52 protein-coding genes and 1 tRNA gene (2 of these 53 cut by a window edge) are annotated in these 56,763 nt (G+C 72.9%); 33 read left to right on the forward strand and 20 right to left on the reverse strand.

Annotated features, from left to right (window positions below; all coding sequences use genetic code 11):
* From AB0C17_RS17640 to AB0C17_RS17650, 3 genes are all read left to right on the forward strand, one after another.
* Positions 1–672, forward strand: partial view of an acyl-CoA dehydrogenase family protein gene (locus AB0C17_RS17640; RefSeq protein ID WP_357385522.1) — the 3' portion only. The gene continues 495 nt to the left of window position 1, outside the view; 672 of the gene's 1,167 nt are visible here — the last part of the coding sequence; its start codon lies beyond the left edge, outside the window; its stop codon occupies positions 670–672.
* Positions 673–768: 96 nt separating this feature from the next.
* Entirely contained in the window at positions 769–1,818 is a 1,050-nt protein-coding gene (locus AB0C17_RS17645) for a type III polyketide synthase (RefSeq protein ID WP_357385524.1), read from the forward strand.
* 39 nt (positions 1,819–1,857) lie between these two features.
* On the forward strand, positions 1,858–2,445 hold the full coding sequence (locus AB0C17_RS17650; protein ID WP_357479377.1) for a hypothetical protein: 588 nt from the start codon (positions 1,858–1,860) through the stop codon (positions 2,443–2,445).
* A 19-nt stretch (positions 2,446–2,464) separates the two neighbouring features.
* On the opposite strand, the gene AB0C17_RS17655 is transcribed toward AB0C17_RS17650, so the two are convergent.
* Complete coding sequence (locus AB0C17_RS17655) at positions 2,465–3,160, reverse strand: hypothetical protein (protein WP_357385528.1); 696 nt, start codon at positions 3,158–3,160, stop codon at positions 2,465–2,467.
* 327 nt (positions 3,161–3,487) lie between these two features.
* Here AB0C17_RS17655 and AB0C17_RS17660 point away from each other — a divergent pair, with 327 nt between their 5' ends.
* The 3 genes from AB0C17_RS17660 to ispF all read left to right on the forward strand — a co-directional run bounded on the left by AB0C17_RS17660 (position 3,488) and on the right by ispF (position 5,874).
* The gene (locus tag AB0C17_RS17660; protein ID WP_013288937.1) at positions 3,488–3,973 is read left to right on the forward strand and encodes a CarD family transcriptional regulator; all 486 of its coding nucleotides are present in this window, start codon (positions 3,488–3,490) and stop codon (positions 3,971–3,973) included.
* A 53-nt stretch (positions 3,974–4,026) separates the two neighbouring features.
* Positions 4,027–4,722: a 2-C-methyl-D-erythritol 4-phosphate cytidylyltransferase gene (ispD, locus tag AB0C17_RS17665; RefSeq protein ID WP_357385530.1), complete on the forward strand. Its 696-nt coding sequence runs from the start codon at positions 4,027–4,029 to the stop codon at positions 4,720–4,722.
* Between the two features lie 669 nt (positions 4,723–5,391).
* The gene (ispF, locus tag AB0C17_RS17670) at positions 5,392–5,874 is read left to right on the forward strand and encodes a 2-C-methyl-D-erythritol 2,4-cyclodiphosphate synthase (RefSeq protein WP_357468882.1); all 483 of its coding nucleotides are present in this window, start codon (positions 5,392–5,394) and stop codon (positions 5,872–5,874) included.
* Between the two features lie 37 nt (positions 5,875–5,911).
* Here the strand turns inward: ispF and AB0C17_RS17675 are convergent, their stop codons facing one another.
* Positions 5,912–6,442, reverse strand: coding sequence for a hypothetical protein (locus AB0C17_RS17675; protein WP_357385534.1), 531 nt, complete (start codon positions 6,440–6,442; stop codon positions 5,912–5,914).
* 174 nt (positions 6,443–6,616) lie between these two features.
* Here AB0C17_RS17675 and AB0C17_RS17680 point away from each other — a divergent pair, with 174 nt between their 5' ends.
* Genes AB0C17_RS17680 through AB0C17_RS17690 form a run of 3 tightly spaced genes read left to right on the forward strand, consistent with a single transcriptional unit; the run spans position 6,617 to position 10,164 of the window.
* Positions 6,617–7,969, forward strand: a complete 1,353-nt coding sequence (locus tag AB0C17_RS17680) for a BTAD domain-containing putative transcriptional regulator (RefSeq protein WP_357385536.1) — start codon at positions 6,617–6,619, stop codon at positions 7,967–7,969.
* Between the two features lie 50 nt (positions 7,970–8,019).
* Positions 8,020–9,078, forward strand: coding sequence for a tetratricopeptide repeat protein (locus tag AB0C17_RS17685; protein WP_357385538.1), 1,059 nt, complete (start codon positions 8,020–8,022; stop codon positions 9,076–9,078).
* Between the two features lie 45 nt (positions 9,079–9,123).
* Positions 9,124–10,164 (forward strand): NAD(P)-dependent alcohol dehydrogenase, encoded by a 1,041-nt coding sequence (locus tag AB0C17_RS17690; RefSeq protein ID WP_357385540.1) that lies wholly within the window; start codon positions 9,124–9,126, stop codon positions 10,162–10,164.
* 55 nt (positions 10,165–10,219) lie between these two features.
* Here AB0C17_RS17690 and AB0C17_RS17695 read toward each other — a convergent pair whose 3' ends face one another.
* Complete coding sequence (locus AB0C17_RS17695; RefSeq protein WP_357385542.1) at positions 10,220–11,416, reverse strand: homogentisate 1,2-dioxygenase domain-containing protein; 1,197 nt, start codon at positions 11,414–11,416, stop codon at positions 10,220–10,222.
* Positions 11,417–11,510: 94 nt separating this feature from the next.
* Here AB0C17_RS17695 and AB0C17_RS17700 point away from each other — a divergent pair, with 94 nt between their 5' ends.
* From AB0C17_RS17700 to AB0C17_RS17720, 5 genes are all read left to right on the forward strand, one after another.
* Positions 11,511–12,377 carry a hypothetical protein gene (locus tag AB0C17_RS17700; RefSeq protein WP_357385544.1) on the forward strand — a complete coding sequence of 289 codons (867 nt, stop codon included), beginning with the start codon at positions 11,511–11,513 and terminating at the stop codon, positions 12,375–12,377.
* Between the two features lie 176 nt (positions 12,378–12,553).
* Entirely contained in the window at positions 12,554–13,753 is a 1,200-nt protein-coding gene (fahA, locus tag AB0C17_RS17705; protein WP_357385596.1) for a fumarylacetoacetase, read from the forward strand.
* 171 nt (positions 13,754–13,924) lie between these two features.
* Complete coding sequence (locus AB0C17_RS17710) at positions 13,925–14,134, forward strand: DUF397 domain-containing protein (protein ID WP_104114857.1); 210 nt, start codon at positions 13,925–13,927, stop codon at positions 14,132–14,134.
* 112 nt (positions 14,135–14,246) lie between these two features.
* On the forward strand, positions 14,247–14,729 hold the full coding sequence (locus AB0C17_RS17715; protein WP_357385547.1) for an SRPBCC family protein: 483 nt from the start codon (positions 14,247–14,249) through the stop codon (positions 14,727–14,729).
* A gap of 67 nt (positions 14,730–14,796) precedes the next feature.
* Positions 14,797–16,050: a PQQ-binding-like beta-propeller repeat protein gene (locus AB0C17_RS17720; protein WP_357479380.1), complete on the forward strand. Its 1,254-nt coding sequence runs from the start codon at positions 14,797–14,799 to the stop codon at positions 16,048–16,050.
* A 124-nt stretch (positions 16,051–16,174) separates the two neighbouring features.
* On the opposite strand, the gene hisC is transcribed toward AB0C17_RS17720, so the two are convergent.
* Genes hisC through hppD form a run of 4 tightly spaced genes read right to left on the reverse strand, consistent with a single transcriptional unit; the run spans position 16,175 to position 20,246 of the window.
* Complete coding sequence (gene hisC / locus AB0C17_RS17725; RefSeq protein ID WP_357385551.1) at positions 16,175–17,278, reverse strand: histidinol-phosphate transaminase; 1,104 nt, start codon at positions 17,276–17,278, stop codon at positions 16,175–16,177.
* On the reverse strand, positions 17,275–18,285 hold the full coding sequence (locus AB0C17_RS17730) for an RDD family protein (protein ID WP_357385553.1): 1,011 nt from the start codon (positions 18,283–18,285) through the stop codon (positions 17,275–17,277). Before AB0C17_RS17730 ends, hisC begins: the two co-directional genes overlap by 4 nt.
* A 55-nt stretch (positions 18,286–18,340) precedes the next feature.
* Entirely contained in the window at positions 18,341–19,030 is a 690-nt protein-coding gene (locus AB0C17_RS17735; RefSeq protein ID WP_357385555.1) for an RDD family protein, read from the reverse strand.
* A gap of 10 nt (positions 19,031–19,040) precedes the next feature.
* Complete coding sequence (gene hppD / locus AB0C17_RS17740) at positions 19,041–20,246, reverse strand: 4-hydroxyphenylpyruvate dioxygenase (RefSeq protein WP_357385557.1); 1,206 nt, start codon at positions 20,244–20,246, stop codon at positions 19,041–19,043.
* A gap of 140 nt (positions 20,247–20,386) precedes the next feature.
* Between hppD and AB0C17_RS17745 the strand changes: the two genes are divergently transcribed.
* From AB0C17_RS17745 to AB0C17_RS17770, 6 genes are all read left to right on the forward strand, one after another.
* Positions 20,387–20,875, forward strand: a complete 489-nt coding sequence (locus AB0C17_RS17745) for an Lrp/AsnC family transcriptional regulator (RefSeq protein ID WP_357385558.1) — start codon at positions 20,387–20,389, stop codon at positions 20,873–20,875.
* 120 nt (positions 20,876–20,995) lie between these two features.
* Positions 20,996–22,432: a PQQ-binding-like beta-propeller repeat protein gene (locus tag AB0C17_RS17750; protein WP_357385560.1), complete on the forward strand. Its 1,437-nt coding sequence runs from the start codon at positions 20,996–20,998 to the stop codon at positions 22,430–22,432.
* A gap of 76 nt (positions 22,433–22,508) precedes the next feature.
* Positions 22,509–24,176 (forward strand): fumarate hydratase, encoded by a 1,668-nt coding sequence (locus AB0C17_RS17755; protein WP_357479384.1) that lies wholly within the window; start codon positions 22,509–22,511, stop codon positions 24,174–24,176.
* 258 nt (positions 24,177–24,434) lie between these two features.
* Positions 24,435–27,404: a BTAD domain-containing putative transcriptional regulator gene (locus AB0C17_RS17760; RefSeq protein ID WP_357479387.1), complete on the forward strand. Its 2,970-nt coding sequence runs from the start codon at positions 24,435–24,437 to the stop codon at positions 27,402–27,404.
* 44 nt (positions 27,405–27,448) lie between these two features.
* Positions 27,449–28,858, forward strand: a complete 1,410-nt coding sequence (locus AB0C17_RS17765) for a class II fumarate hydratase (RefSeq protein WP_357479389.1) — start codon at positions 27,449–27,451, stop codon at positions 28,856–28,858.
* 54 nt (positions 28,859–28,912) lie between these two features.
* A complete protein-coding gene (locus AB0C17_RS17770; protein WP_357385568.1) occupies positions 28,913–29,512 on the forward strand; it encodes a GNAT family N-acetyltransferase in 600 nt (199 codons plus the stop codon).
* Here the strand turns inward: AB0C17_RS17770 and AB0C17_RS17775 are convergent.
* Positions 29,476–30,024: a CGNR zinc finger domain-containing protein gene (locus tag AB0C17_RS17775; protein ID WP_357479391.1), complete on the reverse strand. Its 549-nt coding sequence runs from the start codon at positions 30,022–30,024 to the stop codon at positions 29,476–29,478. The two genes, AB0C17_RS17770 and AB0C17_RS17775, sit on opposite strands and share 37 nt — an antisense overlap.
* A gap of 72 nt (positions 30,025–30,096) precedes the next feature.
* On the opposite strand from AB0C17_RS17775, the gene AB0C17_RS17780 reads away from it, so the two are divergent.
* From AB0C17_RS17780 to AB0C17_RS17790, 3 genes are all read left to right on the forward strand, one after another.
* The gene (locus AB0C17_RS17780; RefSeq protein WP_357479394.1) at positions 30,097–31,062 is read left to right on the forward strand and encodes a DMT family transporter; all 966 of its coding nucleotides are present in this window, start codon (positions 30,097–30,099) and stop codon (positions 31,060–31,062) included.
* Positions 31,059–31,757 carry an HAD family hydrolase gene (locus tag AB0C17_RS17785; RefSeq protein ID WP_357385574.1) on the forward strand — a complete coding sequence of 233 codons (699 nt, stop codon included), beginning with the start codon at positions 31,059–31,061 and terminating at the stop codon, positions 31,755–31,757. Before AB0C17_RS17780 ends, AB0C17_RS17785 begins: the two co-directional genes overlap by 4 nt.
* Before the next feature lie 88 nt (positions 31,758–31,845).
* Positions 31,846–33,534 carry a S8 family serine peptidase gene (locus AB0C17_RS17790; RefSeq protein WP_357385576.1) on the forward strand — a complete coding sequence of 563 codons (1,689 nt, stop codon included), beginning with the start codon at positions 31,846–31,848 and terminating at the stop codon, positions 33,532–33,534.
* 83 nt (positions 33,535–33,617) lie between these two features.
* Here AB0C17_RS17790 and AB0C17_RS17795 read toward each other — a convergent pair whose 3' ends face one another.
* Positions 33,618–34,631 carry a hypothetical protein gene (locus tag AB0C17_RS17795; RefSeq protein WP_357479397.1) on the reverse strand — a complete coding sequence of 338 codons (1,014 nt, stop codon included), beginning with the start codon at positions 34,629–34,631 and terminating at the stop codon, positions 33,618–33,620.
* A 107-nt stretch (positions 34,632–34,738) separates the two neighbouring features.
* Positions 34,739–35,386 (reverse strand): helix-turn-helix domain-containing protein, encoded by a 648-nt coding sequence (locus AB0C17_RS17800; RefSeq protein WP_047891141.1) that lies wholly within the window; start codon positions 35,384–35,386, stop codon positions 34,739–34,741.
* 63 nt (positions 35,387–35,449) lie between these two features.
* Here AB0C17_RS17800 and cysS point away from each other — a divergent pair, with 63 nt between their 5' ends.
* Positions 35,450–36,865, forward strand: a complete 1,416-nt coding sequence (gene cysS / locus AB0C17_RS17805) for a cysteine--tRNA ligase (protein WP_357479401.1) — start codon at positions 35,450–35,452, stop codon at positions 36,863–36,865.
* Positions 36,865–37,980 (forward strand): 23S rRNA (guanosine(2251)-2'-O)-methyltransferase RlmB, encoded by a 1,116-nt coding sequence (gene rlmB / locus AB0C17_RS17810; RefSeq protein ID WP_357389931.1) that lies wholly within the window; start codon positions 36,865–36,867, stop codon positions 37,978–37,980. Before cysS ends, rlmB begins: the two co-directional genes overlap by 1 nt.
* Before the next feature lie 57 nt (positions 37,981–38,037).
* On the opposite strand, the gene ugpC is transcribed toward rlmB, so the two are convergent.
* Complete coding sequence (ugpC, locus tag AB0C17_RS17815) at positions 38,038–39,129, reverse strand: sn-glycerol-3-phosphate ABC transporter ATP-binding protein UgpC (protein ID WP_357389929.1); 1,092 nt, start codon at positions 39,127–39,129, stop codon at positions 38,038–38,040.
* Positions 39,130–39,493: 364 nt separating this feature from the next.
* Here ugpC and AB0C17_RS17820 point away from each other — a divergent pair.
* A tRNA-Thr gene (locus AB0C17_RS17820) sits at positions 39,494–39,570 on the forward strand.
* 120 nt (positions 39,571–39,690) lie between these two features.
* On the opposite strand, the gene AB0C17_RS17825 is transcribed toward AB0C17_RS17820, so the two are convergent.
* Positions 39,691–40,743: an aldo/keto reductase gene (locus tag AB0C17_RS17825; protein ID WP_357479404.1), complete on the reverse strand. Its 1,053-nt coding sequence runs from the start codon at positions 40,741–40,743 to the stop codon at positions 39,691–39,693.
* 140 nt (positions 40,744–40,883) lie between these two features.
* On the opposite strand from AB0C17_RS17825, the gene AB0C17_RS17830 reads away from it, so the two are divergent.
* Together AB0C17_RS17830 and AB0C17_RS17835 are read left to right on the forward strand one after the other, a co-directional pair.
* Positions 40,884–41,438, forward strand: coding sequence for a TetR/AcrR family transcriptional regulator (locus tag AB0C17_RS17830; RefSeq protein ID WP_357389925.1), 555 nt, complete (start codon positions 40,884–40,886; stop codon positions 41,436–41,438).
* A gap of 145 nt (positions 41,439–41,583) precedes the next feature.
* On the forward strand, positions 41,584–42,195 hold the full coding sequence (locus tag AB0C17_RS17835; protein ID WP_357479407.1) for a histidine phosphatase family protein: 612 nt from the start codon (positions 41,584–41,586) through the stop codon (positions 42,193–42,195).
* Positions 42,196–42,202: 7 nt separating this feature from the next.
* On the opposite strand, the gene AB0C17_RS17840 is transcribed toward AB0C17_RS17835, so the two are convergent.
* Positions 42,203–42,859: a type 1 glutamine amidotransferase domain-containing protein gene (locus AB0C17_RS17840; protein WP_357389921.1), complete on the reverse strand. Its 657-nt coding sequence runs from the start codon at positions 42,857–42,859 to the stop codon at positions 42,203–42,205.
* A gap of 80 nt (positions 42,860–42,939) precedes the next feature.
* A complete protein-coding gene (locus AB0C17_RS17845; protein ID WP_357479409.1) occupies positions 42,940–43,308 on the reverse strand; it encodes a hypothetical protein in 369 nt (122 codons plus the stop codon).
* A gap of 255 nt (positions 43,309–43,563) precedes the next feature.
* Here AB0C17_RS17845 and AB0C17_RS17850 point away from each other — a divergent pair, with 255 nt between their 5' ends.
* Both AB0C17_RS17850 and AB0C17_RS17855 read left to right on the forward strand, forming a co-directional pair.
* Positions 43,564–45,960 (forward strand): M4 family metallopeptidase, encoded by a 2,397-nt coding sequence (locus AB0C17_RS17850; RefSeq protein ID WP_357389917.1) that lies wholly within the window; start codon positions 43,564–43,566, stop codon positions 45,958–45,960.
* 75 nt (positions 45,961–46,035) lie between these two features.
* Positions 46,036–46,803, forward strand: a complete 768-nt coding sequence (locus AB0C17_RS17855; RefSeq protein ID WP_357479412.1) for an enoyl-CoA hydratase/isomerase family protein — start codon at positions 46,036–46,038, stop codon at positions 46,801–46,803.
* 87 nt (positions 46,804–46,890) lie between these two features.
* Here AB0C17_RS17855 and AB0C17_RS17860 read toward each other — a convergent pair whose 3' ends face one another.
* From AB0C17_RS17860 to AB0C17_RS17875, 4 genes are all read right to left on the reverse strand, one after another.
* Complete coding sequence (locus tag AB0C17_RS17860) at positions 46,891–47,331, reverse strand: HNH endonuclease (protein WP_357389913.1); 441 nt, start codon at positions 47,329–47,331, stop codon at positions 46,891–46,893.
* A gap of 216 nt (positions 47,332–47,547) precedes the next feature.
* Positions 47,548–48,684 (reverse strand): hypothetical protein, encoded by a 1,137-nt coding sequence (locus tag AB0C17_RS17865; RefSeq protein WP_357479416.1) that lies wholly within the window; start codon positions 48,682–48,684, stop codon positions 47,548–47,550.
* A gap of 54 nt (positions 48,685–48,738) precedes the next feature.
* The gene (locus AB0C17_RS17870; protein WP_357479419.1) at positions 48,739–50,283 is read right to left on the reverse strand and encodes an FAD-dependent oxidoreductase; all 1,545 of its coding nucleotides are present in this window, start codon (positions 50,281–50,283) and stop codon (positions 48,739–48,741) included.
* 197 nt (positions 50,284–50,480) lie between these two features.
* Complete coding sequence (locus AB0C17_RS17875; protein WP_357479422.1) at positions 50,481–50,960, reverse strand: MSMEG_6728 family protein; 480 nt, start codon at positions 50,958–50,960, stop codon at positions 50,481–50,483.
* Positions 50,961–51,101: 141 nt separating this feature from the next.
* Between AB0C17_RS17875 and AB0C17_RS17880 the strand changes: the two genes are divergently transcribed.
* The gene (locus tag AB0C17_RS17880; protein ID WP_357479474.1) at positions 51,102–52,832 is read left to right on the forward strand and encodes an NAD-binding protein; all 1,731 of its coding nucleotides are present in this window, start codon (positions 51,102–51,104) and stop codon (positions 52,830–52,832) included.
* A gap of 9 nt (positions 52,833–52,841) precedes the next feature.
* Here AB0C17_RS17880 and AB0C17_RS17885 read toward each other — a convergent pair whose 3' ends face one another.
* The gene (locus AB0C17_RS17885) at positions 52,842–54,077 is read right to left on the reverse strand and encodes an APC family permease (RefSeq protein ID WP_357479425.1); all 1,236 of its coding nucleotides are present in this window, start codon (positions 54,075–54,077) and stop codon (positions 52,842–52,844) included.
* 300 nt (positions 54,078–54,377) lie between these two features.
* On the opposite strand from AB0C17_RS17885, the gene AB0C17_RS17890 reads away from it, so the two are divergent.
* Complete coding sequence (locus tag AB0C17_RS17890; protein WP_357479428.1) at positions 54,378–55,523, forward strand: hypothetical protein; 1,146 nt, start codon at positions 54,378–54,380, stop codon at positions 55,521–55,523.
* A 16-nt stretch (positions 55,524–55,539) separates the two neighbouring features.
* Here AB0C17_RS17890 and AB0C17_RS17895 read toward each other — a convergent pair whose 3' ends face one another.
* Positions 55,540–56,334 (reverse strand): phosphatase PAP2 family protein, encoded by a 795-nt coding sequence (locus AB0C17_RS17895; protein ID WP_357479431.1) that lies wholly within the window; start codon positions 56,332–56,334, stop codon positions 55,540–55,542.
* 111 nt (positions 56,335–56,445) lie between these two features.
* On the opposite strand from AB0C17_RS17895, the gene AB0C17_RS17900 reads away from it, so the two are divergent.
* Positions 56,446–56,763, forward strand: the 5' end (the start) of a protein-coding gene (locus AB0C17_RS17900) for a DUF4032 domain-containing protein (RefSeq protein ID WP_357479434.1). 891 nt of this gene lie beyond the right edge of the window; the window shows 318 of its 1,209 coding nt (coding positions 1–318); the start codon lies at positions 56,446–56,448; the stop codon falls past the right edge of the window.

Raw genomic sequence — 56,763 nt, forward strand, 5'->3', positions numbered from 1 at the left:
GACGGCTACCTGGTGGCCGCCCGCAGCGCCGCCGACCAGTCGGTGGTGTCGCAGTTCCTGGTCCCGGCCGGGGACGGGATCACCGTCGAGCCCACCTGGGACTCGCTCGGCATGCGGGCCACCTCCTCGCACGACGTGCACCTGGACGTGACGGTCCCGGCCGACCGGCTGCTCGGCGGCGTCGAAGGGCTGGCCCTGGTCGTCGCCCAGCTCATGCCGCACTGGCTGGTGGCGAGCTACGCGGCGGTCTACGTCGGCGTGGCCCGGGCCGCCGTCGACGCCGCGGCCGAGCACCTCAACGCGCGCAACCTGGCCGGCCTGCCCGCCGTGCGGGCCCGTCTGGGCCGGGCCGACGCGGCCACCGCCGCCGCCGAACTGGTGGTCGCCGAGGCGGCCCGGCGGGTCGACGAGGCGCCCGGCGACGCCGAGACGAACCGCTGGGTGTGGCGGGCCAAGCTGCTCGCCGGCACCACCGCGGCCGACGTCGCGGCCTCCATGCTGGAGGCGGCGGGCACCTCGGCGACGCGGCGTGGGCATCCGCTGGAGCGGCTCTACCGGGACGCCCGCTGCGGTTCGCTGCATCCGGCCACGTCCGACGTGTGCGCCGACTGGCTCGGCATCGCCGCGCTGGGCGGCGACCCGGACCGCGACAGCACGCTCCCTCGTTGGTGAGCGCGAGGAGTGAGCCGGTTTTGCGAGCCCCGCAGTCGCTGACGAAAAGCGGCACGGTGACCAGAGTCGGTGCGAGTGAAGGGCGAGGGTGGGGACGTGGGCATACCGGTGATCGCGGGTCTGGGTACGGCACAACCGCCGGCGGCGGCGCAGGACGAGCTGTGGACGGGCTTCTTCGCGGGGCACTTCCAGGGGAGCACCCGGGCACTGGCCGAGCGGATCTTCGCGAACTCCGGCGTGACCCGGCGGCAGGCGGCGGTCAACCCGCTGCTGGAGGACGTCTCGGAGTGGCCGACCGAGCGCCGGATGCGCCGCTACCAGGTGGAGGCGCTACCGCTGGGCAAGGAGGCGGTCGGCCGGGCGCTCACCGCCGCCGGCCTGGACGCCGCCGACATCGGGCTGTTCATCGTCTGCTCCTGCACCGGGTACGCCACCCCGGGGCTGGACATCCTGCTCGCCCGGGACCTCGGCATGTCTCCCGCCACCCAGCGCATGTTCGTCGGGCACATGGGCTGCTACGCGGCCCTGCCCGGGCTGGGCGCGGCGAGCGACTTCGTCACCGCCCGGGGGCGGCCGGCGCTGCTGCTCTGCGCGGAGCTGACCAGCCTGCACATCCAGCCGCCGGGCGCCCGGGTGGACACCCAGCAGATCGTCTCCCACGCGCTGTTCTCGGACGCCGCGGTCGCCGCCGTGGTCGTCCCGGGCGGCCGGGGGTACGCGCTGCGCGAGGTCACCTCGGTCACCGACACCTCCACTGCCGACCACATGACCTGGGACGTCACCGACACCGGCTTCCGGATGGGGCTGTCGCCGAAGGTGCCGCAGGTCCTCTCCCGGCATGTCCGGACGCTGATCGACGACCTGCTGGCGCGGCACGGGTGCGAACGTTCCGACGTGGACGGCTGGGCGGTGCACCCGGGCGGTCCGCGGATCCTCAACGTGGTGGAGCGTGAGCTGGCTCTGCCGCCGGACGGGCTCGACGCGTCCCGGGGCACGCTCGCCGAACACGGCAACTGCTCGTCCCCGACGGTGCTGCTGATCCTGGACCGGCTGTGGCGCGCGGAGCCGTCCCCGCGCTGGGTGGTGATGCTCGCGTTCGGGCCGGGCCTGACGCTCTACGCGGTGTTGCTGGAACGGGTGGGCTGACGGCTCGCCCCGCCCGGGCCGCGCCGATACGCTGCCGTCATGGCCTCCGACGAGCGGGACGGGCGGGTACCGCTGGCCGTGCTGACCGCCCTGGCGTTGGCCGCCGGCGCGGCCTGGTGGCGGGCGGCGGCACCGGAGCCCGGTCCGGCCACCGCGGCACCGGCCGCGAGTGCCGAGGCGTTCTTCCGCACTGTGATGGTCGACCCGCCGACCGGCGTCGTCTGGCCGTCCCGCCCGGGAAGCGATCTGCCGCCGGGGGTGCGCCGTGGGGCGGTCACCGAGCCGGAGCGGTCGGTGGTGATGCGGGTGGAGGCGGACGGCACCGCGCGTGTTCTCAGGATGTCGCACGTGGTGTGGCGGGAGACGTCAAGCCTGACGCCGGACGGCCCACCCGTCGTACGGCAGGTGAACCCCTCGCGCGGCGACGACTACCGGCTGACTGTGAGCTGCTCGGGGGACGGTGTGGTCGCCGTCCGGCTCTCCGGCGCCGGGGACGGTGAGTCGCGGCGGGTGCTCCGGTGCGGCGGGCGGCTGGAGCTGCCCGTGCTGGGCGCACCGGTGCTGGTGCGGTTCAGCGGTGTACGCGGCCGGGCCGAACTGGACGCCCGGCTCGAAGCGCTCTACTGAGCGCGGTCGGGCCGGTGGCTCAGCCGCCCAGCCGGGCGAGGTCGGCGCCGTAGGCCGACAACGGGCCCAGCTCCGGCACCACCCGCACCAGCGTGCCCTGCCGGTCCACGAGCAGCGCGGCGGCGGTGCCGGGGTGGGGCGACAGGTGCAGGTAGGAGCGCAGGCCGCCGGCCGGGTCGCCGAGCGGGCGTACCCCCGGGACGCTCGCGGGCCCGGCACTGCGGCCCTCGGTCACGGTGACCACGGTGACGCCGGGCGGGGCGGCGCGTGCCGCGGTGCCGACCTGCTCGGCGCAGGCGCAGGCGTCGACCAGGATGATCACGGCGGGCAGCAGGCTACGCAGCGGCACCGGCGTGTCGTCCGCGCCGACCAGGTCCAGTGCGGGCAGCGGGCCGACCGGCTGCGGCGCGGCGGTGGAGCGCGGGAGCACCGTCGGCGCACCGGACCGGGTGCCGGTACGCGGCCATGTGACGGCGGCCAGCCCGGCGAGCGTGACGAGCACCGACACGAGCAGGATCAGCACCGGCAGCCCGAGCCGGGCCGGAGTCGTACGCCGGCCGGAGCCCCGCCGCGCGCGGCGCAGCTCCCGGCGGACCTGCCGGGCCTCGTCGGCGAGCGCCGAGGCGTCGTCCGGGACGACCACCCGTCCCCACTCCGGGGGCAGGCCGGGGAGCCCGTCCGACGACCCCTGGCCGTCAGCGTCAGGCACGCCCATCGGACCCCCAGGAACGTCTCGGTGAGCGGACGTCACGTCCCTCACCAGCGTCCCGCAACGGCCGCCGTAACGCCACACCTGGGCGCGGATGGAGTTGCGGAGCTACCATGGAAGGAGCGCATAGCCCTAGATCCGGACGCTCCCGTCACCCTTACCGGGTTGTCACGTGTTCCTCACGGAGCGTGTCGAAAGCATCGGTTTGACCGCCTGTCAAGCTGAAGAAATACCTCTCACAGGGCCCCTGAGCTGCGCCAACGATCAGGACAGCGGTGAGACATCGGTGCCTGAGCGTGTTACCCTAGACACAGCGAAAGGGGTTTCGAACCTATGGTTTTCAGTGTCGGCGAGACCGTTGTTTACCCCCACCACGGGGCCGCACTCATCGAGGCAATCGAGACTCGGGTCATCAAGGGCGAGCCCAGGGAATACCTCGTCCTGAGGGTCGCGCAGGGTGACCTGACGGTCCGGGTGCCCGCCGAGAACGCCGAGATCGTGGGTGTGCGCGAAGTGGTTGGCGAAGAGGGCCTGGGCAAGGTCTTCGACGTGCTCCGTGCACCGCACACCGAGGAGCCGACCAACTGGTCGCGGCGTTACAAGGCGAATCTGGAGAAGCTGGCCTCCGGTAACCCGCTGAAGGTGGCCGAGGTCGTCCGCGACCTGTGGCGCCGGGAGCGGGAGCGGGGCCTGTCGGCGGGCGAGAAGCGGATGCTCGCCAAGGCTCGTGACATCCTCGTCGGCGAGGTCGCGCTGGCGGAGAAGAGCACCAAGGACGAGGCCGAGACGCTGCTCGACAAGGTGCTGACCGAGGCCTGATCCACGCCTCTGCCTCTACCCACCCCGCAGCGAACGAATCCGAGGACCGCGACGTGACCGCGCAGCTCAATCCGCGCGGTGACGTCGCGGTCCTCGTTCCTGCGGCAGGTGCCGGCGTACGCCTCGGACCCGGCGCCCCCAAGGCACTCCGGTTGCTCGCCGGTGAGCCGCTACTGGTGCACGCGGTCCGCCGGATCGCCGCCGCGCCCTCGGTGCACACGATCGTGGTGGCCGCACCGGCGACCGAGGTCGAGGCGGTACGCGCGATGCTCGACCCCGTGGCCCCGGTGACAGTCGTACCCGGTGGCGCCGAACGCCAGGCGTCGGTGGCGGCGGCCCTCGCAGCAGTTCCCGCCGGCCCGGACATCGTCCTGGTGCACGACGCGGCCCGCGCGCTCACCCCGCCCCACCTGGTCGAGTCGGTGGCCGCGGCGGTCCGCGACGGGCACGACGCGGTGATCCCGGTGCTTGCGGTGGTCGACACGATCAAGGAGGTCGACGCGGCCGAGCGGGTGCTCGGCACTGTCGACAGGTCAGCGCTGCGGGCGGTGCAGACGCCGCAGGGCTTCCGTCGGTCGGTGCTGATCGCGGCCCACAGTTCGGCTGGTGACGCGCTCACCGACGACGCCGGGCTGGTCGAGAAGCAGGGGGGCGCGGTGACCTGCGTACCCGGCTCCGAGCTGGCCCTGAAGATCACTCGCCCGTTCGACCTGGCCCTGGCCGAACACCTGCTTGCCACCGGCGCCTGACCGCCTCACAGGTCGGCGGTGGATCGAGCCCGGCGGAGGCGGTCTCGGACGACATACCGCTGGCCTTGCGTGAAAGCGCTACCTCTGCCTCGGCCGTGGTGCGGGATCGGCGTCGGTAGCGTCAGATGGCCCGCCGACCCCGGCGCCGTGAGTCCGAACACCTGATAACGCCCCTCGGTCCACCCGTGCTTCCGGCTGACCTCGATGATGTCGGCGAGGAGTGCGTCGCGTGGTTCACCCGCCGCTCGGAGCCGGTTCACCTCACCGACCGTCCAATCGACGTTGTCGAGCCGGAAGAGGATCTTGGGCACCTCTGGAAGGCGCGTTGCGGGTAACGACCTCGACGTAGTGGAACGCCTCGAACGACGCGCCTGTGAGGGCGACGCTCCACTCGTACAACTCGCAGGCTTTGCTTTCGTCGCCACCGGCGGCAGCCAGATAGGGGTGGAACCTGCCGGGCGAGATCCAGTGGTGCACCGTGCGAGCATGGGGGTGATGCGTCACGGAACGGATGCAAAGCGTGACGATCGCGAGGGATCGCCCGCCGCGCCGACGGCAACGAAAGAGCCCCAGGCGCTTGCACGAGGCAGAGGCGACACTGGGGCGTACAACAACCAAAGCTAACCACAGCCCAGGCCGCCGTCAAGGCGCGACGCGTACCCTCTGGTCATGATCGTTCCTCGGGTGGCCGTCGGCACCGACGTGCACGCGTTCGCTGCCGGACGACCCTGCTGGGTCGCCGGCCTGCACTGGCCCGACCAGGACGGCCTGGCCGGCCACTCCGACGCCGACGTGGCGGCACACGCCGCCTGCAACGCCCTGCTCTCCGCCGCCGGCCTCGGCGACCTGGGCGCGAACTTCGGGGTGGACCAGCCGGAGTGGGCGGGCGCGTCGGGGGTGGCGCTGCTGACCGAGAGCGCTCGCCGGGTACGGGCGGCGGGCTTCCACATCGGCAACGTGTCGGTGCAGGTGGTGGGCAACCGCCCCAAGATCGGGCCGCGCCGGGAGGAGGCGCAGCGGGTGCTCTCCGAGGCGGTCGGCGCCCCGGTGACCGTCTCCGCCGCCACCACCGACGGGCTGGGCTTCACCGGGCGCGGGGAGGGGCTGGCCGGAATCGCTGTGGCCCTGGTCTACGAGGCGCCGGCCGACTGACGCGGTGACCGGGGACGCCGGTCACCGCGTCACCCGATCAGTCGACGTCGGTGCAGACGTTGTGGGTCGTGCCGTGGAGCATCGTGATCGTCTTGTCGTAGGTGGGGGAGAACTCCACCCGGAACTGGCCGTCGACGATCCACAGCCCCTTCGGCAGCGTGCCGGCGTTCTCCCGGAAGCCGAGCAGCACCGGCCCGGTCACGTACCAGGTCATCGAGCCGTCGGTGCGGTAGACGACGAGGGCGGTGCCGCTCGCGTCCGCCGTCGAGGTGGCGCCGGTCTCCAGGTTCGTCACCCGGTTGATCAGAGCGCCGGTGAACAACTCCCGCTTCGGGGCGCCGTCCGGGTAGGTCTCGATCGTCAGCTTCCGCACCTCGTCCACGATCGGCTCGACCCGTACGGCGAACTCGCACCGCGCGCCGGCGGGCATCTCGAACGGCGCCTGGGGTGCCGGCTCCCAGGCACCCGGGGCGGGATGCCGCTCCGGCGCGGCGGATGCCGACCCTGGTAGGGCCGCGACCACCGCCACCACGACGCTCGCCACCGCGATACTCATCCTGAACCGCATGTTCCACTCCATCCCTCGCTGGTCCGGGCGGCGAGCATCGCCGTGCCCGCTCACCACCGGCTCACCGTGTCGAGCGGCAGGCGTCGCGCGGGCGGACCCGGTCGGCCGGGTCCCTCACCACGCGATCACCGTCGGGCGACAACCCCCGGCCGGTACCGGGTCGTCCTGTTCGGTATGGAGTTCCGCCTGCTCGGGCCGTTCGAGGCCCGCCACGACGGCCGGCCGGTCGACGTCGGCAGCCGGCGCCAGGAGCGTTGCCTGCTCGGGGTGCTGCTGCTCGACGTGGGCCGGGTGGTGCCGACCGATCGCCTCATCGACCTGCTCTGGAACGGCCGGCCGCCGGCCACGGCCCGGAGTGCGGTGCAGACGTACATCGGGCGGCTGCGGGGCTCGCTCAACCCGTACGGGGTTCTGATCAGCACCCGGGGTGAGGGCTACGCGGTGGAGGAGGACGGGCACCGGGTCGACGTCGACGAGTTCGCCGACCTGGTCCGGGCGGCCGGGCGGACCGCCGATCCCGCCGGGCGGGTGCGGTCGCTCGACCGGGCGCTCGCCCTCTGGCGCGGGCCGTTGCTCGCCGACGCGGCGGACGACGAGTTGCGGGACCGGCTGCACGGCACGGTCGAGGAACTTCGCCTTGTCGCCGTGGAACTGCGGGCCGAGGCGCAGCTCGCGCTGGGCCGGCACACGCGCGCGATAGCCGACCTGATGCCGCTGGCCGCCCAGCACCCGACGCGGGAACACCTCGTGGCGGTCCTGATGACCGCCCTGTACCGGGGCGACCGGCGGGCCGACGCGTTGCGCCTCTACCGCGCCACCCGGGACCTGCTCGCGGCCGACTTCGGCGTCGAGCCGGGGCCCCGCCTCCGGGAGGTGCAGCGCCGGGTGCTCGCGGGCGACGACCGGCTGGACCGGACCACCCGGCCGATGCACGAGATCCGGGTCGGCGACGAGAGCCTGCCGTGGAGCGTGGGCGGCCACCCGGCCCTGGACTTCTGCAACACCCTCGCCGGGTGGGGGCACGAGCCGCCGCTGCCCGGCGCCGAGTGGCTGCGCGGCTACCGCACCCTCGCCGTCTGGGCCGGTCACGTCGGGCTGGTGGACGAGGTCTCGACGAACCGCCTGCTGCACCTCGCGCGCCGCGACCCGGCAGCGGCGGAGGCGGTGCTCGACGAGGCCCGTACGCTCCGCGCCGCGCTCTACGCCAGCCTGGTCGACCCGGACGACGGCCCTGCCTTCGAGAACGTCGCGCGGGCCGCCGAGGCCGCCGCCCGTACGCTCGTCTTCCGGCGCGAGGCAGACGGACGCGGCAGGTGGTGGCCCGACCTGGCGGCCGGGCTCCGGCTGCCGGTGCACGCCGCCGCGTTCAGCGGCGCGCAGCTGCTCGCCGATCCGGCCCGGTTCACGGTGCGGGTCTGCCCGGACCGGCGGTGCGGATGGCTGTTCCTGGACGAGAGCGGGCTGCGCCGGTGGTGCAGCCTGGGCACGTGCGGCGGCCGGGCGGGCGCGTCCTGCCGGAGTGCCTGACGCCGGGCACCCTCGGCGCGCGGTGGGTCGGGGCGGATACGCTCGCCGGGATGCCGAGTGACGCCGCCCCCGACCAGTCCGCCGCCGACGGTTACCTGCAACGCGCCCACCTGCTCGCCGAGCTGGGGCGCTACGACGAGGGGATCGGCGAGCTGACCGCGCTGCTCGCGGCCGAGCCCGGGCACCTGCCCGCGCTGACCATGCTGACCCGGATGCACCTGGCCGCAGGCCGGCCGGCCGAGGCGCTCGCCGCCGTCGAGACGCTCGTGCCCGCCGTCGAGACGCCCACCGTGGACGGCACCGCTGAGACACCCGGCACGTCGCCCGCCGCCCCGCCCGAGGCGGTCGTGCCGGCGCTCGTGGCGCGCGGGTTCGCGCTGCTCGACCTGGAACGCTGGAAGCCCGCCGCGGCCACCGCCGACGAGATCCTGGCGCGTGCGCCGGGCGACGCGTACGCGCAGCGCAGTGCCGCCGCCCTCCTCTCCGCGTCGCGCAACGGGCAGGCGGCGCTGGACGCGGCCTGGCGCGGGGTGGAGCTGGCCCAGGACGAGCCGGAGGCACACCTGGTGCTGGGCCTGGTCGCGGTGCGGCTGCAACTGTTCGACCTGGCCGAGCGGGCCTACCGGGAGGCGCTGCGGCTGGACCCGGAGCTGGGCGAGGCGGGGCAGGATGTGGGCGTGGCCCGGCTGGAACGACGCCGCTACGCCGAGACGCTGGAGCACCTGACCGCGCTGGCCGACCTGCCGGTGGCCCGGCCCGACCCGGCCCGGACGGTGGACGCCGGCATCCGGCGCCTCATGCTGTCGGTGGCCGGATTGTCCCTGGTCGCGAGCGTGCTGGTCGCCGCCCTGGCCCCGGCCTCGCCGGGCGCGTCCCGGCTGCTCGCGGTGCTGTCGGTGGCCGGGGTGGCGGTGCTGCTGCGGCGCCCGGCCACCTGGCAGCCCGGCCTGCGGGAGGCGATGTCGCGCGGCCTGGCCGTGCCGGTCTACGCGGCCGCCGCCGCGGTGCTGCTGCTGCTCGTGTACGCGCTGGTCGGCGGCCCGTGGCCGCTCGCCGGGGCGATCACCGCGTCGGTGGTGGCCGGACTCACCGCGTTCACTCGCCGGTGAGAGGGTAGGAGCACCGGAAACACCGGCTGAAGGAAGCGGGAACCAGTGCTCACCGTCAACGCCTACGCGGCGACGTCCGCGACCGAACCGCTCGCCCCGACCACCATCGAGCGGCGCGATCTCGGACCGGACGACGTCCTCATCGACATCAAGTTCTCCGGCATCTGCCACTCCGACATCCACACCGCGCGCAGCGAGTGGGGGCCGACCCGCTACCCGATCGTGGTGGGTCACGAGATCGCGGGCGTGGTGCGGGAGGTCGGTTCCGCTGTCACGAAGTTCGCCGTCGGCGACCGGGTGGGCGTCGGCTGCCTCGTCGACTCCTGCCGGGAGTGCGACAACTGCCGCAAGGGCCTGGAGCAGTACTGTCTGAAGGGCAGCACCGGCACGTACGGCGGGGTGGGCCGGGACGGCAAGCCGACCCAGGGCGGCTACTCGCAGGCCATCGTGGTCACCGAGGACTTCGTGCTGCGCATCCCGGACGGCATCGAGCTGGACGCCGCCGCGCCGCTGCTCTGCGCCGGCATCACCACGTACTCGCCGTTGCGGCACTGGAACGCCGGGCCGGGTCGCCGGGTGGCGGTGATCGGCTTGGGCGGCCTCGGCCACATGGCGGTGAAGCTGGCGCACGCCATGGGCGCCGAGGTGACTGTGCTGTCGCAGTCGCTGAAGAAGCAGGAGGACGGGCTGCGGCTCGGCGCCGACCACTACTACGCCACGGCGGACGAGGACACGTTCACCGAGCTGGCAGGCTCGTTCGACCTGATCATCAACACGGTGAGCGCGACCCTCGACATGGACGCGTACCTGCGGCTGCTGGCTGTGGACGGGACGCTGGTCAACGTGGGCGCGCCCGAGGATCCGCTGTCGGTGCACGCGTTCTCGCTGATCCCGGCCCGCCGGTCGTTCGCCGGATCGAACATCGGCGGCATCGCGGAGACCCAGGAGATGCTCGACTTCTGCGCCGAGCACGGGCTGGGCGCCGAGATCGAGGTCATCCCGGCGGAGAAGATCAACGAGGCGTACGAGCGGGTGCTCGCCTCCGACGTGCGCTACCGCTTCGTCATCGACGCGTCCACGTTCTGACGACCGCGTGCGAAGGGGCCGCGTCCGTGCCGGGCGCGGCCCCTTCTCGCGTACGTCAGGACTTGCGCGCCCAGGTCCAGGCGTAGCCGTCGTCCTCGCAGTCGGCGGCCGCGTCGCAGAGGTCCAGCGGCCGGAACGTGTCCACCATGACGGCCAGCTCGTCGAAGAACTCCGCCCCGATCGACCGCTCGGCCGCGCCCGGCTGGGGGCCGTGGGTGAAGCCGGACGGGTGCAGCGAGATCGAGCCCTGCTCGATGCCGGAGCCGCGCCGGGCCTCGTAGTTGCCGCCGGTGTAGAACAGCATCTCGTCGGAGTCGACGTTGTGGTGGTTGTACGGCACCGGGATGGCGGCCGGGTGGTAGTCCACCTTGCGCGGCACGAACGAGCAGATCACGAAGTTCGGGCCCTGGAACGTCTGGTGGACCGGCGGCGGCTGGTGGATCCGCCCGGTGATCGGCTCGAAGTCGTGGATGGAGAACGCCCACGGGTACATGTGCCCGTCCCAGCCGACCACGTCGAACGGGTGGTTCGCATAGACATGACGCGTCCAGGCTGTGCCGCTGCCACCCGGTCCTGCGGCCCGAGACCGGTGCTTGACCAGCACCTCCACCTCCTCGCCGTCGACGAGCAGCGGGGTGTCCGGTCCTCGGACGTCGCGCTCGCAGTAGGGCGCGTGCTCCAGGAATTGCCCGCGTACGGAGAGGTAGCGCTTGGGCGGCCCGATGTGGCCGGCGGCCTCGACGGCGAGCAGCCGGGTCGGCTCGTCGCCGGTGGGCACCAGGCGGTGGATGGTCGAGGTGGGGATGACGACGTAGTCACCGGCGACCGCGTCCAGCACGCCGAACGGCGACTCGACCCGCATCGACCCGGCCTCCAGGTAGAGGCAGTGGTCGCCGGTGGCGTCGCGGAACAGCGGCGACGGGCGGTCGGCGAGCACGTACGCGATGCGTACGTCGTCGTTGGCGAGCAGGTACTGCCGGCCGAGCACCGGGTCCGCGCCGGTGCCGTCGAGCTTGTGTGTGCGCAGGTGGCGCGGCTTGAGCGGCAGGTTCGGCACGCGGGTGACTGTGGGCGGGGCGTACTCCTCGGCGGCGAGGATCGCGGTCGGGGCGTGCCGGTGGTAGAGCAGCGACGAGTCGGAGGAGAAGCCCTCCTGGCCGACCAGTTCCTCCGCGTAGAGCGTGCCGTCGGGCTGGCGGAACTGGGTGTGGCGCTTGCGCGGCACGTCGCCGACGCTGCGGTAGTACGGCATTTCGCCTCCCGATATGTCCCGTTCTCCGGCCGGTGGCGTCCGATAATCGGACGCTGTTGTCCGTTCCTCGTAGCGTCCCGTACATTCTTGTCTCGTGTCAACGCAGGTGCCCCGCCTCCTCTCCGGTCTGGTGGACGACGCCGCGGTCTTCCCGCCCGGCAACGCCCCGCTGCCCGACGCGGTGACCGCGCACCGCACCCACCGCACCGCCTGGTACGCGGACATGGTCGGTCCGCTGCTGCTGCCCGCCTCGGAGATCCAGCGCGGGTCGCTGCGCGGCCTGGTGGACCCCGCCGAGGGGCTGGTGATCGGGCTGGTCGGCGACACCGGCCTGGACCAGCTCCCGCAGGCGCTGGACGCGCTCGCGCCCGACGGGGTGGCCGCCCGGCAGATCGAGGCGCCGGTGGCCAAGCGCGGCGAGGACCCGCAACCGGGGTTGTCCGCGCTGATGACGCTCGCCGGCCGGCTCGACACCACCGCCGTGTACGCGGAGATCCCGCTCACCTTCGGGCTGATGGGCGCGCTCGACACGCTCGCCGAGGCGCGTGCCGGTGGGCTGCCGGTGGCCGCCAAGTTCCGCACCGGCGGGCTCGCCGCCGAGCTGTTCCCGACCCCGGTCGAGCTGGCCGCGGTGATCTGCGCCTGCCGGGACCGGAAGCTGCCGTTCAAGCTCACCGCCGGGCTGCACCACGCGATCCGGCACCGCGACCCGGAGACCGGCTTCAACCACCACGGTTTCGTGAACGTGCTGGGCGCGACGCTCGCCGCCGTCGGTGGCGCCGAGGTGGACGCCGTGGCCGAGCTGCTCGCCGCCACCGACCCGGTACGCGTGGTCGAGCCGGCCCGGGCGCACCGCGACGCCGAGCGCCCGCTCTGGGTCGGGTACGGCTCGTGCAGCATCTCCGACCCACTTACCGATCTGATCCGGCTGGGGCTGGTGAACGGAGGCTTTGAGGCATGAGCGAACGCACCGAGCGGAGCGAGGGCCGTGATGGCATGCCCGGCAAGCACGGCATGAGCGAACGCACCGAGCGGAGCGAGGGCCGTGAGGGCATGCCCGGCAAGCACGGCATGAGCGAACGCACCGAGCGGAGCGAGGGCCGTGAGGGCATGCCCGGCAAGCACGGCAAGCACGGCATGAGCTGGGTTCCGGGTGTGGCGGGGTCGCCGTACGGGGTGACGAACCTGCCGTACGGCGTGTTCCGGCACGGCGAGGGCGAGCCGCGCGTCGGCGTCCGCATCGGTGACTTCGCGCTGGACCTGGCCGGCGCGGAGGCCGCCGGTCTGGTGCTGGCCGGCGGCGCGCTGGGCCGGCCGACGCTCAACGCCTTCATGGCGCTCGGCCGCCCGCAGTGGACGGCGGTCCGGCAGCGGGTCGTCGAGCTGCTCACCGAGCCGGAGCGCCGGGCGGCCGTCGAGCCGTTGCTGGTGCCGCTGCGTGAGGTCGAGATGGCGCTGCCGTTCGAGGTGGCCGACTACGTCGACTTCTACTCCTCCGAGCACCACGCCTCGAACGTCGGGCAGATCTTCCGGCCCGGCCAGCCGCCGCTGCTGCCGAACTGGAAGCACGTGCCGATCGGCTACCACGGCCGGGCGGGCACGGTGGTGGTCTCCGGCACGCCGGTGATCCGCCCGACCGGGCAGCGGGCCAGCGCGCAGGGCCCGACCACCGGTGCCTCGGTCCGGCTGGACATCGAGGCCGAGGTGGGCTTCGTGGTGGGCGTGCCGAGCCGCCTCGGCGAGCGGGTGCCGGTGGCCGACTTCGACGACCACGTCTTCGGCGTGGTGCTCGTCAACGACTGGTCGGCCCGGGACATCCAGGCGTGGGAGTACCAGCCGCTCGGGCCGTTCCTCGGCAAGTCGTTCGCCACCTCCGTCTCGGCCTGGGTGACGCCGCTGGAGGCGCTGGCCGACGCGTTCGTGCCCGCGCCCGACCAGGACCCGCCGGTGCAGGACTACCTGCGCGACACCCCGCGCCTCGGGCTGGACCTGACGCTGTCGGTGCAGTGGAACGGCGAGCGGGTAGCCGAGCCGCCGTTCGCCGGCATGTACTGGACCCCGGCGCAGCAGCTCGCGCACCTCACCGTCAACGGCGCGTCGCTGCGTACCGGCGACCTCTACGCCTCCGGCACCGTCTCCGGCCCGGAGCGCGGTCAGGTCGGGTCGTTCCTGGAGCTGACCTGGGGCGGGTCCGAGCCGGTCAAGTTCGCCGACGGCAGCGAGCGGACGTTCCTGGAGGACGGCGACACGGTGACGATCACCGCCACCGCGCCCGGCCCGGACGGCACCACAGTCGCGTTGGGCGAGGTCACCGGGACGATCCTCCCGGCCCGCTGACATCCGGCCTGCCACGGCCCCGGTCGCACCAGATGTGCGACCGGGGCCGTTTCCTTCGCCGTTGATCGGTCCGGATCACGTACGCCCGGCCGGTGGCTCCCGGTCGAGCCGGGAGCCGCCCGCGGTGCCGGGCCGGGGCGTACCCGGGAAGCCGAACAGGAAGGACCGAGCATGACCGAGTTGACCGGTGCCGTCTGGCGCACCAGCAGCCGCTCGAACGATCAGGGCCTCTGCGTCGAGGTGGCGACGAACGTGGTCGCCGCGCACGGCGTGGTGGGCGTACGCGACTCGAAGGACCCGGACGGCCCGGCGCTGGCGGTGAGCCCACCGGGCTGGGCCGCGTTCGTCACCGCGCTGCGGGGCGGCTCGTTGCGCGGCTGACCGTCCGTGCCACACCCCGGTGCCCCGGATCGGGGCACCGGCGGTGGAAATGTCACAGCGAGGCTCCCCGTTTCCCGTCACGCCCCGTACCGTGTACGACACGGGAGGTGCCATGTCGACGGTGACGGTATCCGCATTCATCGAAGCGCAGCACGCCGACCTGTGGCGGCTGCTCACCGACCTCCCGGCCCGTGCCGACTGGCTCTCGGCGGTGGACGCGGTCGAGGTCCTCGGCGCCGGCGGGTTCGGACCGGGCACTGTGTGGCGGGAGACCCGCGTCCGGCCGGACGGCGGCACCGAGCCGGAGGAGTTCGAGGTGATCGAGTCGGTCGCCCCGAGCCGTCTGGTGCTCGGCTCGCGCGGTGCCGGCGCCGACTACCGGATCACCTGGACGCTGCGCACCGTCGAGCGGCGGCGGCGCGGCTGCACCGAGGTCACCGTCGAGCAGGAGGCGGTGCCGACCCGGGCGTACGGGCGGGTGCTGGCCCTGATCCTCGGCGGCCTGGCCGCCCGCGCGGTCGAGGGCGCGCTCCGGCGTGACCTGGCCGACCTGGCGCTCGCGGCCGGTTCCGCCCGATCCACCGAGGCCGCCTGAGCCGACCCGGCCGCTCCCCGTACCCGGCCCGCACGCGGCCGGTAGGGTGCCGGGGCGGAGGTGACGGATGGCGAAGGCCGCTAAGCGGCGGGCCGTGGTGGCGCTGGTGGCGGTGCTCGCCGTCGCGGCGTCGGTCGCCGTGGTCGTCCGGGTGCTGGCACCCGCCGAGGTCGACACGCCGGCCCGCAAGCCCTACCCGGAGGCGCCCGCGCCGACCGCCGGGGTCCTCGCCCGGCTGCCGGTGGCGCCGCTGGTCGTGGACGGCCGCCTCCGCGTCTACGCGGGCACCCGTCAGGTGTACGCGGACCAGTCGGTCACCGGACGGCACCGGGTCACCCCGTTCTGGTCCTTCCGCCGCTGGCCGGCGAAGCTGGCCGGAGTGCTCGCCGAGCAGACCACGGTCGTCAGTCGCTGGTCCGACGGGAGGCTGGTGGCGCTGGACGCGCGTACCGGCCGGGTGGCCTGGCGGGCCGACGGCCCGCGGCCGGGGTCGGTGCCGGAGCCGCGACGCACCTTCGCCGCCACGGTCTGGGATCCGGCGGGTCTGCACGTGGCGCGCACCGCGGACGGGCGGACCGTGCTGGTGGCGGCCGGCCCGGGCGGGGTCGGCGGGTACGACCTGGCCGACGGCCGCCGGCTCTGGCACGTCGACGTGGGCCGGGGCTGCCGGTCCGACGTGGGTACGACAGCGAGCGGTGAGCTGGTCGGCGTGGACCGTTGCGACGGCCCGGCCGCCGTCGAGTTGCGGGACGCGGCGACCGGTGTGGTGCGGACCCGCTGGCGTCCGCCGGAAGCGCCGGAACAACTCGCCGTGACGCCGGTGGGCTGCCGCGACGGGCACTCGGGTTGTCGCGGGTTGCGTACCGCCGGGCCGGACGGCGCGGGCAGCCGGGGCTGGCTGGTCACCGACCCGGGCGAACCGGCCGCCGCGCCCGGCCTGGACCACCCGGACACGGTGCTGGACGGCGAGCGGGCGGTGGACACGGCCGGCGGCGTGGTGGTCGGGCGTTCGGCGCGTACCGGCGAGGAGCTGTGGCGCCGGGCGGACATCCATCCGGCCCGGGTGCTCGCGACCGAGCCGGGACGGGTGCACCTGCTGACCGACCGGCGGGAACTGGTCACCGTCGACCCGCTCACCGGCACGACCCGGTCGAGCTTCGTGCTGGACCTGGGACGGGACGGGATCGGCTGGCGGCCGGGGCGGGCGTACGCGGTGGACGGCTACGTCGCGGTGGAGCGGCTGCGGGAGAGCGCCACCGCGGAGGACGACGACCAGGGGTACTTCCTGATGGCCGAGCCGGTGCTGTTCGCGGTGACCTGACGCGGCGAGTCGAGCGTTACAAAACGGACAAAAGCCCCTAGGGTTCTCTTGTCTGATCGGTCTTCGGACGAAGACGCCCGGGCCGGTCCGTAGGGGGTTGACGGACCGGCCCGGGCGCGCCCGGTCAGGCCAGCGCGGCCTCGGCGGCGGCCAGGAACGCGTCGTTCTCGGCCGGGGTGCCGATGGTGACCCGTACGCCGTCACCGGGGAACGGGCGGACGATCACGCCGCGCGCCTCGCACGCCCGGCCGAACTCCACCGCCCGCTCGCCCAGCGGCAGCCAGACGAAGTTGGCCTGGCTGTCCGGCACGTCCGGCACGAACTTGCGCAGCGCCTCGGTGACCCGGTCCCGCTCGGCCACGACCAGCGCGCAGCGCCGTTCCACCTCGTCGGCCTGTGCGAGCGCGGCGAGCGCGCCGGCCTGGGCGGCCATGCTGGTGGAGAACGGGGTGACCACCTTGCGCACGGCGGCGGCCACCTCGGGCGCCGCGACCAGCCAGCCGATCCGCAGGCCGGCCAGGCCCCACGCCTTGGACAGCGTGCGCAGCACCGCCACGTTCGGCCGGTCCAGGTAGGTCAGGCCGTCCGGCACCTCCGGGTCGGTGACGAACTCCCGGTACGCCTCGTCGATCACCACGAGCACGTCGTCCGGCACCGCGTCGAGGAAGCGGTCCAGCTCGGCGCGGCGCACCGCCGTACCGGTGGGGTTGTTCGGGTTGCAGACCAGCACCATCCGGGTCCGGTCGGTCACCGCCGCCGCCATCGCGGCCAGGTCGTGCCCGTGGCCGGCGTCGTTCGGCACCCGCACGCTTGTCGCGCCGCTGGTCGCCGCGATGATCGGGTACGCCTCGAAGGAGCGCCACGAGTAGAGCAGCTCGTCACCGGGCAGGCAGGTGGCGCGCACCAGGTGCTCGGCCAGCGCCACCGAACCGCAGCCGGTGGCGATCCGGTCCGCGTCCACGCCGTACCGCTCGGCGAGCGCCTGGCGCAGCGCCACCACGCCCATGTCCGGGTAGCGGTGCGAACCGGCCACCGCCTCGGCCACCGCCTCCACCACGCCCGGAAGCGGGCCGTACGGCACCTCGTTGCTGGCCAGCTTGATCGCCTCGGCCAGGCCCAGCTCGCGGGCCAGGTCGGCCGGGCTGCGGCCGGGCACGTAGTTGGGCAGCGCGTCCAGGTCGGCGCGGGTCAGCCGCAGCGCGGGCTGCTGGCGTCCGGTGTCGGTCATGGGGTGTCTCCCGGGGTGTCGGCGCTCTCGGGCGGGGTGGTACGGGGGTCACGCTTGCGGGGGAGCTGGACCACCACCGTCTGCGCCCGCTTGTCGTGCAGGGCCTGGCGCAGCGGATGGTCGAACAGTGGCGAGATCGCGTCGATGAGCTGGAGCAGCAGGCCCAGCCCGCAGCAGTACCAGAGCAGCGTCGGCAGGCCGAGCGTGCTCCAGCGCCGGGTGGCCCGGCCGAAGCCGAGCGGCTGGTCCGCCTCGACCGGCAGCGCGCGAATGCCCATCAGCCGCTTGCCGAAGGTCTGACCGCGCGCCGCCATCGACGGCACCTCGTACGCGTACCAGAGCGCGGTGGCGATCACCAGGATGGCGATCTGGAGACCGCCGGCCTGGTCGTCGATCTGGGGCAGCCCGTCGGTGGACGTGTCGCCGTTCAGCGCCCGGCGCACCGACTCGCGCAGGTACGGGGAGACGGCCTCGATGTAGCGCCAGACGAACCAGCCGTTCACCACGGCGTTGAGCAGGAACACGATGCCCAGGTCGATCAGGCGCGCGACCAGCCGGGCGCCGTAGGAGGCGAGCGGCAGCCCGTGCGGGCGCGGGATCGGCTGCGCGCCGGGCCAGTGCGGGTACGGCCAGCCCGGCGGCGGCCCCTGCGTGCCCGGTCCGGCCTGTCCCGGCTGCCCGGGCTGGCCCGGCCACGGGTTCACCTGGCCGGGCTGGCCCGGCTGACCCGGCCAGGGACCGGCCTGACCCGGCTGGCCGGGCCACGGGCTCGGTCCGCCCGGCGTGCCGGACGTCGGGGTCGCCTCGGGCCGGTCGCCGGGCCCGGAGGCCGGGCGCTCGGCGGCGGGCGTCGCGGCGGCCGGCGCGGGCTCGGGTTCCGCGGGCGGCGGACCCTCGGGCGGGGTGACGTCGACCGGAATCGGCGCGCCGATCCAGCCCTCGCCGTCCCACCACCTGCGGGTCTCCGTGTCGGCGGGGTCGACGTACCAGCCAGGTTCCAAACTCACGATGCCGTCCTTGTTCGCGACTGCGGGGCTCGCAGACCCGGCTCACTCCTCGCGCTCACTGGCCAACCTTAACGACGACCGTTCCGGCAAACTTGTCGTGTAGGCACTGCTGCCAGGGCTTGTCCCAGAGTTGCCACAAACCGTCGAGGTAGCTGAGGAACGGCACGAACATCCCACCGGCGAACTCGACGAGCCAGCGCTTGCCGAGCATGCCCCGGGTCAGTGGGGCGTCCGGCTGCATCGGCACGATCCGCAGCTTCATCACCTTCTTGCCGAGCGTCTGCCCGGTCCGGCGGGCGTACTCGACGTGGTAGACCCAGTAGAAGGCGAGCATCAGAAGCAGGATTCCGAACTCGGCGGCGAGCAGCGGCAGCAACACGTCCGTCCAGATGTCGGCCGGGTCCGGGCCGTTCGGGCCGGCCTGCTCGATCTGGTCGACCATCCAGAAGATGAGCAGGAGGAAGACCGGCATGAACAACACCAGCGTCACCGCCATGGCGACGGCGACGTCGATCAGGTAGGCCAGCAGCCGGTCGCCGAAGCCCGCCAGCGGCTGCCCGTTCGGCGCCACCGGAGGCGGGGCGGGCGCCGGGGCGTACCCGGGGGGCGGGTAGCCGGGCGGGCCGGCGTACCCCGGAGGAACGTGTTGTGCGGGCACCGCCGGTCCGCCGGGCGGCGCGAAGCCGCCGCCCGCGAATGGATGTCCGGCGGGCGGCGGCGTCGGGTTCGGAGGAGGCTGGGTCACGCGGACAGTGTTACAGGTTCCCGCGCTTCTCCTGCTCGCGCTCGATGGCCTCGAACAGGGCCTTGAAGTTGCCCTTGCCGAAACCGAGCGAGCCGTGCCGCTCGATCAGCTCGAAGAAGACGGTGGGGCGGTCCTGCACCGGCTTGGTGAAGATCTGGAGCAGGTAGCCGTCCTCGTCCCGGTCGACCAGGATCTTGCGGGACTGCAGCTCCTCGATCGGCACCCGGACGTTGCCGATACGGGCGCGCAGCTCCGGGTCCTCGTAGTACGAATCCGGCGTGTCCAGGAACTCGACACCCGCCGCGCGCATGGCGTCCACGCTGGCCAGGATGTCGTTGGTGGCCACCGCGATGTGCTGGGCGCCGGGGCCCTGGTAGAACTCCAGGTACTCGTCGATCTGCGACTTCTTGCGGGCCACGGCCGGCTCGTTGAGCGGGAACTTCACCTTGCGGGTGCCGTTGGCGACCACCTTGCTCATCAGCGCCGAGTAGTCGGTGGCGATGTCGTCGCCGATGAACTCCGCCATGTTCGAGAAGCCCATGACGCGCTTGTAGAACTCGACCCACTCGTCCATCCGGCCCAGCTCCACGTTGCCGACCACGTGGTCGACCGCCTGGAAGAACCGCTTCGGCTGGAGCCCGGCGTCGATCATCGGCTGCCGGTCCACGATCGGGCCGCGAGCGACGAAGCCGGGCAGGAACGGGCCGGTGTAGCGGGACCTGTCGACCAGGCTGTGCCGGGTGTCGCCGTACGCGGCGATGGAGGCCATCCGCACGGTGCCGTGCTCGTCGCTGACGTCGTGCGGCTCGACCACGCCGGTCGCGCCCTGCGCCAACGCGTGCGCGTACGCGGCGTCCACGTCCGGCACCTCCAGCGCGATGTCGCAGACGCCGTCGCTGTGCTTCGCCACGTGGTCGGCGCCGTCGGCGTCCGGGCGTACCGCGCCGGTCAGCACGAAGCGGGCCGAACCGCTGGTCAGCACGTACTGCGCGTGGTCCCGGTAGCCCTGCTCCGGACCCCGGTACGCGACGCAGGTCATGCCGAACGCGGTGGAGTAGTAGTGCGCCGCCTGCTTGGCGTTGCCCACCAGGAAGTGGACGTGGTCCATGCCCTTGACCGGGAACGGGTCGCGGGTGATGTCGTGGTCGACCGCGCCGACGAGAGCGTCGACGTCGACCTCCTCGGTCGACTGGGGTCGGTCGATCGCCTGGGTCATGGTGGCCTCCCTCGCGTACCGGCCGGCCTCGGGGGCCGCCGTGGATGTGCTCTTCCGGCGAGGATCTACGGGTCACGGTGAGTTGGGCAACAGTTAGCATTATTCCTGGTCAGGTTGTGCATTCGGTACCGTCGGACACCATGAACACTGGTCAGGATGTACAGCTCGACGACCTGGACGCGCGCTTGATCGAACTGCTGGCGGAGGAGCCGCGGATCGGTGTGCTGGAGTGCTCCCGCCGACTCGGCGTGGCCCGGGGCACGGTCCAGGCCCGGCTCGACAAGCTCGTCGGCCGGGGCGTGGTGACCGGGTTCGGGCCGGACATCACGCCCGCCGCCATCGGCTTCGGGGTGACCAGCTTCGTCACCCTGGAGATCAGCCAGCGACACGGCCACGACCAGGTCACCGCGCACCTGGCCGCCATCCCCGAGGTGCTGGAGGCGCACACCATCACCGGCTCCAGCGACATGCTCTGCCGGATCGTCGCCCGGTCGAACGCCGACCTCCAGCGGGTCATCGACCAGATCGTCGCCTCGGAGGGCATCCGGCGCGCGTCCACGATCATCGCGCTGGCCGAGCAGATCCCGTACCGCACGTTGCCGCTCGTCCGCTCCGCCGCCCGCGGGTAAGGAAGGGCCCCCTGTTAACGCATTCGGAGGTGGAAGGGCCCCCTATTAACACCTCACCCACCCAAGAAGCGCCGCGACACGCGCCGCACGCGGCCCGGGGGACAGGTGATCGTCGCTACCGTGTGCGGTGTGAAGGGCCTAGGCGTACGCGGCTGGTTGCTGCTCGGGCTCGTCACCGTGGTCGTCCTCGCCGCGACAGGCGTCTGGAACCCCTTCCCGGCACTGTGGGACTGGGTCGACCGCAGCAAGCCGATCTCCGAGCCGGATGTGGCCTGGCAGCAACGCGTCGGCGGCACGCCGCGCAGCGTCACCATCGCCGGCGACACCGTGATCGTGGAGCAGCGCACCCGCATCGAGGCGCGCAACCTCGCCGACGGCAGCCGGCTGTGGGAACGCAAGGCCGACTGGTCGGCGGTCGCGGGCGGCGACCGGGACCCGGTCGTCGCCGTGGGCCGGCTGCTCGACAAGGGGTACGAGGTGCTCGACCCGGTCAGCGGCGTGACCCGCCGCCGCGACGACCGCGCGATCGCCGTCTGGACGTACCGGAACCTGCTGCTGGACGCGTACTGCGTGCAGCCCACCGACTGCACGCTGCGTGCCTGGGAGCCGCGTGGCACCGTCCCGTTGTGGAGCGCGTTCCTGCCCGGCGTGCACAGCGGCGTGCTCGCCGACAACCCGGAACTGCTCGGTACCCGGCGACTGGGCGCCAACCGGATCGACGGCGGGGTGGCCGGGCCGGAGTCCGTCCCACCGCTGCTCGGCTTCCCGGTCGACGGGCGGGTGCACGTGGTGGACACCGCCACCGGCCGGGTGTTGCAGAACGTCCAGCCCGGCCGGGAGGAGCGGCTCGCCGTGGTCGGCGGCCGGCTGCTCCGGATCGCCGCCACCTCCCGGGACGGGGGTTGCTACTACGCGGTCACCGCTGTGGACCCGGCCAACGGTCAGCAGGTGTGGCGGCGTACCGGGCTCAACCTGCGCACCGCCGACTACGCCGGCTGCGTGCAGCGGGAGGATCCGCAGGGCGGGCGCAACGTACTCATCGGGGTGGCCCCGGACGGGCGCGAGGCGGTGCTCGACGGGTACGACGGACGCCTGCTCCAGGTCGGCGCGGACGGCGAGAAGCTGCTCGCCGTGGACGACCGCTACGCCGTGGTGCGCAGCGCCGACAAGGGCTCGCTGCTGGGCCGGGAGCTGTCCGCCGACCGGACCCGCTGGACCCGGCCGGCAGGCGGCAAGAGCGGCGCGGCACTCACCCCGTACGCGGCGGTGATCACCGAGGAGAAGCCGTCCCGGCTGATCGCTGTCGAGCCGCGCGGGGGCCGGGTGCTGGTCGAGCTGCGCACGTCGGCGAACGCGCTGGCGGTCGGCCCGAACGGCATGATCATCGGCGAGGGACGGGAGATCGGGTACGTTCGCTGGGGCGCCGGTACGGCAGCGGTGCCGGGACCGGAGCAGGACGGCGCACCGGTCGCGCCGGACCCGGACGGCAGCTGGCGCCCGCCGACCGGCCAGGGCAGTTGCGGGCCGAAACGGGAACTCTGCGCCGACGGCGGGTGACTGCCTGTGAGAGCGTCGTCCCACCACCCACCTGCGGGTGCCACCGATCGACGCCTCTGCCCTAGGCTTTTCGGTCATGAGCAGTGCCGCCGCATTCTCGTACGCACCCCTGCTGCCGACCGGCCCCGACGAGACCGAATACCGCCTGGTCACCGACGAGGGCGTGGACGTCGTCAACGGCCCGGGAGGCCGCCGGTTCCTGACCGTGGATCCGGGCGCGCTGACCGCGCTCACGGCGGAGGCGATGCACGACATCGCCCACTTCCTGCGCCCGGCGCACCTGGCCCAGCTCCGGTCGATCATCGACGATCCGGCGGCCTCGCCGAACGACCGCTTCGTCGCGCTCGACCTGCTGCGCAACGCGAACATCGCGGCCGGTGGCGTGCTGCCGATGTGCCAGGACACCGGCACCGCGATCGTGATGGGCAAGCGCGGCCGGCACGTGCTCACCGACGGCACCGACGCGGAGGCGATCTCGCGCGGCGTCTACCAGGCGTACACCCGGCTCAACCTGCGTTACTCGCAGCTCGCCCCGCTGACCATGTGGGACGAGCGGAACACCGGCAGCAACCTGCCCGCCCAGGTCGAGCTGTACGCCGAGGACCCGGACGGCCACCCCGACGCGTACAAGTTCCTGTTCATGGCCAAGGGCGGCGGCTCGGCCAACAAGTCCTACCTCTACCAGGAGACCAAGGCGCTGCTGAACCCGACGCGGATGATGCAGTTCCTGGAGGAGAAGCTGCGGCTCATCGGCACCGCCGCCTGCCCGCCCTACCACCTGGCCATCGTCATCGGCGGCACCTCCGCCGAGTACGCGCTGAAGACCGCGAAGTACGCCTCCGCGAAATACCTGGACGCGCTGCCCACTCAGGGCTCGATGAGCGCGCACGGCTTCCGTGACCTGGAGCTGGAGGCCGAGGTGCTGGAGCTGACCCGCAACTTCGGCATCGGCGCGCAGTTCGGCGGGCGCTACTTCTGCCACGACGTACGGGTGGTGCGGCTGCCCCGGCACGGCGCCTCCTGCCCGGTCGCGATCGCGGTGTCCTGCTCGGCCGACCGGCAGGCGGTGGCGAAGATCACCCCGTCGGGCGTCTGGCTGGAGCGGCTGGAGACCGACCCGGCGCGCTACCTGCCCGACGTGACCGACGAGACGCTGGAGACCGAGGAGGTCGTCCGCGTCGACCTGAACCGGCCGATGGACGAGATCCGGGCCGAGCTGTCGAAGTACCCGGTGAAGACCCGGCTGTCCCTGACCGGCCCGCTCGTCGTGGCCCGGGACATCGCGCACGCGAAGATCGCCGAGCGGCTGGACGCGGGCGAGCCGATGCCGCAATACCTGCGTGACCACGCGGTCTACTACGCCGGCCCGGCGAAGACCCCCGAGGGCTACGCCTCCGGCTCGTTCGGTCCCACCACCGCGGGCCGGATGGACGCGTACGTGGAGAAGTTCCAGGCGGCCGGCGGCTCGATGGTGATGCTCGCGAAGGGCAACCGGTCCGCCCAGGTCACCCGCTCCTGCCAGTCTCACGGTGGCTTCTACCTCGGCTCGATCGGTGGCCCGGCCGCCCGCCTGGCGCAGGACTGCATCAAGCACGTCGAGGTGCTGGAGTACGCCGAGCTGGGCATGGAGGCGGTCTGGAAGATCGAGGTGGAGGACTTCCCCGCCTTCATCGTCGTCGACGACAAGGGCAACGACTTCTTCGCCGAGGTGACCAAGCCGGTGCTCACCGTCGGGCGGCGCTGAGTTCAGACGTGCGCGAGGGGCGCCCGGGACGACCCGGGCGCCCCTCGGCGTGTTTGTCGCGCATCGACATCGGTGCGCCTGCCCGGCCGTGTGGCCGGACAGGCGCACCGCCCCCGTCGGATGCCGTAACCGACAACCCGCGGAAAGTCTGGGCCAGGCCGCTGCCGAACCGCTATCGAATCGCTATCGCCTCCTGGAAGCACCTGGTGATCGTCGGGCTACTCTGCTGAATGTTGCTCATGACAGGCGGGAGCGCGGATGCGGTTCGGGATCCTGGGGCCCCTGCGGGTCGGTGGCGGTGAAGCCACGGTCACCGCGGGACGGGATCGGACCGTGCTCGCCGTGTTGTTGCTCTGTCCCGGACGGGTGGTGCCGGTAGACGATCTGGTCGACGCCGTCTGGGAGGAGCGCCCACCAGCCACCGCGCGTACCCAGCTCCAGAGCTGCGTGTCGCGCCTGCGGCAGCGGTTCGCGCGGCTCGGACTGCCGGCCGGGACCATCGTCACCGACCCGGCCGGCTACACCATCCGCGTCGAGGCGGGCGACCTCGACGCCGAGGTGTTCGCGAGCAGTGTGGAGACAGGCCGCCGGAACGCCGCCGCCGGCCGGCTGACCGAGGCACGTCAGCACTACCGCGCCGCTCTGGCGCTGTGGCGTGGCCCGGCGCTGGCCGGCATCACCGCCCGCAACGTGCGGCAACGGGCCCGGGCGCTGGACGAGCAGCGGCTCGCCGTGCTGGAGGACTGCGTCGACATCGAGCTGCGGCTGCGCATGGCGGCCGACCTGATCGACGAGCTGACCGAGGCGGTCGAGCGCAACCCGCTGCGGGAACGACTGCGCGGGCAGTCGATGCTGGCCCTCTCGGCGGTCGGTCGCCACGCGGACGCGCTCGCCGTCTACCGGGAGGGGCGGCGGATCTACGCCGAGGAGCTGGGCATCGAACCCGGCGCGGCGTTGCAGGAGCTGCACCAGCGGATCCTCGCCGGCGACCTGGCGTTGAGCGGTTCGGAGACCCGGGCGACCGCACCGGTACGCGCGCTGCCGCGCGCGATCAGCGACTTCACCGGGCGGCAGCAGACGGTGGCCCGGCTGGTGCGGGAGATCGAGGAGGGCAGCCGGGTCCAGCTCGTCGACGGCATGGCGGGTAGCGGCAAGAGCGCGCTCGCCGTGCAGGTGGCGACCGCTGTCGCCGGCCGGTTCCCCGACGCGCAGCTCTTCGTCGACCTGTACGGGCACAGCGAACGCAGCCCGCTGAGCACCGCCTCGGCGGCGGCCGCCCTGCTCCGGCAGCTCGGCGTGCCGGCCGAGCGGGTGCCGGCCGAGCTGGCGGACCGGCTGGCGATGTGGCGGTCGGAGCTGGCCGGCCGGCGGGCCGTGGTGGTGCTCGACAACGCCGCCGGCGCGGACCAGGTGGCGCCGTTGCTGCCGAACGGCCCGGACTGCCTCGTGCTGATCACCAGCAGACGTCGCCTGGTCGGCCTGGACTCGGGCCGCCCGTCCTCTCTTCCGGTGCTCGACGCTGACGAGGCGGTCGAGCTGCTGGCCCGGGTGGCCGGCGCGGAGCGGGTGGCCGCCGAGCCCGAGGCGGCGGCGGAGGTGGCCCGCCGCTGCGGGCACCTTCCGCTGGCCCTGCGGCTGGCCGGGGCCCGGCTCGCGCACCGGCCGCGCTGGCGGGTGGCGGACCTGGCGCAGCGGCTGGCCGGCGCGTCCGAGCCGCTGGCCGAGCTGGTGGTCGGGGAGCGCTCGGTGGCCCGCGCCTTCGCGCTGTCGTACGAGCAGGTGTCACCGGGCGCGCAACGGGTCTTCCGGCTGCTCGGGCTGCACCCGGGCGTCACCGCCGACAACCGGGTGGCGGCGGTGCTGGCGGAGCTGTCGGTGCCGGAGGCCCAGGATGCCCTCGACGAACTCGTCGACGCGCACCTCGTCGACGAGGCGGAGCCGGGCCGCTACCGGCTGCACGATCTGATCCGGGAGTACGCGCGCATGCTCGTCGCGCAACGCGAGACCGTTGAGGAGCGAAGTGCGGCGACGGTACGGCTCGTCGACTTTCACCTGCACGTCGCCGCGGCGTTGGGGAAGCCGATCGATTCGGTCGGACGCCCGTCGCTGCCCGAGCCGGTTCGATCCGACCTGGTGGCCGGCACCGTCGCCCTCGGCCGCCCGTGGCTGGAGGAGAATCGGCCGGCGTTGACGGCCCTGGTCCGGTTGGCCGAACAGGAGGGTTTCCTGCAGCAGAGCTGGCAGCTCGCCCGGGTGGGCTGGCCGATAAATTTCTACGGCGGCCACCTCGACGATCTGGTGGAGACGCACCAGATCGGTCTGCGTGCCGCGGAGCGCCTGGGCGACGACGAAGCAGTGGCCACGATGCTCAACTATCTGGCTTCGGCGGACTACCGCCGGGCGAGGTTCGCAGAGGCCATCCGGCGGATGGAGGCGGCGGTCGGCATCTACCGGCGGCTCGGCCGCCGGGACGACCTGGTCAAGGCGCTCGGTAACCTCGGCACGGCGTACGGGGTCGACGGACAGCCCCAGCGGGCCATCAAGGTGTTCGAGTCGCTGCTGGTGCCCGCTCGCCGGATGCCGGACCCGACCTCGTTCTTGAGCTGGTTGAACAACCTGGCGTTCACGCTTATCGAGATCGGCCGCTACGACGAGGCGGTGCGGATGTGCCGCGATCAGATGGCCGTGGCCCGGCAGGCCGGCGATCTGCGGCAGGTAGGTAACGCCATCGGCCACCTCGGGATGGCGCGGCACCGAAGGGGCGAGCGCGGCCCCGCGCTTCGGCTCCTGTGTGCCGGCGTAAGGCTCAAGCGCCAGGTGGGCAACCGCTACGGCGAGGGTGAGCTGCTCAACGAGCTGGGCACGATGGAGCGCGAGGAGGGCCGGCCGGAACTGGCCGCCGAGCTGCACTGGGAAGCGCTCGTGGCCATGACCGACGCCGGGGATCTGGTCGGGCAGTGTGCCACCAGGAACCTGCTGGCCCGGGCGATCCTCGATCAGGGCGACGTCGCCAGCGCGCTGGACCTGCACCGACGGGTGCTCTCCGACGCCGCTCGGCTCGGCGCACGCTACGAGCAGGCTCGTGCGCTCGACGGCATGGCCCGCTGCCTGAGGTACACCGACGCCGAGCGGGCTCGCCGTTACGCAGGGCGGGCGCTGGCACTGTTCCGTCGGGTCGAGTCGCCGGACCAGCGGGAGACGGAGAGGCTGCTGGCCGAGCTGGGCTGAGGGGCGCGCCACTTTCCCTGCACACCGCCTGGCGGCGCGGCAGGATGGTATGCGTGACGACTCCTGAGGCGACCGGCTACCGGATCGAACGCGACTCGATGGGCGAGGTGGAGGTGCCCGCCGACGCGCTGTGGCGGGCGCAGACCCAGCGCGCGGTGCAGAACTTCCCGATCTCCGGGCGCGGGCTGGAGCCGGCCCAGATCAAGGCACTGGCCCAGATCAAGGGCGCGGCAGCCCTGGTCAACGGTGAGCTGGGCGTGATCGACGCGGACGTGGCGCAGGCGATCGCCACCGCCGCCGCGCACGTGGCCGAGGGCGGCTACGACGACCAGTTCCCGGTGGACGTCTTCCAGACCGGGTCCGGCACCTCGTCCAACATGAACACGAACGAGGTGATCGCCACGCTGGCGAGCCGCGAGCTGGGCCGGGACGTGCACCCGAACGACCACGTCAACGCGTCGCAGTCCAGCAACGACGTGTTCCCCACCTCGATCCACCTGGCCGCCACCCAGTTCGTGGTGGAGGATCTGATCCCCTCGCTGAAGCAGCTCGCGGACGCGCTGGAGGAGAAGGCGGCCGAGTTCGAGACGGTGGTCAAGGCCGGGCGTACCCACCTGATGGACGCCACGCCGGTCACGCTCGGGCAGGAGTTCGGCGGTTACGCCGCGCAGGTGCGTTACGGCGTGGAGCGGCTGGAGTCGGCGCTGCCCCGGCTGGCCGAGCTGCCGCTGGGCGGCACCGCCGTCGGCACCGGCATCAACACGCCGCTGGGCTTCGCCGACCGGGTGATCGGCAAGCTGCGGGAGTCGACAGGGCTGCCGCTGACCGAGGCGCGCAACCACTTCGAGGCGCAGGGCGCCCGGGACGCGCTGGTGGAGACGTCCGGCCAGCTCCGTACCATCGCGGTCGGCCTCTACAAGATCGCCAACGACGTGCGCTGGATGGGCTCCGGCCCGCGTGCCGGGCTGCGCGAGCTGCGCATCCCGGACCTCCAGCCGGGATCGTCGATCATGCCGGGCAAGGTGAACCCGGTGGTCGCCGAGGCGATGCGGCAGGTCTGCGCCCAGGTGGTCGGCAACGACGCGGCGGTGGCGTTCGCCGGGTCGCAGGGCGACTTCGAGCTGAACGTGATGCTCCCGGTGATGGGCCGCAACCTGCTGGAGTCGATCAAGCTGATCGCCGCGTCCAGCCGGCTGTTCGCCGAGCGGCTGGTGGCCGGCCTGGTCGCGGACGCCGAGGTCTGCCTGGCGTACGCGGAGGGCTCGCCGTCGATCGTCACCCCGCTCAACCGCCATCTCGGCTACGACGAGGCCGCCTCGATCGCCAAGGAGGCGCTGGCCAAGCAGGTGTCCATCCGCGAGGTGGTGATCTCCCGGGGGCACGTCGACTCGGGCACGCTCACCGAGACCCAGTTGGACGAGGCACTGGACCTGCTGCGGATGACCCACCCCTGAGCCGGTGCCGGTAATTGCCTCGACCGGCCACAGTGAGCGCGGCATGATCCGACCGTGCGTGACGACGGCGACGTGTTGCTGGAGACCGCGCGGCTGACGCTGCGCCGGTTCACGATGGACGACGTGGACCGGCTGGTGGCGCTGGACGCCGACCCGGAGGTCATGCGCTTCCTGACCGGTGGCGCGCCGACGCCGGCCGGGACGTTCCGGGACGAGGTGCTGCCCCGGGTGCTCGCCGGGTACGACCGGCATCCCGGGCTCGGCCGCTGGGCGGCGCTGGACCGGTTCAGCGGCGAGTTCCTCGGCTGGTTCGCGCTCGACCCGTCCGAGGACGGCACCGAGGCGGAGCTGGGCTACCGGCTGCGCCGCGCGGCGTGGGGACACGGGCTTGCGACCGAGGGCGCACGGGCGCTGGTGCGGCACGCGTTCGACACGGTGGGCGTCCGCCGGGTGTGGGCCGAGACGATGACGATCAACGACCGCTCCCGCGCGGTGATGGCCCGCGCCGGGCTGCGCTACGTCCGCACCTTCCACCTGACCTTCGACGACCCGATTCCGGGTACGGAGCACGGCGAGGTGGAGTACGAGCTGCGCCGCGACGACTGGCCCGCGACGCGTCAGGAGTGGGACGCGGCGGCCTTGCGGGCCCGGTAGGCGCTGACCGCGGCCCGGTTGCCGCAGCCGGCGTCGCAGAACCGGCGGGACCGGTTCCGGGACAGGTCGACGAGCACGTTGTCACAGTCGGGGTGGTCGCAGTGCCGCAGCCGGCTCAGTTCGCCCGCCCGGACCAGGTCGGCCATCGCCATCGCGGCCTCGACCGCCATCCGGGTCGCCAGCGGCGCGTCCCGTGGCACCGCGTGCAGGTGGTACGGCTCGTCGTCGTGCCGGACGAGTTGCGGCAGCGCCTGCGACTCGCGCAGCAGTCCGTTGACGATCGCCACCACCTCGTCGGTGTCGGCGTACCAGATGCGGCGCAGCGGGGGCCGCAGCGCGCGGACCTGGCGCAGTTCGGCGTCGGTGTGCTCGTGCCGGCCGCTCCACCCGTGGGTGGTGAAGAAGGCGTCCAGGGCGGCCACGTCGGGCAGCCCTTCCCGGTCGCCGTCGGCGGTGTTCACCAGTGCCGCGGCGCTGACCAGCGCACATTCGGTGTCATGAGCGAAAAGCAACTTGACTCCTGTCGGAGGCTACGCCTAGCGTCATCAGCATAACCTCCATTCACTCATGACCAGGAGTTGCCGATGCGTGAACGGTCCAGCGTCGGGCTCGGCCTGGCACTGCTCTCCGCGATCACGTTCGCCACGTCGGGCACTTTCGCCCGCCCACTGATCACCGGGGGGTGGTCGGCGGTAGCTGTGGTGATCGCCCGGGTCGGCATCGCCGCGCTGGTGCTCGCCGTCCCCGCCGTGCTGGCGCTGCGCGGCAGGTGGGCGGTGCTGCGCCGCAACGCGTTCAGCGTGGTGCTGTTCGGGTTGCTCGGCGTGGCCACGGCGCAGGCGTGCTTCTTCAACGCGGTCCGCTACCTTCCGGTCGGTGTGGCGCTCCTGCTGGAATACCTCGGCATCGTGCTCGTGGTCGGATGGATGTGGCTGGCCCACGGGCAGCGACCCCGGCTGCTGACAGTGGCCGGCTCCGTCACCGCCCTGTGTGGACTGGTCCTCGTCCTCGACCTCACCGGTGCCGGGCGACTCGACCCGGTGGGCGTGCTCTGGGGGCTCGGTGCGGGCGTCGGGCTGGCCGGATACTTCGTCATCGCCGGCCGGACCGACGCGCGTCTGCCCTCGGTGGTGATGGCCAGCGGTGGCATGGCGGTCGGCGCGCTGGCGTTGCTCCTGCTCGGCGGCATCGGCGCGCTGCCGCTCACCGCCGGCACCGCCGACGTCACCTTCGGCGGGCACCGGGTGAGCTGGCTGGTGCCGGTCGCCGGGCTGTCGCTCATCGCCGCGGTGGTCGCGTACCTCGCCGGTGTCGCCAGCACCCGGCTGCTCGGAGCGCGGCTGTCCTCCTTCGTGGGGCTGACCGAGGTGATGTTCGCGGTGCTGATCGCCTGGCTGGTGCTCGACGAACTGCCCGGCCTGATCCAGCTGGCCGGCGGCGTGCTCATCCTCGGCGGCGTCGCCCTGGTCCGGGCAGACGAACTGCGGGGCGCGCCACAACCGGTGCCGACGCCGGCGGCGGCCGAACCGGTGCCGGCCGGTGACCGGTGAGCGGGCCACGCGGCGCCGTCGTCTTCGACGCCGACGAGACCCTCGTCGACCTGCGCCCGGCGGTCACCGGCGCCCTCGTCGCCGTACTCGAGGAGATGCGGCGGCGGACCCCGGCGGCGGCCGCCGTGGCGCTCGCGGACCTGGAGGAGGACTGGGGTGCGGTCTTCGGCGCGCTCAGCGCCGCCCCGGTGCAGGAGATCCGGCGGGCCGCGCTGGTCCGTTCGCTGGCCCGGGCCGGGCTGGAGGCGGACCTGGACGAGTTCGCGGCGTTGTTCTTCGCCCGCCGGTACGCGCTGAGCCGCCCCTTCCCGGACGTGCTGCCCGCGCTGGCGGCGTTGCGCCCGCACCACGTGCTGGGCTTCGCCACGAACGGCAACAGTCGTGCCGAACGCTGCGGCCTCGACGGGCAGTTCGCGTTCGAGCTGTACGCGCACGAGGGCGGTCTGCCCAAGAAGCCCGCCGCTGAGTTCTTCGGCGCGGTGGTGGCGGCGTCCGGGCTGCCGGCGTCCCGGATCGTCCACGTCGGTGACTCGCCGGAGCACGACGTGGTGGCCGCGCAGCGGGCCGGGCTGCGTGCGATCTGGCTCAACCGGGCCGGACTGCCCCGTCCACGGGGCCTCGAACCCGACGCCGAGGTGGCCACGCTCGCCGACCTGTCCGAGGTGCTTATCGCCTTGACGAACGCGAATGCCTAGTTGCCGCCGATAACGGACGTCGATCTGGCGGAACGCGCTCCCGTGATGTGGGATGACACCACGTCCCTCAACGAGAGGATCTGATGTGGTGAGCAAGCGCTTCACCGTCGGCGCGGTCGCGGCTGCGGCCTCGCTGGCACTCACGGTGACCGGCCTGAGCATTCCGGCGAGCGCCGCGCCGTCGGACACCCGGACCTTCACCGTGCTGGCCGAGAGCGGCGTCTCCACCGACGCCGCGATCGCCGCGATCGCCGCCGCCGGTGGCAAGGTCGTCGCCCGCACCGACGACGTCGGCCTCTTCCAGGTCACCAGCGACCGGGCGGACTTCGCCAGCCGGGCCAACGCGGCCGGCGCGCTGGTCGGCGCCGCCGAGGAGAAGGCGATCGGCCGCAAGCCGAAGCTGGACCGGGTCGAGCAGGAGCACCTGCTGGCCGCCGCGGCGACGAAGGGCAAGGTCGCCAAGGGCAAGAACAAGAAGATGGACCCGCTCGACGACAAGCTCTGGGGTCTGGACATGATCCGGGCCGACAAGGCCCGCAAGATCGAGCCGGGCGACCGCCGGGTCACCGTCGGCATCCTGGACACCGGCGTCGACGCCAGCCAGCCCGACCTGGCACCGAACTTCAACTGGGCGCTGTCGCGCAACTTCGCCCCGGACATCCCCGAGGTCGACGGGCCGTGCGAGGTGGCGAGCTGCCTCGACCCGGTCGGCACCGACGACGGCGGGCACGGCACGCACGTGGCCGGCACCATCGGCGCCGCAGCCAACGGCTTCGGCCTGTCCGGCGTGGCCCCGAACGTCTCCCTTGTGGAGCTGAAGGGCGGCCAGGACAGCGGGTACTTCTTCCTCAACCCGGTGGTGAACGCCCTGGTGCACGCGGGCCGCTCCGGGCTGGACGTGGTGAACATGTCCTTCTACGTCGACCCGTGGCTCTACAACTGCACCGCCAACCCGGCCGACTCGCCGGAGGCGCAGGCCGAGCAGCGCACCGTCATCGAGGCGATGAAGCGGGCGCTGAACTTCGCGCACCGCAAGGGCGTCACGCTGGTCGGCTCGCTCGGCAACAACCACGAGGACCTGGGCGCGCCGCGTACCGACGTGAGCAGCCCGGACTACGGCGCCGACCCGTACCCGCGCCCGATCGACAACGCGACCTGCTGGGACCTGCCGGTCGAGGGCCCGCACGTGATCGGCGTGTCGGCGGTCGGCCCGTCCGGCAAGAAGTCTGACTACTCGAACTACGGCACCGAGCAGATCTCGGTGGCGGCGCCGGGTGGCTGGTTCCGGGACGGCTTCGGCACCGACACGTACCGCACCGACGCCAACATGATCCTCTCCACGTACCCGAAGAAGGTGCTCCAGGAGGAGGGGTCGGTCGACGAGAACGGCAACATCGTCGCCGGCTTCGAGGAATCGGTGTTCAAGCAGTGCACCGCCAAGGGTGAGTGTGGCTACTACACCTACCTGCAGGGCACCTCGATGGCGTCCCCGCACGTCTCGGGTGTGGCCGCGCTGATCGTCAGCAAGCACGGCAAGAAAGAGGGCCGCAACGGCTACGGCATGGCGCCGAACCTGGTCGAGCAGCACCTCTACCGGACGGCGGCCGAGCACGCCTGCCCGGAGCCGCGTCTGCAGTCCTACACCAACGAGGGCCGGGACGCCGAGTTCGACGCGTACTGCGCGGGCTCGCTGAACTTCAACGGCTTCTACGGCTACGGCATCGTCGACGCCTACGCCGCGGTGAAGACCCCGGTCAAGCCGAACGTCCGACCGTAACGACCGTTTCCCCGAAGTGGCGGTGTCCGGAGTTCCCGGACGCCGCCACTTCGGCGTTCCGGCTTCCTTCCGGACGGCGGGCGTCACGGCCGCCATCCCCGGGCCACCAGTGCGGCGCGGATCTCCCGGACCAGGGCGGGGAACTCCTTGCGCAGGCGGCGGCCGGTCACGTGCAACACCAGCCAGCCGGCTTCGACAAGCTGGTTGAGCCGCCTCCGGTCGAGGTGCGTGCGGTCCGCGTCGGCGCGCCACTGACCGTCGTACTCGACGGCGACCCGGAACCCCGGCCAGGCCAGATCGGAGTGCAGGATCAGGCCGGTCGACACGCGCACCGGATGCTGGGCCACCGGGCGCGGCAGGCCGGCGAGGACAAGGCGTACCCGCAGGTGGGACTCGGGCGGTGACTGGGCCAGCCCGTCGGTCAGGCCGAACACCCACGCCGCCCGCCGCCCACCGGGGCGACAGGCGTTCCGGGCCGCCTCGCCCGCCAGTGCCGAGCGGCTGACCGAACCGGTACGCAACAGCCCGTCGATGATGCCGACCGCCTTCACCGGATCGGCCCAGACCGCTGTCTCCCAGGCACAGGCGACCGGCTCGGTACGCGGCGGCGGGCCGTCCAGGATCATCACCGCACCGGGGGACGACTCTGCGAAGGGGTTCGATGCGGCGGGCGACCCCGTGCCGACGAATGGGCTCGTTCGTGCGGGTGCCGCGCCGCCGACCGGGACCAGGAGGCCGCTGCGTGTGCTCGACATCGGGGCGTGGTGCACCCGGACACCCGGCTGGGAGTCGGCCCGGACCGTGGCCGGCAGCAGGACGTGCACGTCGTCGGTGAGGCCGGCGGCGTGCTCGACCCCGTGCAGGTAGGCCGCCGAAGGGCCGGCGACCACCGCGCCCGGCGGCATGCGCAGCAGCGCGGCGCGGCAGGCCAGCGCGTGGTCGCGGTCGAGCCGCGCGTCGGCGTACACGTCCTGCCGGAGCCGGATCCAGGACGCGCCCCGCAGGTGGTGCCGGGACAGCAGCCCGCGCCGGATCGCTTCCGAGCCCCGGAAGACCTGCCAGGCCAGCTCCGGCGGTCGATGAGGTTGAGGTGGCATGGGACGAGCGTGGCGGCGCACGGGTGGAGATCGATACCCCTGTGGACAGCCGCAGCCGTGCCGCCCTTCGCGCCCTGTGGACAACCCCCGAGCGGCCCGCCGATGTGCTAGGAGAGCGCTGCGGCTACCGCCTCGGCGGCGGCCGTGACCTGGGCGCCGACGTCCGCCACGTCGAGCGGGGTCAGCGACACCACCCCCACGCTGCCCTCCAGACCCGGCACGCCGAGCACCGGGGCGGCCACTCCGTACGCGCCGGACTGCAGCTCGCCGCTGGTGCTCACCGGCCCCGGATCGCCGGCCCGCCCGGCCAGCACCGCCCGGCCCGCCGCGCCCCGCTCCAGCGGGTGCCGGGTGCCGGTCCGGTACGCCACGTGGAAGGACGTCCAGCTCGGCTCGACCACCGCCAGCGCGACCCCCTCGCCGCCCTCGACCACTGTCAGGTGGGCGGTCGCCCCGGTGCCCTCGGCGAGGCGGCGCAGCGCGGGCAACGCCCCCTCGGCCAGCAGGGGCTGGGCGCGGCGGGCCAGGTGCAGCACGCCCACGCCGATGCGCAGCCGGCCCTCGCCGTCGCGCCGGAGCATGCCGTGGCCGGTCAGCGCGCCGACCAGCCGGTAGACGGCCGCCCGGCCGATGCCCAGCCGGTGCGCCGCCTCGGTGACTGTCAGCCCGCCCGGCGCGTCCGCGACCAGGTGCAGCAGCCGCAGACCCCGGTCCAGGGTCTGTGCGGTCTCTCCCGTGCGTGCCGCCGTGTCCACAGCACGCAGCGTACGACCCGGCTCCGGCCAACCCGGAAATGTGCGGACGGCTACCCTTGTGAGGTGACGCTACGCCTGTATGACACCGCCACCCGATCGGTGCGGGACTTCGTCCCGCGGGAAGCCGGCAAGGTGGGGGTCTACCTGTGTGGTCTCACGCTCCAGGCCCCGCCCCACATCGGCCACCTTCGCTCCGGCGTCAACTACGACGTGCTGCGCCGCTGGCTGCTCAGCAAGGGCTTCGAGGTCACGTTCATCCGCAACCTGACCGACATCGACGACAAGGTCCTGGCCAAGGCGATGGAGCAGGACCGGCCGTTCTGGTCGATCGCGTACGCCAACGAGCAGATCCTCACCGCCTCCTACCGGGCGCTCAACGTGCTCCCGCCGACGTACGAGCCGCGCGCCACCGGGCACATCCCGGAGATGCACGAGCTGATCGTCCGGCTGATCGAGACCGGCCACGCCTACCCGGCCACCGACGGCTCCGGCGACGTCTACTTCGACGTGGCCTCCTGGCCCGCGTACGGCTCGCTGTCCGGCCAGTCCCCGGCGGACATGCAGCCCGCCGGCGACGCCCCCGACCGGGGCAAGCGGGATCCGCGTGACTTCGCGCTCTGGAAGGGCGCCAAGCCGGGCGAGCCGGCCGACGCCTACTGGCCGTCGCCGTGGGGGCGCGGGCGCCCCGGCTGGCACATCGAGTGCTCGGCCATGTGCTGGCGCTACCTGGGCCCCGAGTTCGACATCCACGGCGGCGGGCTCGACCTGACGTTCCCGCACCACGAGAACGAGATCGCCCAGTCGCAGGCCGCCGACCTGCCGTTCGCCCGCTACTGGGTGCACCACGGCCTGCTCGGCATCGGCGGCACCAAGATGGGCAAGTCGCTCGGCAACACGCTCGACCTCGACTACGTGGCCTCGCTCGGGGTCCGCCCGGTGGAGCTGCGCTACTACTACGTCGCCGCGCACTACCGCTCCCGCATCGACTACTCCGAGGACGCGCTGCGCGAGGCCGCCGTGGCGTACCGGCGGATCGAGGGCTTCGTGCAGCGGGCGGCCGAGCGGGTCGGCACGGGCCAGCCCGGCGGCCTGCCGGACGCCTTCGTGGCCGCGATGGACGACGACCTCAACACGTCGGCGGCGCTGGCGGCGCTGCACGAGGTGGTTCGTGACGGCAACACCGCGCTCACCGCCGGGGACGATGTGACCGTCCGCACGGCGCTCGCCGCCACCCGGGCGATGCTGGATATCCTCGGCGTCGACCCCCTGGACCCGGCCTGGACCGGTGGCGGCCGCGCGGACGACCTGCGCGGCGTGGTGGACTCCCTGATCGCGCTGGCCCTGGAGCAGCGCGCGCAGGCCCGCGGCCGCAAGGACTGGGCCGCCGCCGACGCCGTACGCGACCAGCTCAAGCAGGCCGGCGTGGTCGTCGAGGACACCCCCCAGGGCCCGCGTTGGACTATTGGAGAGCAGGACTGATGGCCGGCAACTCGCAGCGCCGTGGCCGGCGACTGACGCCGAAGGCGGGCGCCCCCAAGGGCACCGGTGGCAAGAACAAGGACTCCCTCGCCGGGCGGGGCCGCACGCTGCCCGCCGACGAGCGGCCCTGGCACAAGGCGTACTCGGGCACCGAGAAGCTGCCCCAGCGCACCGCCTGGAAGCAGGACAAGGAGCGCCGCACCGCCGCCGAGGAGGGGCGTGCGCCCAAGATCGGCCAGCCCGGCACCAAGGACACCACCTGGGGCAAGGGCAGCCGGGCCGGTGTGCCGCTCAAGGGCGGCAAGGGCAAGCCCGCCGGCCGGGGCGGCCCCCGGGTCGCGCCGGGCCGCAAGGCCAACCCGGCGAAGGACAGCCCCGAGCTGCTGGTCGGGCGCAACCCGGTGCTGGAGTCGTTGCGCACCCAGGTGCCCGCGACCGCGCTCTACACCGCGCAGGGCATCGACATGGACGACCGGGTCAAGGAGATCGTCCGCACCGCCGCCGACCGGGGCATCGCGATCCTGGAGGTCAGCCGCGCCGAGCTGGACCGGATGACCGGCGGGGTGCTGCACCAGGGCGTCGGCCTCCAGGTGCCGCCGTTCGCCTACGAGCCGTTCGACGACCTGGTCGCGGCGGCGCTGGAGCAGGCCGCTCCGCTGCTCGTCGCGCTGGACGGCGTCACCGACCCGCGTAACCTCGGCGCGGTCATCCGCTCGGCCGCCGCGTTCGGCGCGCAGGGTGTCTTCGTACCCGAACGGCGTGCCGCCGGGATCACCGCGACCGCCTGGCGGACCAGCGCCGGCGCGGCCGCGCGCGTGCCGGTGGCCCAGGTCACCAACCTGACCCGGTCGCTCAAGGCGTGCAAGGAGGCCGGCTTCGTCGTGGTCGGCCTGGACGCCGACGGGCAGACCGACCTGTACGACCTGGAGGCCGCCGTCGGCCCGCTCGTCGTGGTGGTCGGCTCGGAGGGCCGAGGGCTGTCCCGCCTGGTCGGGGAGACCTGCGACCTGACCGTCAGCATCCCGATGGTCTCCGAGGTGGAGTCGCTAAACGCCAGCGTCGCCGCCGCGGTCACGCTCGCCGAGGTCGCCCGCCGCCGGTCCGTCGAGGCCTGACCCGAGAGCAACGAAAAGGGGCGGTCCGCCGTGGCGGGCCGCCCCTTTTCGTGTACGTCAGATCCGCTGGCCGGTGGCGGCGTGGAAGACGTGGCTGCGGCCGGTACGCGGCTTGACGAACACGGTGTCGCCCATGTTCGGCATGCTGCGCCGGTCGGTGCGGACCACGAACCGCTCGTTGTGGCCCTCCAGCGCGGCGTGGCCGTAGATGTTCGCGTCCGAGCCCAGGTCCTCGACCAGCTCGACCACGACCGGCATGCCGCCCTCGGACGGGCTGACGAGGTCGCAGTCCTCCGGCCGGAAGCCGACGGTGACCTTGCCGTCGCCGCCCTCGGCGTTGGCCGCCTGGACCTGCTCGCGGGTCAGCGGCACGATCATCTCGGCGAACGCGCCGCCCTGTTCGGTCAGCTTCACCGTCTTGATGTTCATGGCGGGGGAGCCCATGAAGCCGGCGACGAAGACGTTGGCCGGGGTGTCGTAGAGCGCCCGCGGGGTGTCCACCTGCTGGAGCACGCCGTCCAGCATGACCGCCACCCGGTGACCCATGGTCATGGCCTCGACCTGGTCGTGGGTGACGTAGACGGTGGTGACGCCCAGCTTCGCCTGGAGCGAGGCGATCTGGGTACGGGTCTGCACACGCAGCTTGGCGTCGAGGTTCGACAGCGGCTCGTCCATGAGGAAGACCTGCGGCTCGCGGACGATCGCGCGGCCCATGGCGACACGCTGGCGCTGACCGCCGGAGAGCGCCTTCGGCTTGCGGCTGAGGAACTCCTCCAGCTGGAGCAGCCCGGCCGCCTCCTTGACCCGCCGGTCGATCTCCGCCTTCGAGGTCTTGCGCAGCTTGAGGGCGAACGCCATGTTCTCGTACACCGTCATGTGCGGGTAGAGGGCGTAGTTCTGGAAGACCATCGCGATGTCGCGGGCCTTCGGCGGGAGGTGGGTGACGTCCCGGTCGTCGATGTAGATCGCGCCGTCGTCGACGTCCTCCAGGCCGGCGAGCATCCGGAGGCTGGTGGACTTGCCGCAGCCGGACGGGCCGACCAGGACGAGGAACTCCCCGTCACCGATCTGGAGGTCGAGCTGGTTGACGGCGGGGCGCTCGGTGCCCGGATAGATCCGGGACGCCTTCGAGTAGGTGACCGTAGCCATGATGGAGCGCTTCCTTTCACCGGCAGGAACGTGCCGGACGATCCGAGTGAAGGAGCGACCGGCGCCCAAGGCGCCGGCCAACGGGGTCGTCGCTCAGGCAGCCGAGGCCGGCCGGAGTGTCGTCCGTGTCACTGCACGGTAAACGGCTTTCGCGATCGTGCCAAGACGTGGCGCGACGGATGGGACGGACGGCATACGCATAACGGGCACAGGGGCACGGCGAGGCATCAATCTCCCCGTCTGGGAGCGCGGCCGGGTGATGATCCATCGTCATCCCGGTCGGGATACCGACGTTTTCCGTGCTCGGGACCCCTGCGAGGCGGGATTTCCGGGGCTCAGTCGCTATGCTGACCCCTACGCACGCGCCCCTGTAGCTCAGCTGGCCAGAGCACTCGCCTTGTAAGCGAGATGTCGCCGGTTCGATCCCGGCCGGGGGCTCCAATTCCACAAGGCAATTCGCGGCGGCAGTCGCTGCGATCCGGCCAGTGACAGCGGCGGGCTCATGAGAGCCCGCAGGCGATCCGGCTGACCTGGAGCAGACATCACCACTGGGCATGACGATCAGGCGGCGCCACGCTCGCCGACCGGCCGGCGGCGCAGGTTCGGGTTCAGCAGGGCCGGGGGCAGATAGGCCTGGTCGAGCCGGGTGACATCGGTGCCGGGCGCGACGATCTCATCGATCCGGTCGAGGATCTCGTCGGTGAGCGTGACGTCGACGCCGGCGAGCAGGTCGTCGAGGTGCTCCATCGTGCGCGGGCCGAGGATTGCGCTGGTCACGCCGGGGTGTGCGATGGCGAATGCCATGGCGAGGTGGGTCAACGGCAGGCCTGCCTCGTCGGCGAGCGGGATGAGTTGTTCGACGATGTCGATCCGGCGCTCGTCGGTGAGGTGTTTGGAGAAGCGGGCACGGCGCAGGTCGTTCTGCTCGCCCCTGCGGACCCGGCCGGTGAGCATTCCCTGCCCGAGTGGGCCCCACACCAGCGTGCCCATCCCGTAGCGCTGCGCGGCCGGCAGCACCTCGCTCTCGATGCCGCGATTGAGGATCGAGTAGGGCGGCTGCTCGGTGTGGAAGCGTTCCAGCCCGCGCCGCTCGGCGACCCACTGGGCGTCGACGATGTCTGAGGCGGGCATCGTGGATGACCCGATCGCCCGGACCTTGCCACTGCGGATCAGGTCGGAGAGTGCCGAGAGCGTCTCCTCGATGTCGGTGTCGGGGTCCGGCCGCTGGATCTGGTAGAGGTCGATGTGGTCGGTCTGCAGGCGGCGCAGCGAGTCCTCAACCGCGGTCATGATCCAGCGGCGGGAGGCGCCTCGCCGGTTGGGGTCGGTGGCCGCGCCCGGCGTCCGGGGCAGCGCGATCAGCCTGGGCAGGCCCACCTTGGTCGCGAGGACGACGTTGTCCCGGCGGCCCTTGAGGGCCCTACCCACGATCTCCTCCGAGTCGCCATAGGCATCGGCGGTGTCGACGACGTTGATCCCCGCGTCCAGCGCCTTGTGAATGACCTTGATCGAGTCGTCGGGGTCGGGATTCCCGATCACGGTGGCGAACATCAGCGTGCCGAGCGCGTACGGGCTGACCTTGATGCCCGTCCGGCCCAGGGTGCGGTACTGCATGAGCGTCTCCCTGCGGTATCGTCGTTAGGTGGAAAGCCTTTCCGGAACTATACGGAAAGGCTTTCCGGAAAAGCAAGGGAGGTGTAGCTGTGTCCGACAACAGAGCAGATTCCGGTGTTCGCGACCGCGCCCCGCGCCGGATGCGCACCGACGCGCGCCGCAACATCGAGTCCCTGCTCGAAGCGGCGAAGACGGTCTTCGGCACCGTCGGCGTCGACGCCCCCGCCAAAGAGATCACCGATCTGGCCGGCGTCGGCGTCGGCACGCTCTACCGGCACTTCCCGCAGCGCGCGGACCTGATCAAGGCCGTCATCGAGCGGGAGATCGACGCATGCGCCGACGCGGCCCCGGCCCTGGCCGCCACGCACGAACCGGGGGTAGCCCTCGCGAAGTGGCTCGACCGGTTCACCGCGTTCGTCGCGACGAAACGCGGATTTGCCGTGGCCCTGCACTCCGGCGATCCGGCGTTCGACGGCCTGCCCGGATATCTCCTGCAGAAGCTGGGACCGGCCCTCGAGTCGTTGCTCAAGGCCGCGACAGCCAGCGGCGAGGTCCGGGCCCGGATCAGTGCCCAGGACCTGCTGTACGCCGTTGCGAAACTGTGCGCGCCCATGCCGGACGAGGAACCCGACTACGGGCGGCGCATGGTCGCGCTCCTCGTCGATGGACTGCGGTCCGGCGAGCCCCCGCACTGACACACACACCAGTCGACTCGGGCGGAGCTGAACGGACGATCGGGCCGTCCCGAGGTCGCCCGGGTGCCCTCCGCCGGGAGCCGACGGGGCGGATCGTCGGCGAGCGACCGGGTTAGTCTCGCGGTCCCCGACCGTGGAGGTGCCGATGCCCAGCCGCCTGCTCTACCTGGTCCGTCACGGCGAGCAGGACCGCGCGGAGGAGGAGGCGGACACCGGACTGTCCGAGCGGGGCCGGCGGCAGGCGACGCTGCTGGGCGAGCGGCTGCGCGGAACGCGCTTCGCCGCCGTACACCATGGGCCGGCCCGCCGGGCCGCGGAGACCGCCGGGCTGGTCGCGGCGTCGCTGCCGGGTGTTCCGGTACGCGAGGACGACCGCGCGGGCGACCACATGCCGCACGACACCGAGCCGGCCGGCCTGCCGGAGTCGTACGTGGCGTTCCTGGCCGGCTTCACCGAGCGGGAGCGGCGGGACGGGCCGCGCGTGACGGCGGAGGCGGTGGCCCGGTTCGCCGCCGCCCCCGCGCAGGGTGACGTACGCGAGCTGGTCGTCACCCACAACTTCCTGGTCGCCTGGCTGGTGCTGAGCGCGCTGGAGGCGCCGGCCCGGCGGTGGATCGGGCTCAACCAGCAGAACTGCGGGTTGACCGTGATCCGTTACAGCTCGGGCGGCCCGCCGGCGCTCATCGCGTTCAACGACGTCGCCCACCTGCCGCCCGAGCTGCGTGCCACCGGCCTGCCCGACGACTACCGGATCTGACCGGCGCTCAGGCGAGCAGCTTCACCACGGCGTCGGCCACGGCGCGGGCGGACTGCGGGTTCTGGCCGGTCACCAGACGCTCGTCGACCACCACGTGCTCGGTGAAGTCGGGTGCCGGCACGTGCTGCGCGCCGGCCTCGGTGAGCTTGTCGGCGAGCAGGAACGGCACCTCGTCGGTGAGGCCGACGGCCGCCTCCTCGCTGTTCGTGAACCCGGCCACCCGCTTGCCGGCGATCAGCCGGGAGCCGTCGGTGAGGGTGAGGTTCACCAGCGCCGACGGGCCGTGGCAGACGGCGGCCACCACGCCGCCGCGCTCGTAGATCGAGCGGGCGATGCGGGCCAGGTCGGGGTCGTCCGGGAAGTCCCACATGGTGCCGTGACCGCCGGCGAAGAGGATCACGTCGTACCCGTCCGGTTCGACGTCGGCGGCCTTCGGCGTGTCGGTGACGCCGGCGGTGGCGAGGAAGTCGTTCTGGGTGCTGTCGTTCTCGTCCCGGCCGTCGACGGGCGGCTCCCCGCCGGCCACCGACACCAGGTCGACGTCGTACCCGGCGGCCCGGAACACCTCCCACGGCTCGGCGGCCTCGCCGACGTAGTAGCCGGTCGAGCGGCCGGTGCGGCCCAGCTCGGAATGACTGGTCATGGCGATGAGTGCGCGAGTCATGCCTTCCATGCTGGCCCGCTCGTCCGCCGACCGGCCATAGGCCGATGTCACAGCCGGAACGGGTTTGAGGTCGGGCCGGGTCAGCCGGTGGCGCCGTTGAGCAGGTCCACCACCTGCGCGGTGACGGCCGGCGGCGTGGCCTTCGGCGGGCAGTCCACGTAGCCGACCTGGTTCGGCCCGATGGTGAGCCGGTAGGTGAACGCGTCGGCGCACATGGGCGGCGGCACTGTCACGGCGGCCTCGGCGGCCAGCCGGGGGTCGGCGGTGAGCTGCCGCAGCCGGGCGAGTTCCGTGTCGCTGAGCCGCCCCTCCCGGGAGGCGCCGGCGCGGTCGGTCCTCGTCCACTGACCGTGCGGCTCGACCCGGACGGTGTCGGTCACCCCGGCGATGCCGCCGGACTTCTCCAGCACCACCTCGGCGGCCAGCGGCGGGGGGCCGTCAGTGATCACCGGTGGCTCGTCGGCACGGGCGCAGCCGGCGAGCGGGACGAGAAGGGCGGCGACGGCCGCCACGGCGGCGGGGGCAGCTCTCATACCGGATCGGACGCGCGACGGGACCACCCGGTTCCGGGTCACCGCTCCTCCTCATCCGTTCGGTCAGTGTCTCCGGCGGGAGCTCGCCAGCCTCTTTCACGTTCTTCGATGTATCGCTATATCTACACCAGTGACAACCCCCGTCACAACATCCGCCTTCCAGGAGGGCCCGTGAAAAGATCCGTCGCCGCCGTCAGCGCAGCGCTGCTCACCAGCAGCGTGCTGGCCTGCGTCACCACCTCTGCGCAAGCGGCAGCGCCAAGCGCACCCAGTCCCGAGACCTCGGCCGCAGCCCGGTCCGCGAGCCTGCTGCGCGCCAACCCCGGCGCCGTCCAGGGCGCCAGCGGTGAGGCCTACCAGGCCGTCCGCACCAAGGTCGACCCGTCCGGGGCCGCGCACACCCGCTACAGCCGGACCTATCAGGGTCTCCGGGTGTACGGCGGTGACTTCGTCATCCACACCGCCGCGAACGGCAGCATGACCGGCGCGTCGGTCAGCCTCTCCGCCCCGCTGACCCTGAGCACCACCGCGAAGGTCGGCGCGGACGCGGCGAAGGCCAGCGCCCGCAAGACGTTCTCCGGCTCGGTCACCTCGGTCGGCGCGCCGGAGCTGTTCGTCGACGCCAGCAGCGGCAAGGGCCGCCTCGCCTGGGAGACCGTCGCGACCGGCTGGAAGGCGGACAAGCAGACGCCGTCGAAGCTGCACGTCATCACCGACGCCACCACCGGCAAGGTGATCGGCTCGTACGACGAGATCGAGACGGTGGCCGGCACCGGCCAGGGCATCTACACCGGCTCGGTCACCATCGACACGACGCTGTCCGGCAGCACGTACCAGATGATCGACCCGGTACGCGGCAACGGCCGTACCTGCGACATGAACAACGGGACCTCCACCTGCACCACGTTCACCGACGCGGACAACGCGTGGGGCACCGGCGCCACCTCGAACCGGCAGTCGGCCGCCGTGGACGCCCACTTCGGCGCCGCCAAGACGTTCGACTACTTCAAGAACGTGCACGGCCGCAACGGCATCTTCGGCAACGGCCAGGGTGTGCCGAGCCGGGTGCACTACGGCAACAACTACGTGAACGCCTTCTGGGACGGTGCCCAGATGACGTACGGCGACGGTTCGGGCAACTCCCGTCCGCTGGTCTCGCTGGACGTGGCCGGGCACGAGATGAGCCACGGTGTCACCGAGGCGCTGGCCGGGCTGGTCTACTCGGGCGAGTCCGGTGGCCTCAACGAGTCCACCAGCGACATCTTCGGCAACATGGTGGAGTTCTACGCCGCCGCGCCGAGCGACCCGGGCGACTACCAGGTCGGTGAGAAGATCAACATCAACGGCAACGGTACGCCGCTGCGCTACATGTACAACCCGTCGCTGGACGGCTCGTCCGACTCCTGCTGGTCCACCAGCACGAAGAACAAGGACGTGCACTACTCCTCCGGCGTCGGCAACCACTTCTTCTTCAACCTCGCCGAGGGCACCGGCGCCACCGCGTACGGCACCTCGCCGGTCTGCGGCTCGGCCCCGGCGGTCACCGGCATCGGTCGCACCAAGGCGGAGAAGATCTGGTATCGGGCGCTCGACGTGTACTTCACGTCGAACACCTCGTACGTGAACACCAGCAACCCGGCCAACACCGCCCGCGCGTACACCCTGCGGGCCGCGACCGACCTGTACGGCAACTGCTCGACCGAGTACAAGACCGTCCAGGCCGCGTGGACCGCGGTGAACGTGGCCGGCAACGACGCGCCGTGCAGCTCCACCGGCAACGACTACTCCGTCTCGCTCTCGCCGACCGCCGGGTCCGTGACCGCGGGTGGATCGGTCTCCGCCACCGTCGCCACCTCCACCACCAGCGGCACCGCGCAGACCGTGACGTTCTCCGCGTCCGGCCTGCCGACCGGCGCCACCGCGTCGTTCAGCCCCACCTCGGTGACCTCGGGCGCCTCGTCCACCCTCACCATCGCCACCGGCTCCGGCACCCCGGCCGGCACCTACACGGTGACCGTCACCGGAAGCGCGGCGTCGGGCACGAAGACCGCCACCTACTCGCTGACCGTCAGCAGCGTCGGCGGCGGCTGCACCGGTGCCGGGCAGAAGCTCGGCAACCCGGGCTTCGAGTCCGGCAACACGGTCTGGAGCTCCACCTCCGGCGTGATCGGCCAGCACGGCACCAGCCAGCCGGCCCGCACCGGCACCTGGAGCGCGTGGATGAACGGGTACGGCAGCACCCGTACCGAGACGCTGTCGCAGTCGGTGAGCCTGCCGAGCGGCTGCTCCGCGTACACCCTCTCGTTCTGGCTGCACATCGACTCGGCCGAGAGCACCACCAGCGTCCAGTACGACAAGCTGAACGTGCAGGTGCTCAACTCGTCCGGCTCGGTGCTGGCCACGCTGGCGACCTACTCGAACCTGAACAAGGCCGCCGGCTACAGCCAGAAGTCGTTCAACCTGGCGGCGTACGCCGGGCAGACCGTCACGCTGAAGTTCACCGGCACCGAGGACGTCTCGCTGCAGACCTCCTTCGTGCTCGACGACACCGCGATCAACGTCTCCTGACCTGATCGCCGATCCCGGGGCCCGGCGGCCACCCCACGCGGGTGGTCGCCGGGCCCCGGCCGTTACGGTCGCACCATGTCCGACGCGGAACTCACAGTCACCCTGGACGGCCCGGTGGCGACAGTGGTCATCCACAACCCGGCCCGGCGCAACGCGATGACCCCGGCCATGTGGCGGCAGCTCCCGGTGCTGCTGGACGGCCTGGAGTCGGACCCGGCCGTACGGGTGCTGGTGCTCACCGGCGCGGGCGGCACGTTCTGCGCCGGCGCCGACCTGGGCGACCTGGACGAGCTGCTGGCCGCCGGTGACGGCAGCATCGCGGTGGCCGCCGAGGAACGGCTCGCCGCGTTCGGCCGTCCCACTGTGGCGGCTATCGAGGGCGCCTGCGTGGGCGGTGGATGCCAGCTCGCCGTCGCGTGCGACCTGCGGCTGGCCGCCGCGGACGCCCGGTTCGGCGTACCCCCGGCGCGGCTCGGCCTGGTCTACCCGGCGCCGACCACCCGTCGGCTGGCCGCGCTGGTCGGTCCGTCGGCGGCCAAGCACCTGCTGTTCACCAGCGAGCTGGTGAACGCCGAGCGGGCGCTGCGGATCGGCCTGGTGGACGAGGTGCTGCCGGCCGGTGAGCTGGCCGGGCGGGTGGCGGCGCTGACCGCCACCGTCGCGGAACGGTCCCGGCTCACAGTGACCGCCGCCAAGGAGATCGTGGACGGGCGCGCCGACGCCGACCGGCTGGTCTGGTGGCACGGCCAGGTGCGGGACAGCGGCGAGGCCCGCGAGGGGGTGGCGGCGATAAACGAGCGCCGGCCGCCGCGCTTCGGCTGGACTCCGCCGGCCACGCGCTGACCGCCGAGGCGGGCAGGTGAACGGGACCGGCGGGCGCGGCGCCGGGGCGTACCCCCGGCACCGCCCCCTGTGCCCGCCGGCCGTCCGTCACCGCGCCAGCGCGGCCCAGCTCGGCGTCACCGGCTCCCGCCGCAGCGGCATGCCCGCCTCGGCCGGGGTCCGGTCACCCTTGCGCTGGTTGCACGCGTAGCAGGCGGCGGTGGTGTTCCCCCAGGTGTTCCGGCCACCGCGCGAGCGGGGCAGGACGTGGTCGATCGTGCTGGCCGCTCCGTCGCAGTAGGCGCACCGCCGCCGGTCGCGCGCCAGCACCCCGGCCCGGGACCAGGCCGGGCCGGCGCTGAACCGCCAGCGGGTCACCACGTACCGGACGAGGCGGACCACCCGCGGCAGCGGGAAGACGCCGATCACCCGGTCCGGCTCGGCCTCGTGGATCTCGGCGACCCGGCGGCAGAGCATCCGGATCGCGTGCTTGACGGTGACCCGGTGCAGCGGGCCGAGGTCGGCGTTTATGACGAGGACGGCGTCCACCGGGCTCTCCCTTCACGATCGGCGGTACGGCGACGAAAAAGCCGCCCGGTCCACGGGACCGGGCGGCGACGACGGGGACGCGTAAGACGCGTCAGTCGTGCCCTCCGGGCCAGGGACCGTGTTCCCGGCAACCGTCGCCGAGCAGCCACGACGTCATCGTGGTGGCGTATCGCAGCGACATGGACGGCTCCTGGAACGGTGGTTGACCTTGCGCGCTCACGGTAGATCGATCCGGGAGTCGTGGCCAACGTATTTCGATCCGTCGTCGGCGGGCCGCCGCTGCCGTCCGGCCCGTCCGGTGCGCCGGGCGGCGGTGAGCGGCCTGTCGATCCGGGCGGTCATCTGCACCACCAGCTCGCTGTCCAGCAGCGGGCGGTTCACCTCGGCGGCCACCGACAGCGTGGGCGTGGAGATCGACCGCCAGATCGCGGTGAGCCCGGCGCCGAGGCCGACGAGCGCCACCGCCGCCCGGGTGGTGGGGGAGCCGGCCGCGGCGGCGGCGCTGACCCCGACGACCGCGAGCAGCACCACCAGCAGCGGCGCCAGCACCGGCCAGAAGATGCCCCGGGCCGCCTGCGCGACCAGCTTCCGGTCCCGGATGATGACGTTGCGGGCGACCACCGCCCAGTTCTCCTCGTCCAGCAGGTCGCGCGGGTGCAGGCCGCCGGTCAGCACGTCCTGCCACAGGTCGCCCTGGTTGCGCAGCTCGCGGGCCAGCTCGCCGAGTCCGGCCTCGGCCGGGTCGCCCACTGTGGCGCGGCCGACAGCGGTGGCCCAGGCGGCGAGCGAGCGGCGCACCACGGCGGCCGAGTACGGCGGCAGCACGCTCGCCAGCTCGTCCAGCCACCTGCTGATCTGGATGTGCCGGCCACCGAAGCGCCCGGCGAGCTGGTCGGCGTCGCCGCGCCGCACGGTGTCGGCGAGTGAGCGCCCGAGCCGGTACGCCACGCCCACCCGGTGGTTCGTCGCCATCGTCCAGCGCAGCACGTCGATGTTGAGGTCGTCGAGCGCGCGCAGCAGCGGCTCCCGGTCGGCTCCGGTGGCACCCCGGGCGGCGGCGGTGGAGGGCACCGTACGACCGGCCGGGGTCAGCGGCGCGATCTGGGTCAGCGCGACGTCCACGCCGTCGAGGTACATGCCGAGCCGGTGCCGCCCGGCCAGCTCGGTCAGGTTCGACAGCTTCGGCGGCGCGGGCGCCGGCCGGTCCCCGTCCCCGGTCAGGTCGGCGGTCTGCGCGTGGTGGTAGGCGTCCGCCATGGACCAGCCGAGCCGCAGCGCGGTGACCACCGCGGTCCGTTCGTCCCGCGGTGTCCCGTGTTCCTCGTCGCGCCGCTCGCGCGTCGGGGTGCTCACCGCCCGACCTCCCGTGTCACCGGATCAGTCGAGCGTAAAGCCGTTCTTGTCCGGCTATGACCGTTTCGGGCCAGTCCTGCCGGCCAGCAGGCCGCGCGGACGGATCGACCGGACCGGCTCGGCCGCCGCCCCCTCGGCACGCAGGATGTGATTCGCCGCGATGATCCCGGTGGCCGCCGAGCGTTCCATCAGCGCGCTCGGGAAGTCGGTGCGGATGCCGTCCCCGGCCAGATAGAGGCCGGGCGCGTCGGTCTCCACCCCGGGCCGCCAGGCGTGGCTACCCGGCGTGAACGCCGGGGCCTGCGCCTCGACCCGGGCGCGCAGCTCGCGTACCCGCAGGTCGGCGACCTCCGGCCAGAGCGCGGTCAGCTCCCGCAGCATCCGCGCGGCCAGCTCGTCGGCCGGCACGTCCGGCTCGCAGGCGTACGCGTGCAGCTCCACCACCGAGCCGCCGGTCCGCTCGGCCCAGCGTCGGGGCTCGTCCTCCAGCCGGTGGTAGAGCGTCACCGAGTCCAGCGTGGGCTGCCGGGAGACACCGCTGAACACCGCCCGGTCGGCCCGGACGTCCCCGTCCATCCAGTAGCGCGCCACCGCGTACGGCGGACCGGGCCTGCCGAACGCGGGCATCCGCGCCACCAGCTCGGGGGCCGCCGCGACCAGGCCGGGCGAGGCGTCGACAAGCGCGGCGAGCGCGGGCGGGTCCACCGCGAGCACCACGTGCGGCGCCTCCCAGACGTCACCGTCGGCGCCGGTCACCCGCCAGCCCGCCGGGGTACGGTCCAGCCGGGCCGCCGCCGCGCCGGTCGTCACCCGGCCGCCGTGCTTGCCCATGTACCGGGTCAGCGGCTCCCAGATCGCCGTGCCGTAGTCCCGGTCCGGGCAGTCGAAGGCCAGTCCTTCCGGATTGCCGAGCAGGTAGAAGTGGAACTGGGCGATCATCTCGGCGGCCGACATCTCCGCCTCGTGGTTGAAGAACGAGTGCGAGAAGACCTCGAACAGCATGGCCCGCGCCCGGTCCGGCAGCCGCAGCGAGGTGAGCAGCTCGTCGGCCGTCCGCTCGTCGAACTCCTCGTAGGTGCGTACCGGGTCGTAGGTGAGCAGCGGCAGCGCGGCGTCCCGGTCCATCGAGCGCAGGTCCGCCAGGCGCAGGCTGGGACTGCGCAGCAGCAGCGCCAGCAGGTTCGCCGGCGGCGCGGGCGGCAGCTTGCCGAACTCCTCGGTCGGCCACCGCTCGGACAGGATCGGGTAGCCCGGGACCGGCTTGAGGAAGCCCAGCGCGGGATCGACCCGGCGCAGGATCGAGCGCCAGTTCCAGTACTGCCGGAAGAACGCGTGGAAGCCGTGCTCATTGCGCTGGACGCCGTCGGGCAGCTCCTCCGGCCAGGCGCCGAGCCGCCCGCCGAGGTGCGGCGCCGCCTCCAGCACCGTCACCGCCACGCCCCGCTCGGCCAGCACCACCGCCGCCGACATGCCGGCGATGCCGCCGCCCACCACCAGCGCCGCGACCGGCCGCGGCACGCGGTCCGCGCCTCCGCCGCCCGGGTCCACCAGGTGTTCGCGTACGCCGATGAGGCGACCTACCACTTGCGACAGACTCACGGGGCATCCTTCGGTCGGCGGTCCCCCAGTCTGCCCGAGGTGAAAGGAAGGGGCCCCTTTTAACGCATACGGAGGTGCAGGGGCCCCTTCTTAACGCCGGGCGATCCGCGCGGCGCGTGCGTCGGGTGGGCGCGTGGGGTGAGGTGTTAACAGGGGGCCCTTCCTCTACCGGAGGCGTTAACAAGGGGCCCTTCCTTTCACGGCAGGCAGCGGCGCGGGCGGTCCGAGGGCGGCCAGACGTACTCCAGATCGGGGGAGACGTCGGTGAACAGCGGTGCGTAGTGGACGGGGTCCTTGCGCAGCAGCGACGACCGGTGGCTACGGTGCAGGTCGTCGCGGCCCAGCCAGGGCGGCAGCTCACCGGCGGCGGCCAGCTCGTCCTGGGTGCGGATCACCGACACGCCGCAGGCGGCGGCGAGGTCGGTGGCGAGCGTGCCGGCGCAGGTGTCGGCCCGGCCCGGCTCGCACCACACCGCGCACATGTCCAGCCCGTACCGGGTCAGCGCCTCCTCGTACCCGGCCCACATCTTCACCGCGGGGTGGTTGCGCCAGCCGTAGTCGGGCCGGGTCAGCCCGCGCAGCACCTGGATCGCCTCCACGCGCTGCTTGCCCAGCCGCTTCTGGTCCAGCGTGCGCGCGCTGCCCAGGAAGTCCGGATACGGCAGGAACGTCTGCATGCCGGTGCGTTACCCGCACCCGGACCCGCCATGCGTTCATGATCGTCGGGGCTGCGCGCATCGCGAGCGGCTGACTACGATCCGGACATGGCCGAGCCACTGCGTGACCGCGCGCGCCGCGCGACCGGCTGGCGGCTCCGGATGAACGGGGACGAACGCCCCCACTACGTGGTCTGCGGCTCCGACCCGCTCGCCTACTGGGTGGTCCGGTCGCTGCTCGCCACCGACAACGCCGACGGCCGGGTGCGGGTCACGCTCGTGGTGCCGGGCCGCCGCCGGTCCGAGGGCCCCGACGGGCGGGACGTGCCCGGGGTACGGGTGGTCACTGCCGAGCGGCTCGACGAGGCGGCGTTCCGCCGCGCCGGGCTGGCCGGCGCGGCCGGGCTGGCCCTGCTGCACCAGGACGACGTGGGCAACATGCACGCCGCGCTCTGCGCCCAGGAGGTCGAGTCGCGGCTGCGCCTGGTGGTGCGGATGTTCAACACCAACCTGGCGGACGGCCTGCGGCAGCTCTTCCCCGACTCGGCGGTGCTCTCCGACGCCTCGATGGCCGCGCCGGCCTTCGTGGCCGCCGCGTTGGGCGAGGTGGCGCCGACCCACTTCCGGCACGCCGGGCGCACGCTCTACGTGGCCCGCCGCGACGACGTACGCCCGCAGGACGTGGTCTGCGGCCTGGCCGTCACCACGGATCCGGACCTGGTGCGGGTGCTGCCCGCCGACGAGGCGACGGCCGACGTGGTGCTGGCCGAGGCGACCGGGCGGCCGGCGGGCACCGAGGTGGCCGCGCGGCGGCTGGTACGGGCGCGGCGCCGCCGGCAGCCGGCGGCGGTGCTGCTGCGCGCGGTCCGCCACTTCGCCACCCGCAAGATCGGCATCGCGGTGCTGGTGCTGCTCGCGGTGATCGCGGTGCTGGGCTGGCTCAACGCGCGGGCCGCCGACGTGAGCTGGAGCGAGGCGGTCTACCTGACCCTGGTCACCACGCTCACCGGCCAGGATCCGGACGTCAACAAGCCGGTCGCGGCCCAGGTGATGCAGGTGGTGCTGAACCTGGCCGGGCTGGCGCTGATCCCGCTGATCACGGCCGCGGTGGTCGACGGCATCGTCAACGCCCGGCTCGCGCTGCACGCCGGCCGGGTCCAGCCGGACCGCTCCGGGCACGTGGTGATGGTCGGGCTGGGCAACATCGGCACCCGGGTGATGGCGCAGCTGCACGACTTCGGCGTCGAGGTGGTGGCGATCGACAAGAACCCGGACGCGCGTGGCGCCGCGCTGGCGCACCGGCTGGGGGTGCCGCTGATCGTGGGCGACGCGGGCCGGGAGGAGACGCTACGGTCCGCCTCGGTGGACACCTGCCAGGCGCTCGTGGTGGTCTCCACCGACGACGGGACGAACCTGCGGGCCGCGCTGATCGCCCGGTCCCTCGACCCGGACCTGCGCGTGGTGCTGCGGCTGTTCGACGGCGACTTCGCCGAGCGCATCCAGCAGGCGTTCGGCATCGGCATCTCGCGCAGCGTGTCCTATCTGGCCGCACCGGCGTTCGCGGCGGCTCTGCTCGATCGCGCGGTCATCGCCACCATCCCGGTGGACCGGCACGCGCTGCTGGTCACCGAGGTGCCGGTGGTGGCCGGTTCGCCGCTGGACGGGAGTCCGCTGGGCGCGGTGGCCCGGCCCGGCGAGGTGCGTCTGCTCGCGCACACCCGGCCCAATCAGAAGGCCGACTGGTCGGCCGACCCGCGCATGGTGGTCCAGGCCGGTGACCGGCTGACTGTGGTGGCCCGGCGGGCCGGGCTGACCGCGCTGCTGCGGGAGACCACGCCCGCTCCTCCGCCGGCGCCCACCGGCCCGCCCGCCGCCCGCCGCCCGCAGGAGTGATCGGACGCGTCAGGCCGGTCGGCGGCGGACCGCGTACCCGAGCGCGCCGAGGGTGAGCACGCCGAACCCGGCGAGCACGCTCGGCAGCGGCAGGTTGACCGCCAGCACCAGGCAGCCGACCAGCCCCAGCGCGGCGAGCAGCCGGACCGGGACGCGCCGGTCCCGGCCGGGGCCGAGCGTCAGCGCCGACGCGTTCGTGATCGCGTAGTAGACCAGCACCGTGCAACTGGAGAAGCCGATCGCGCCCCTGATGTCGCCCACGGCCACCACGGCGATCACCACGGCGGCCACCACCAACTCGGCGCGGTGCGGCACCCGGTGGCGCGGATGGACCGCCGCCAGCGCGCCCGGCAGATCCCGGCGGCGGGCCATCGCCAGCGTGGTGCGGCCGACGCCGGCCAGCAGGGACAGCAGCACGCCGGTCACCGCGACGGCGGCACCGGCCCGGACCAGCCAGGCGAGCCCGGGATGCCCGGCGGCGGTCACCACCTCGACCAGCGGCGCGTCGGTGGCGGCCAGCCGGTCGGCGCCGAGCACGCCGAGCGCGACCACTGCCAGCGTCAGGTAGATCGCCAGCACCGCGCCGAGCGCCAGCGGCACGGCGCGGGGGATGGTGCGTTCCGGGTCGCGTACCTCCTCGCCCAGCGTGGCGATCCGCGCGTAGCCGGCGAAGGCGAAGAACAACAGGCCGGCGGCGGTCAGCACGCCGCCCGCCCCGATCTCGGCGGGGGCGGTGAGCCGGTCGGCGGCGACCTGCGGAGCCCCGGTCACCGCCACCACGGCGAGCACCGTGAGCACGACAGCGACGAGTACCCGGGTGGCGGCGGCGGTCTTGCCGATGCCGCGCAGGTTCACCACCGTCACCGCCACCACCGCGAGGACCGCGACGAGCCGCGCCCGCCCGGGCCACAGGTACGCCCCGACGGTCAGCGCCATGGCCGCGCAGCTCGCCGTCTTGCCGACCACGAACCCCCAGCCGGCGAGGAAACCGGCGAACGGGTGCAGCCGTTCCCGGCCGTAGACGTAGGTGCCGCCGGACTCGGGGTAGCGGGCGGCGAGCCGGGCCGAGCTGGTGGCGTTGCAGTAGGCGATGAAGCCGGCGAGCGCCAGCGCGACGAGCAGGCCGGGGCCGCCGGCCGCCGCGGCGGCCGGGGCGAAGACCACGAAGATGCCCGCGCCGAGCATCGAGCCGAGACCGATGACCACCGCATCGGGTACGCCGAGTCGCCGTGCCAGCCGTTCCACACCGCGCAGCCTAGAGCGCTCAGGTGAACGGCGGGTGCCCGGTTCGGAGAATTGGCGAAAATCATTTGCATAATTAATCCGCCTTCGCCGGGTGGCCGATGTCCGGCGACCTCGGTAGAGTCGTTTACGCAGGTCAGTGCGGATGGCGAGGCAATCCGCACGCACGTCTCTCGAATTCCTCTCACCGATTATCCATTGACGATGATCAGATTTTTCATGCGTCGACCGGGCAATGCTGTCCTCGAATCGGCTCCGGCAGTTTCGGGAACGTCAGATCCGCGAGCGCGGGAGGTACCGCACATGACGCTGTTCGGCTGGGACGCGAGCGACTACGACGTCGACCGGGGGTTGACGACCGACCGGATCCGGGAGGCCCGCGCCGCGGGCATCGACTTCATGACCTACAAGGGCACGGAACAGTCGCGCGACGGCACGTTCCACAGCCAGTACTACGGGGTGATGCTCACCGCCGCGAAGGACGCGGGAATCCCGTTCCTGGGCATGTACGTGGTGGTGCACTCCGACGTCTCCATCGACGACCAGGTCACCACGGCGATCGACTACGCCGACAAGCACACCCCCTGGTGGCGCGACTACGACAGGTTCTTCTGGCAGATCGACCTGGAGCGCTGGCCGACCGACGACGTGCCCCCGCACATCGGCGTCGACGTGGGCCACGAGCTGGAGGAGCGCACCGGCAAGGTGGCGGTGATGTACGCCTCGCGCGGCGAGTACGGCGACGACGACCTGGGCGACTTCCCGCGCTGGAACGCCGACTACCCGTACCGGGTGGCCGAGGACTTCAAGGCCGCGTACGCGCGGGCCGGCGGGGACTCCGGCCCGGGCTGGGCCCGGTACGGCAAGCCGGAGCAGACGCCGCGTATCTGGCAGTACACCGACTCGGCGATCATCGGCCGCCAGCACACCTGCGACGCGGACGCGTTCCGCGGCACCGCCGACGACTTCGCGAAGATGATCGGGGAGAAGACGTCCACGCCGGCGAAGCGGGACGTGATCGCCACCTTCACCAGTACCGCGCACGCGGGCGACACGCTCGACACCACCGACCGGTTCCACGCCATCCGCTGGGCGACCGGGCTTTACCACTGGACCGTGCCGGAGACCGGGCTGGTGAGCATCCAGGCGACAGTCGACCTGCGCGGGTTGCGGCGCGACGACCTGGTTCGGATCCGCGCCGAGTACACCAGGCCCGGGGACGGGGAGACCGACACCCCGCTGCTGCGGCAGGAACGGGTGTCTGTCGACCCGGACACGACGGGCGGGGTGTTCGTCGTGAGCACGCCCGACGAACGTGTCGAGCTGCCGAAGGGCACCCAGATCCGGATCCAGGTGGCGGTGCGGCCCGCCGACGACGACCACCGCCGCCGGCTCACCTACAGCACCAGGACCCGGATCAGCATCGTGGAGATCCGGACGGTGGGCTGAGCGCCGCGCCCGCCCGTCACCGCGTCGCCGCGGTGGCGGGCGGCGGCGCGGACCAGCCGACCGGGCGCCGCCAGTCGCCGAGCCGCCGGGGCAGCGGCAGGTCGTCCCAGGGCACCCGGTGCAGCAGGCGGTCCAGCAGCAGGCCGAGCAGCAGCCCGGCGATCGAGTCGGTCAGCCAGTGCCAGCCCAGGTAGACGGTGGTGCAGAAGACAACTGCCGGGGGCACCACCCGGACCACTGTGACCAGCCGGGGCGGCACGGTACGGCCGAGCGTGCGTACGAGCGGGGCCAGCAGCAGGGCCAGGACGCCGTACCAGACGATCGAGTTGGCGACGTGCCCGGACGGGTACGACTGCGCGAAACGCACCGGCAGGTCGTGCTGGAACAGCGGCAGCGTCTGCTCCGGCGACAGGAACGGCTCCTTGATCGAGGCGCTCGGCGCGGGCCGGGCCGTCCACACCTTCAGCGGGCCGATCGTGAAGAACGTGAGCACGAACCCGACCACCGGCGGCAGCAGCGGCCGTACCGAGCGCCGCCGCCACGCCAGCAGCACGCCCAGCCCGGCCGCGAGCAGCGTCAACGGGGTGCCCTGGCCGAGCAGGTTCAGCGTCATCGCCACCCAGCGGGCGGCGGTCGGACGGTTGTCGTCGGACCAGTCGGCCACCGCCCGGTCGAGGCCGAACAGGTGACCGGAGGCGAGCGCGACGGTCAGCGCCACCAGTGCCGCGAGCAGCAGCCCGTCGAACCACCACCCGGCCGGCCGGACCGGCCGCAGCCGCAGGCCACCGCGTACCCCCGAGGTCTGACGCACGCGACCACGCTACCGGCCGCCGACGGCGTCGCGGCGGCGCGGGCATCGGCGGCTGTGTGCCCAGCCACGAAGGGGAGCGCGGCGCGGGGGTCAGCGGTCACACTGGTTGCCGTGCGGATCACCTCGGCCCTCGTCGACCCGGCGCTGCTCGACCTCCCCTGGTCGACCCCGCTGGAGCAGTGGCCTGCCGAGCACCTGGTGGCGCTGCCCCAGGGCATCTCCCGGCACATCGTGCGGTTCGTCCGGCTCGGCGGGTACGTCTACGCGGTGAAGGAGACCGGCGAGCGGGTCGCCGAGCGCGAGTACGACCTGCTGCGGGCGCTGGAACGGATCGACTTCCCGTCGGTCGAGGCCATCGCGATCGTGGCCGACCGGCAGACCGACGACGGCGAGCCGCTGGACCCGGTGCTGATCACCCGGCACCTCCAG

Source organism: Micromonospora sp. NPDC048887 (assembly GCF_040649715.1).
Taxonomy (GTDB): Bacteria; Actinomycetota; Actinomycetes; order Mycobacteriales; family Micromonosporaceae; genus Micromonospora.

Excerpts from the sequence above, each read along its gene's own strand:
- AB0C17_RS17825 (WP_357479404.1), bottom strand. The coding sequence starts at position 40,743 with ATGCAGTACCGCACCCTGGGCCGGACGGGCATCAAGGTCAGCCCGTAC.
- rlmB (WP_357389931.1), top strand. The coding sequence starts at position 36,865 with ATGGCCGGCAACTCGCAGCGCCGTGGCCGGCGACTGACGCCGAAGGCG.
- AB0C17_RS17835 (WP_357479407.1), top strand. The coding sequence starts at position 41,584 with ATGCCCAGCCGCCTGCTCTACCTGGTCCGTCACGGCGAGCAGGACCGC.
- AB0C17_RS17745 (WP_357385558.1), top strand. The coding sequence starts at position 20,387 with ATGAACACTGGTCAGGATGTACAGCTCGACGACCTGGACGCGCGCTTG.
- AB0C17_RS17650 (WP_357479377.1), top strand. The coding sequence starts at position 1,858 with ATGGCCTCCGACGAGCGGGACGGGCGGGTACCGCTGGCCGTGCTGACC.
- AB0C17_RS17795 (WP_357479397.1), bottom strand. The coding sequence starts at position 34,631 with ATGCCACCTCAACCTCATCGACCGCCGGAGCTGGCCTGGCAGGTCTTC.
- ugpC (WP_357389929.1), bottom strand. The coding sequence starts at position 39,129 with ATGGCTACGGTCACCTACTCGAAGGCGTCCCGGATCTATCCGGGCACC.
- AB0C17_RS17715 (WP_357385547.1), top strand. The coding sequence starts at position 14,247 with ATGTCGACGGTGACGGTATCCGCATTCATCGAAGCGCAGCACGCCGAC.
- AB0C17_RS17890 (WP_357479428.1), top strand. The coding sequence starts at position 54,378 with ATGACGCTGTTCGGCTGGGACGCGAGCGACTACGACGTCGACCGGGGG.
- AB0C17_RS17685 (WP_357385538.1), top strand. The coding sequence starts at position 8,020 with ATGCCGAGTGACGCCGCCCCCGACCAGTCCGCCGCCGACGGTTACCTG.
- AB0C17_RS17840 (WP_357389921.1), bottom strand. The coding sequence starts at position 42,859 with ATGACTCGCGCACTCATCGCCATGACCAGTCATTCCGAGCTGGGCCGC.
- fahA (WP_357385596.1), top strand. The coding sequence starts at position 12,554 with ATGAGCTGGGTTCCGGGTGTGGCGGGGTCGCCGTACGGGGTGACGAAC.
- hisC (WP_357385551.1), bottom strand. The coding sequence starts at position 17,278 with ATGACCGACACCGGACGCCAGCAGCCCGCGCTGCGGCTGACCCGCGCC.
- AB0C17_RS17765 (WP_357479389.1), top strand. The coding sequence starts at position 27,449 with ATGGTATGCGTGACGACTCCTGAGGCGACCGGCTACCGGATCGAACGC.
- AB0C17_RS17855 (WP_357479412.1), top strand. The coding sequence starts at position 46,036 with ATGTCCGACGCGGAACTCACAGTCACCCTGGACGGCCCGGTGGCGACA.
- AB0C17_RS17675 (WP_357385534.1), bottom strand. The coding sequence starts at position 6,442 with ATGCGGTTCAGGATGAGTATCGCGGTGGCGAGCGTCGTGGTGGCGGTG.
- AB0C17_RS17880 (WP_357479474.1), top strand. The coding sequence starts at position 51,102 with ATGAACGGGGACGAACGCCCCCACTACGTGGTCTGCGGCTCCGACCCG.
- ispF (WP_357468882.1), top strand. The coding sequence starts at position 5,392 with ATGATCGTTCCTCGGGTGGCCGTCGGCACCGACGTGCACGCGTTCGCT.
- AB0C17_RS17655 (WP_357385528.1), bottom strand. The coding sequence starts at position 3,160 with ATGGGCGTGCCTGACGCTGACGGCCAGGGGTCGTCGGACGGGCTCCCC.
- AB0C17_RS17660 (WP_013288937.1), top strand. The coding sequence starts at position 3,488 with ATGGTTTTCAGTGTCGGCGAGACCGTTGTTTACCCCCACCACGGGGCC.
- AB0C17_RS17680 (WP_357385536.1), top strand. The coding sequence starts at position 6,617 with ATGGAGTTCCGCCTGCTCGGGCCGTTCGAGGCCCGCCACGACGGCCGG.
- AB0C17_RS17830 (WP_357389925.1), top strand. The coding sequence starts at position 40,884 with ATGCGCACCGACGCGCGCCGCAACATCGAGTCCCTGCTCGAAGCGGCG.
- AB0C17_RS17710 (WP_104114857.1), top strand. The coding sequence starts at position 13,925 with ATGACCGAGTTGACCGGTGCCGTCTGGCGCACCAGCAGCCGCTCGAAC.
- AB0C17_RS17695 (WP_357385542.1), bottom strand. The coding sequence starts at position 11,416 with ATGCCGTACTACCGCAGCGTCGGCGACGTGCCGCGCAAGCGCCACACC.
- AB0C17_RS17875 (WP_357479422.1), bottom strand. The coding sequence starts at position 50,960 with ATGCAGACGTTCCTGCCGTATCCGGACTTCCTGGGCAGCGCGCGCACG.
- AB0C17_RS17720 (WP_357479380.1), top strand. The coding sequence starts at position 14,797 with ATGGCGAAGGCCGCTAAGCGGCGGGCCGTGGTGGCGCTGGTGGCGGTG.
- AB0C17_RS17755 (WP_357479384.1), top strand. The coding sequence starts at position 22,509 with ATGAGCAGTGCCGCCGCATTCTCGTACGCACCCCTGCTGCCGACCGGC.
- hppD (WP_357385557.1), bottom strand. The coding sequence starts at position 20,246 with ATGACCCAGGCGATCGACCGACCCCAGTCGACCGAGGAGGTCGACGTC.
- AB0C17_RS17760 (WP_357479387.1), top strand. The coding sequence starts at position 24,435 with ATGCGGTTCGGGATCCTGGGGCCCCTGCGGGTCGGTGGCGGTGAAGCC.
- AB0C17_RS17780 (WP_357479394.1), top strand. The coding sequence starts at position 30,097 with ATGCGTGAACGGTCCAGCGTCGGGCTCGGCCTGGCACTGCTCTCCGCG.